Source organism: Acinetobacter sp. ANC_7511, assembly GCF_056779975.1.
Genome location: NZ_JBWYIY010000001.1, coordinates 1 through 57,671 on the forward strand (window position 1 = coordinate 1; position 57,671 = coordinate 57,671).

Genomic DNA, 57,671 nt, shown 5'->3' on the forward strand with positions numbered 1-57,671 from the left:
AAGAAATTTAAATCCTATGCTTGACTCTTGTGGTTAAAAACAGGACATTTTAAATGGTTTATCACATAGACATTTTAATTGGTGAATAACATGTGGCGGATCAATCTCTGGTCAATCGACAAATCAATATTTCATGTGTATAGATATGCTTAGTCAATTTTAAAGAAAATCGATTATGGATAATCAAAAAAGAATTCATGCTTTCACGGATGATATATTAGGTACAAGTGATGCAATTGAGCTCTCAAACAGAATTCAATCTAAAGACATCTCAATTGATGAAGTTTTAAGAGCTACGATTGAACGCGCAAAATTCGTAAATCCTCTGCTAAATGCAATTGAATTCGAAAACTTCGAACAAATACTTAAATCGCCTACTTTTAAACCAAATCAGATTTTTTCTGCAATCCCTACATTTATTAAGGATAATTTGGATCTTATTGGTTTTCCTACGCAACAAGGATCAACATCGTTCAAATCCAATGAAAAGATCAAAAATTCTAAAATTACTCAACAAATGTTAGATACAGGCTTAATTGCACTGGGTAAATCCAAAATGCCTGAATTTGGCTTAAATGCTTCAACAGAATTTAAGTCTGGGGATTACACACGCAATCCTTGGCATACTGATTATTCGTGTGGAGCTTCTTCAGGTGGAGCTGCGGCACTCGTTGCATCAGGCGTAGTACCAATTGCACATGCAAATGATGGTGGTGGTTCGATACGAATTCCTGCAGCAAATTGCGGTTTAGTCGGTTTAAAGCCGACACGTGGTCGTTGGTATCCAAATGAAGGTTCGCAGTATTTACCAATTGACCTTGTTTCAGATGGTGTTTTAACACGTTCTGTGCGTGATACCGCGTTTTTCTTTGCTGAAATGGAAAAACAATATAAGCCAAAAAAATTACCCGAAATTGGCTTAATCCAGCATCCATCCAGCAAACCTTTACGGATTGGCCTTGTTTATGATTCATTACAAACCAATACTGATGCTGAGACCCGTCAAACTGTTGAGTCTACTGCTCAATTACTCAGGAATTTAGGTCATCATATTGAAGAGTTTTCACTTCCTCTTCCAGATTCGTTTGTAGATGATTTCAGCCACTATTGGGGGTTTTTATCATTTATGATTCAACAGTTTGGAAAACCGCTACTTGGCAAAGATTTTAACGTGAATGAGTTAGATCATCTAACAGTTGGGCTTGCAAACTTGTACAAGAAAAATTTCTATAAAACTCCTTTATTTCTGTACCGTTTAAAGCAAATCCAGCGCATCTATCAACAAATATTCCAACAATATGATGTCATCCTTTCGCCAGTTTTAGCGCATGTTTCGCCTCAAATTGGATATCTTTCACCTCAACTCGAATTTGATGTTTTATTTGAGCGTTTAAGAAATTATGTGGCATTCACACCTATTCAAAATATCGCAGGTGCTCCAGCGATATCATTGCCGATGGGTATGACCAAATTAGATTCAAGACCGATAGGTATTCAGCTTTCTGCTGATTTGGGACAAGAACGTTTACTGATAGATCTCGCTTTTCAGCTTGAACAGATACAACCTTTTAAAAAAATATTCGATTAAATTCATACGCTAAGGATCATTAATCAAATTCTTGATGATCCTTATCAACAATACTCAGTGCTTGTTTATCACTTTTTATGCATAATATATACATAAATGTGATTTAGAGATTTGTATGGATTTAACGAAGCATTCTGTGGAACGAATCATCCCAGCTTGGAAATGGTTAAAAAAATACAATACTCAAGATTTTAAATCTGATTTTCTTGCATCTGTGATCGTGCTTGCAATGCTTGTACCACAAGGCATGGCATATGCCATGATTGCAGGCTTACCTCCAATTATGGGGTTATATGCCAGTATTATCCCTATGATTGCTTATGCATTGATTGGAGGGAGTACTACCCTTTCAATTGGTCCAGTTGCATTAATCTCCATGATGACTTTTGCTACATTACAGCCATTATATGAAGTGGGTTCACCAGTCTATATTCAAGCTGCCTATTTGCTAGCAGTAATGGTTGGCATAATTTCATTTTTATTGGGGCTATTTAGATTTGGTTTTTTGATTCGTCTCATTAGCCATCCTGTGATTAAGAGTTTTATCATTGCTTCAGCTGTCTTAATTGCATTAGGTCAAATAAAATTTATTCTTAATATTCCATTGCAATCCAGTAATTTAATCGAATTTTTTACGAGTTTGGCTCAATACATTTCTTTATATGATTTGGCCAGCTTATCTTTGGGTTTAGCTTCAATTTTAGCGCTCATTTATTTACCACAATTATTTAAAATTCCAGCATTTTCAAATCATCAAAAAATGATGCAATTTATACAAAAAGCATTACCATTATGCTTAGTGCTATTTTCAATCTTACTGGTTCAGTCCTTTGATTTAACTGCCTATGGAATTAAAACAGTAGGTGAAATTCCAAGTGGATTACCCCCGATTCAAATGCCGTACTGGACTTGGGACATGGTAAAAATATTGCTTCCTGGCGCAGTAATGATCGCTATGGTGAGTTTCGTTGAATCTATTTCGATAGCGCAAGCTACGGCTTTTCAATCACGTAGTAATTTGAACAGTAATCAAGAGCTTGTTGCGCTCGGTGTTGCAAATTTTGGCGCTGGAATCAGTGGCGCATTTCCTGTCACTGGTAGCTTATCACGTACAGTGGTCAATGCTGATGCTGGTGCAAAAACACCTATGGCTGGGGTTTTATCCTCGCTACTTATTATTGTGGTCAGTCTATATTTTACAAGCCTATTTGAATATTTACCTTTAGGAGTATTGGCTGCAACAATCATTGTGTCGATATGGAAACTTGTTGAAATTAAACCATTTATAGCGGCTTGGAAATATTCTAAAGCAGATGGTTTAGCAATGACACTCACATTTTTAGGAGTGCTGTGTGTAGATATTACGACAGGCTTAATGGTGGGTATTATTTCAACATTTGTGTTGCTGTTGTGGAGAATTAGTCGTCCACATATTGCAGTGATTGGTCTCGTTGAAGGCACGCAGCATTTTAGAAATATTTCAAGGCACCAGGTTATTACCAGTAAAAGGCTCGTTTCGGTGAGAATTGATGAAAATTTGAGTTTTCTCAATGCAAACACCCTGAAGGAATTTATTATTTCAGAGGTTAGCCAACATGATGAGCTTCAACATGTTGTCATTAACTGTTCCAGTATTAGTAATATTGACTATTCAGCTTTAGAGACTCTTGAAGAAATGAATTCTGAGTTATCTAAACTCAATATTCAACTACACTTAAGCGAAGTTAAAGGTCCTGTTATGGATCGCTTAAATTCAACAAATTGGATACAACATCTGACAGGTAAAATATACCTCACTCATTTCCAAGCAGTATATGAATTAGACCCGAATTTCAGCGAAAATAAATCATCTTTTGCATAAGAATTTGATATTCTTAAGTAAGAATTATCAAAAAAAATCCAGTGATTTGATTCACTTAATTTTTATTATGAATAAGTTTTATATTTAAAATCATTTTTAAGTATAGAATACCCCACTTATTTATCCGATTTTAAGCCAGACTCGGCATTATTAGGTTCAGTTATGTTCACTGCTCTAGCACGTTTGAGTTTAGTCACCAAAATCATTATCGCCATTATTCTTGGCGTTTTGGTGGCTATATTTTTTCCTCAAGTTGCACCACAATTAAGCTTGCTGGGTGATTTATTTATTAAAGCCCTTAAATCTGTTGCACCAATTCTTGTTTTTGTTTTGGTTCTTTCTTCGATTGCAAACTTTAAAGTTGGTGATAGCAGCAGTGCGAAAATCAAACCCATTATGATGATGTATGCCGTAGGTATGTTTTTATCTGCGTTAACTGCTGTCATTGTGAGTAATTTATTTCCAAGCACTCTTTTCTTAGATGTCGCTGCGCAAGCTGATTTACAACCACCTGGCAGCTTGACTGAAATTCTTAAAAATTTATTACTCAGTTTTGTTGCGAATCCTATCGTTGCATTAAGTGAAGCAAACTTTATTGGGATTTTGGGTTGGGCTGTTGCACTGGGTATAGCATTTCGTCATGCCACAGACACCACAAAACAGTGTCTGACGGATGCTGCGAATGCCGTGAATCACGTGATTCGTCTTGTCATCAGTTTTGCACCTTTCGGTATTTTTGGACTTGTTGCGGTTACTTTTGCAGATGCAGGTCTTAAAACCTTAGCAAGTTATGCACAATTATTATCTGTTCTATTAGGGACTATGTTCTTTGTTGCACTTGTAATTAACCCAATTATGGTGGCATTTGTTACGCGTTCAAATCCTTATCCATTGGTCATTCAATGTCTACGTGAAAGTGGGATCACCGCATTTTTCACCCGTAGTTCAGCAGCAAATATTCCGGTGAACTTGGATCTTGCCAAGCGTTTGGGCGTGAATGAATCGACAGCGAGTGTTGCGATTCCATTAGGGGCAGCAATCAATATGGCAGGTGCTTCCGTGACCATTACTATCCTTACATTGGCAGCTGTCAATACACTGGGTATTTCTGTTGACTTTACCACGATGCTTGTTCTTTCTGTTGTTGCTACAGTTTCTGCTTGCGGGGCTTCTGGTGTAGCAGGTGGTTCACTGTTATTGATTCCTGTCGCTTGTGGGCTATTCAATATTTCACCTGATGTGGCTATGCAAGTCGTAGCAATAGGTATGGTGATCAGTGTTCTACAAGATTCAACTGAAACAGCCCTCAACTCATCTACAGATGTACTGTTTACTGCTGCGGTTGATCGCGCACCTTCAAAATAATATATTCATGGCATAAACTTTTAGAATGAAAGATATGCCATTTCAATTCCTTCCAAACTGGGTACAATTTGGGGCTTTCATGCTTGCAGTAAATGCAGGCATGATCAACGTTTTGGGTCTCATTTCTTTATTACATCAGTCAGTTTCACATATGACAGGCAATGCAAGTTTACTTGCGATCGGTCTTATTGACCATGATTTCAAAGCTGTAATTTTTCTGATTCTTATTATCTTGAGTTATGTTTTAGGCTCTAGTTTTAGCGGTCTGATATTGGGGAATAGTCAATTTAAACTCGGACGCAGATATGGTTTACCATTGAGTTTAGTGACTCTTTTTATTCTGCTCTGTTGGGTATTTATTCCCTATTATCCTCGTTATGCGCTGCTATGGGCGTGTTGTGCGATGGGTGTACAAAATGCCATGGTAAGTCATTATAAAGGTGCGATTATTCGCACGACTCACCTTTCTGGTGTCTTAACCGATCTTGGTTTAGCATTTGGATATTTTGTAAGAGGTCTGACAACGGAATCCAGAAAAGTTATTTTGCATTTAGTGATTTTATTTGGTTTTATTATTGGCAGTACTGTTGCGGCATTCAGCTATCCTTATTTACAATTAGAAGCGTTTTTAATTCCTGCAGGTTTAAGTTTTTTACTGACCCTGATCTATTGGATTTTATATTTCCGTCATTGTTATTTTCAAAAATCGTAGTTGGTATTACTCATGGTAAAAAATGCCTTGCAAGCACAATTGCTCAAAGCTGGTTTAGTCGATCAAAAAAAGGCTAAAAAACTTTCTAAACAAGCTGTGCATGAGCAACGCACGGGTCAAAGCAACGAAGCTGAGATTAAAGCTAAAATCGAACAAGATTTAAAGCAAAAACTAGAAAAAGATCAGAATCTTAATCTTGAAATCAAACGCCAGCAAGATGAAAAAGCATTACGTGCAGCAGTAGTGCAAATGATTGGTCAACATAAAATCAAAGATATTGATGGTGAAATCAGCTACCAGTTCGTTGATGAAAATAAAATTAAGAAAATTTATATTAATCAACAAGTTTACAATGCACTCGTGGCAGGCACATTAGTCATCGCCAAAGATCAAGCTAGCTATGCAGTTCTACCAAGAGCGTTATCTGAGCGGATTAATGAAAAAGTCGAAGGATTTATTATTGTGAATAATGCTGAGAAAAATGAGGCTATTACGGATGAGGAAGATCCATATGCAGCTTATGTTATTCCAGATGATTTAATGTGGTAAATCTCTCTAAAGCCTAATTTATTAGGCTTTTTTAACGCTCTATATGTGATTCAGATTGCGGTGCAGCAGGTATAAATTCACGATTAAGTTGCTTTGAGTCATATTGCTGCTTCCAACCATCATGAGATGAGTCTATCAATTTTCTGCGCTCGTCTTCTATTCTCTGATTCGATTTTTTTCAATCGATGGTATTTTGGAGAGCTCAAAAAAATCAATGGATTGACTTTCTCGCATTATTTTTTCATTTTCTAATTGCTGAAAATGAGCAAGTTCAATAATGCTTCTTTGAGGAGCTTTCGAAAAAAGCAAAGAACACAGAGAGATCGATATAAAAAAGATTAAATTAGATTTAAACATGGGTTTTATAATTTGAAAATGTAATGACGATAATCTACGAAATTTTATAGCGTGACTTATTTCACATTAATTATATTTAAAATAGAAGTTCATAAAATGTATTTCAAGTAATTTATTTAATCTATTCTGTTTGATAAACGTTAACTCTAATAAATTTAATAACTTAAACCATTAAGCTAATGCCAATTCATTTAGAGGTGATCAAGTTGGACAGATTAAATTTTGTAACTCAAATCCAAGAATGGTCAGATCAATTTCCTTGGTTAGAGATGTTGACCTCTCTGAGCATTCTTATTCTCATTGCATTTATCGCAAATTTTATTGCTAAACAAGTGGTCGTCCGTGGTATTCGCAAAATTATTAGCAAACTACGTTTTAGTTATAGTGATGTCTTAGCGGAACATAGCGTTATTCGAAGAATTGCAAACATTGTCCCAGCATTGGTGATTATGAATGGAATAGTAACGGTTCCGCACCTGTCTGAAAAAGTCATTACATTAATTCAGATGTTTGCACAAGCCTTCATTTTCTTAACCATAGCCTTAGCAATTAGTCAGCTTCTCACCATTTTTAATATTATTTATCAACGTAATCCTAAATCTCACAATAAGCCAATTAAGGGTTATTTACAGTTAGTTAAACTGATTATTTTTGTTGTTTGTGCTCTGATGGTCATAGGAACATTTCTTAAAAAAGATGTTTTCACGCTATTGGCAGGTTTCGGGGCAATGGCAGCAGTACTCATGCTGGTTTTCCAAAATACAATTCTATCTCTAGTGGCTTCAGTTCAAATCTCTTCATATGACATGGTTCGAATTGGTGATTGGATTGAAATGCCAACCTTAAATGCGGATGGCGATGTCATTGATATGTCATTACATACGGTGACCGTACAAAACTTTGATAAGACCTATACCACTATTCCGACCAATCGTTTGGTGACAGATACTTTTAAGAACTGGAGAGGTATGCAAGAGCAAGGTGTTCGTCGTATTAAACGTGCACTCTATATCGATCAAAATAGTGTTCACTTCTTATCTGCAATGGAATACAGCAAACTTAAAGAATTTCTGATTTTAGAAAAATATCTGGATGAGAAACAAACTGAGTTAAAAAACTTTAATCAGCAATATGCAAATAATGGGGTCAATAACCAACGTCGTTTAACCAATTTAGGAACATTCCGCGCATATATTGAATACTATTTAAAAAATCATCCAGGTATTGCACAAAATCAGTCTTTAATCGTTCGTCAATTACAACCGACAGGTGAAGGTTTGCCTATAGAAATTTATGCTTTTACAAACACGACAGCATGGGTGGCTTATGAGGCGATCCAATCCGATATTTTTGATCATCTTTTGGCGATTCTACCTGAATTCGGATTAAAAATATTCCAGATTCCTTCTGGGAATGATTTCAAGATTCCTCAAGACACAGTAAACTGAGTTTTGATTAGATGAATTAAGATTAGTCGTATGCTGCAGTGGTTTGAAAGACTCGTTGATCCATATCCATCCAAAGATTTAAATCAGCCCTTGCCGAAGAAATTTTTTCCATTTGTTTGGCAAGCAGCATCAGGAGTTAAGCGTTATCTCCTGGCGTTGGTGTTATTTACTGCAGCAACAGCTTCATTTGAAGCTATTTTCTTCTCTCAAATTGGTCATTTAGTCGATTGGTTATCCGCATCGACGCCTCAAAATTTTCTCGAAAATAACCAAACAAATCTAATGATTTTATCTGGTTTTCTACTGGCTAATATTTTCTTTGCAAGTTTGCAATCAATCATAAGGCATCAGATATTATTCAGCAGCTTTCCAATGCGCTTGCGTTGGCGTTTTCACAACTTATTACTTCTTCAAGGCTTGGACTTTTTTCACAATGATTTTGCAGGTCGATTGTCAGCTAAAGTCATGCAAACTTCACTTGCTGTTCGTGAATTTTGGGTAATTTTGGGGGATATCGTTACTTATGTGGTGATTTATTTTATTACCATCAGTGTGGTTTTAGGAAACGTCTCCCCTCTACTCCTTATTCCCTTGATGGCATGGTTGATTTTATTCATTGGCGCGGCATCCTTCTTTATCCCGCGACTTGGAAAAATTTCAAAAAAGCAGGCTGATGCACGCGCGGTGATGACTGGTCGTGTGACTGATGCTTATACAAATATACAAACAGTAAAATTGTTTGCACATGCTGGTCGTGAAAGCCAATATGCCAAAGAGTCTATGCAACTTTTTATGAAGACGGTGTATACCCAGATGCGTCTGGGAACTGCTTATGAAATTAGCATTAATCTACTGACCGCAATTTTATTCTTTGGCGTTTTAGGTACAGCAGTTTGGCTTTGGTTTATTGGTGAAGCAAACATCGGTGTGATCGCCGCAACGACAGCCATGATTTTAAAGCTGAATAGTATGGCTTCTTTTATGATGTGGCAAACTTCAGCCTTATTTGAAAATATTGGTACCATCCAAGATGGGATGACCACGCTAGCAAAACCAATAGCAATTCAAGACAAAGAAGCTGCACTGCCACTCGAGGTACACTCTGGTGCAATTAAATTTGATAATGTGAGCTTTGCATATAATCAAAAAAATGTTATTAATCACTTGAATTTAGAAATTAAACCGGGTGAAAAAATTGGAATTGTCGGTCGGTCTGGTGCTGGAAAATCGACACTGATCCAACTACTACTTCATTTTTATCAAACCCAACAAGGTAAAATTTATATCGATGGCCAAGCGATTGATGAAGTCACCCAAGATAGTTTAAGAAAAAACATTGCTCTCGTGACGCAGGATACTTCTTTGCTGCATCGAAGTGTTGCTGAGAATATTAAATATGGTCGACCTGAAGCGACTGATGAAGAAATGTATGAAGCTGTCCGTAAAGCTCGAGCAGAAGAGTTTATCCCTCAGCTTACAGATCTACGTGGTCAGACAGGATATGACGCTTATGTGGGTGAACGTGGTGTAAAATTATCTGGTGGGCAAAGACAGCGTATAGCAATTGCACGGGTATTCCTAAAAGATGCTCCAATTTTGATTTTAGATGAAGCAACCAGCGCACTCGATTCAGAAGTGGAGGCTGCGATTCAGGCAAGCCTTGATGACTTGATGGAAGGTAAAACGGTAATTGCAATTGCACACCGCCTTTCAACAATTGCTCAAATGGATCGATTAATTGTTTTGAATCAAGGAAATATCGTAGAACAAGGATCTCACGATGAGCTGATCCAACAGAATGGAATTTATGCCCAACTTTGGCAACGCCAAACGGGTGGATTTTTAGTTGAACAAAAAGTGAAAGACAAGGAATTAGACGAAGATGCTTTATCTTGATGATTTAAAAGTGGGTGATCAGTTTAAAAGTCGTGAATATGAGTTAACACTCGAAGAAATTAAAGAATTTGCACAAAAATACGACCCTCAAGTCTTTCATACTGATGAAGAGGCTGCGAAAGATCATCCTATTTTTCAAGGTATCGCAGCCAGTGGTTGGCAAACGTCAGCCATTACCATGCGTCTTTGGACTGAATGTTTTCCAATTGCCAAGGGGCTTATCGGTTCAGAGTCAAGCTTAAGATGGCCAAAACCAGCTCGTGCTGGTGATCGTTTGCATGTGGAAGTTGAAATTGTTGCTATCAATCCTTCTAAAACAAAGCTAGATCGCGGAATTGTGAGTTATGTCACACAAACAAAAAATCAGCATGGTGATGTTTTGTTGATTTCAACCACAAAAATTGTCGTTTTTAAGGCTTAAACATCGGTTTCACACTAGATTTGTCCGACAAAATTGGTATTTTCTATCTGGAATTTATGTCAGTATTATTTTCACCAAAAATTATGAAAAAAATTGTGTAAAGCAATGGATCGCACATGAAAACAGTTTCAGTTCGCCCAGATTTAGGCATTCCAGGTGTTTACGGACTCTTACTTTTAGATGTTGTTTCTCGTTGGGGTTATAGTGCTGAGTCGCTATTCGCTCCCTTTGGATTCACCAACGAGCAACTTGCCGATCCTGAATTTAGAATTCCACTACATGTAGCGAATGAGATGATTATTCTCGCGCGCAAAATGACAGGTGAAAGTTCTCTTGGTTATCATCTTGGAAACCAAATGCGGATTTCTATCCATGGTTTTATTGGCTATGCCATTATGACCTCGAATGAGATTACTGATGCACTTATTTTAGCCAATCGCTTTATACAACTGCGTATGCCTTTTCTGCAATTTCATTTCTCGACATTTACAGAACAAGTTTCTTTGCAGTTACAATGTGATATTGATCTTGAACCGCTGAGAACTGAAATTGTCATGGCTTTGACTTTTGGTGTCATTACCATGGCAAAAGCACTGACAGGCATTAATGATTTGTATGGCGAAATTAATTTTGACTTCCCGAAACCTGAAGGCTTTGACAAATACATCAGTCGTCTACATCCCAAAACGATTATTCATTTTGACCAGACTCATTTTCTTGCCAGTTTCGATAAAAGTTATTTAGGCCTGAAGATGGTTAACGCAGATCCGATTGCCAGTCAAATTGCAATTAATCAGTGCGAAGCAGAACTATCAGAGCTGGGCGAACGCCGTCGAATTTCAATGCGTGTTCGCGATATTTTGACACATTCTGAACAACACTATTTAAGTATTGAAAATGTGGCAGATCGCCTGCATATGTCTGATCGTACATTGAAACGTCAGTTGGCTGCAGAAGGAACTTCTTTTTCAACCTTAGTGGATGAAGTTCGATATCGTCATGCAACCTCCCTACTGTCACGTACTGACTATTCACTCGAACAAATCGCAGATGAACTCGGTTATTCAGATGTTGCGAATTTCAGTCGTGCATTTAAACGTTGGAGTGGTCGAAGTCCAAGCAGTTGGCGTAAAGATCCATATTTATAGAACTTTCGTTTTTAAATAAAACACTGTATAACACAAGAAAATTTTTCAAATCGAATTGAGGAGTCGTGATGAATCATCCTTCAGAGCTTAAATATGCTCGCACACACGAATGGGTACGTATTGAAGGTGATCTCGTTGTTACTGGGATCTCAGATCACGCACAAGATGCATTGGGTGATCTTGTCTATGTAGAAGCACCTGAAGTAGGTCGTGAATTGACTGCTGGTGAACAAGCGGGTGTAGTTGAGTCTGTGAAAACAGCTTCTGATATTCATGCTCCTGTAAGTGGTGTAGTTGTAGAAATTAATGAAAATCTAGAAGATGATCCAGATTTTGTAAATGATGATCCCTATGGCAAAGGCTGGATCTACAAAATTAAACCATCTAATTTGGCAGATGTAGAACAACTTCTCTCAAATACAGATTATGAATCAGGTTTGTGATATTTATGACCAGTCTACGGACTGGTTTTTTATTTATACATTTTCGGATGAATGGCTCACTTTTTGCTGTAATTTTCATGTAATTTGATTATAATTAATTCAACTTCTCTCCCTACTTCATTGCTGACCAAAACCAAAAATAATTTTATTTGGCACAGATTGAAGCTTTTAATGGTTCAATATTTCAAGGTTGTCTATGTCTTCTATACATGCTGAGCATCTATGGAATAAATCTTTTATTCTGTGTCTAATTAATAACTTATTTATTTTCATCTTCTATTTTGCTCAGACAACGATATTGCCAATTTATATTCTTAATGATTTAAATGGTAATATTACCCAAGCTGGGCTTGCACTGACTTTGTTTCTAGCTTCATCGATCGCAATACGACCGTTTACCGGTCTCATTATCGAGAAGATTGGGCTTAAAAAAGCACTTTATATCTCTGAGTCATTTTTTGTAGTGCTCTCTTTCGCTTATATCTTTGCTGATAATCTAACCCTATTACTGGTCATTCGGTTACTACAAGGAATTTGGTTCAGTATTTTGACCACTGCCATGATACCAATCGTCAATGACTTCATTCCAAATCAGCGTAAAGGTGAAGGCATGGGCTATTTTGTCATGTCAGTCAATCTTGCCATTGTACTAGGACCCATGTTGGGCTTGATTCTCATTCAACCATCGGGATATATTCCAGTGGCTACACTTTTAGCTGCAATTGTTTTTATTGGTTATTTGTTCTGCTTTTTGATTCCGATCCAGACACAATTTCAAACTGTTAAGCGCAAAACAAAAATTAGTGTTCATGATTTTGTTGAGATTAAAGCTTTACCTGTTGCGATGATGGCGATGCTCATCTCATTTTCTTATGCAAGTATCATGTCTTTTATCTCGACATATGCTGAATCAAAAAATTTATTGACCTATGCGAGCTTATTCTTTGCTGTTTTTGCAATTTCCATGATGCTTCTAAGACCTTTCACAGGAAAGTTATATGACTCTAAGGGTCCTGCCTACGTTGTCTATCCAGCGATTGTGAGCTTTAGCATTGGGCTATTCATTCTAAGCCAAATTCATTCTGCTGCCGGATTATTGATATCTGCTGTCTTTATTGGTATAGGCTTTGGGTCTGCTCAGCCATGTCTCCAAACGCAAGCCATTCAAGCTGTAGCACGTGAACGTGTTGGACATGCGAGTTCAACTTTTTACACCTTTTACGATATTGGCATCGCATTAGGTTCTTTTATTTTAGGTATTGTGATCACACACTATCAGTATTCGATTGCATATATATTATGCGCGATATTGACGCTATTAAGCTTGCTGTTTTACCGCTTCGTTGTTCAAACTAAAGTAAAAGCGTTCTAGATAGCTAAAAATTTGTCCAAAAAAAAGCCTTCAGATGAAGGCTTTTTTATTTAATTAGCTCTCTGCATCTTCATCAAACATACTGAAGGTTTGTGAAGAGGTTTCAGCATTCTCTCGGACGCGTGTACTTTTTAGCTTAATCTGTAGACGTAATTCATTTTTAGAGTCAGCATTACGAATGGCTTCATCATAACTGATCGCACCTTCGTTATATAAATCAAATAATGCTTGGTCAAATGTTTGCATACCAAGTTCTCGCGACTTGGTCATAATTTCTTTCAACTCATGAAAGTTACCTTTCAAAATCAAATCAGAAACTAAAGGTGTATTTAGCATGACTTCTACAGCAGCTCTACGTCCGACACCATCTTCAGTTCGAACTAAACGTTGAGAAATAATGGCTTTCATATTTGATGAAAGATCCATAAGCAACTGATTGCGCCGTTCTTCAGGGAAAAAGTTGATAATTCGATCTAAGGTTTGATTGGCATTATTCGAATGCAACGTGCCTAAGCACAGATGACCAGTCTCTGCAAAAGCGATCGCATGCTCCATGGTCTCCGTATCACGGATTTCGCCAATTAAAATTACATCTGGTGCCTGACGAAGTGTGTTTTTAAGCGCATTATGCCATGAGTGACAGTCCACTCCGACTTCTCGGTGAGTGACCATTGATTTTTTATGTTTATGCACGTATTCAACTGGATCTTCTACAGTAATGATGTGCCCTGCTGAGTTCTCATTACGGTAATCAATCATGGCAGCAAGTGAAGTAGATTTACCCGATCCAGTGCCACCAACCACTAGAATTAAACCTCGCTTTTCCATTACCACATCTTTCAATGTTTCTGGTAATTTCAACTTTTCAAAGTTTGGAATTTCAGAGGTAATGGTACGAATGACCATCCCTACATTAAGTTGCTGTTGAAAAACATTCACGCGAAAGCGCGATACATCTGGGACATTAATGGCAAAATTACATTCTAATTCACTCTCAAATTCTGCTCTTTGTTTTTCATTCATTAAGCTATAAGCGAATAGTTTTGTTTTTTCTGCAGTCAAAGCTTGAGAACTTAAAGGCTTCATTGAACCTTGATGTTTCATACTTGGAGGAAAATCAGCTGAAATAAATAAATCTGATCCCTCATGGTCAAAAACGCTTTTAAGCAATCTGAACATGAATTGCCGAGCTTCGCTAAGTAATTCATTACTGAACATTAATTTCCCCAAGTTGTAAATATTAAATACTTAAAATACTAATAGAAATATAAGGTTATTTCAGCTGTTTCATCAAATATTTAATGCTTTGAACAAACATTCAAATCTTAAAGGCAAAAAAAAGAACCCATATTTCATGGGTTCTTTTTTACGAATTATATTAGGAGAGTTGTTGAGCAACATCCAAAATCAATTGCTCTGTACTTAACCAACCCAAGCATCCATCAGTCACTGATTGACCATAAGTCATGTGATCAGAAATTTTCTGATTGCCATCGACTAAAAAGCTTTCTAGCATGACGCCACGGACTTGTGTTTGAGGTCGTTCATTCACAATTTGCTTTAATACAGCAGGTTGATTCAATGGATTCTTAGCGCTGTTTCCATGGCTACAATCAATAATCAAAGCTGGTAGTACATGGTTATTGTTTTCTTGAATCTTTTTAATTTCAGATAATTGGTAATTTGTACCCTGATTCGATCCACGTAAGATCAAATGTGCATGCGGATTACCCTTTGAAGATAAAATGCTTGGACCACCATCTTGACTTAAACCAAGAAATTGATGCGGTTGTGAAGCGGACTGAATCGCATCCAATGCAATTTGGATTGATCCATCTGTACCGTTTTTGAACCCAATGCTATAAGGCATATGGCTAGATATTTCACGGTGAATTTGCGACTCGCTTGTTCTCGCCCCAATCGCGCCCCATGAAATCAAATCATCAAAATATCCTGTTGCCATTGGGCTTAAGATTTCTGTGGCCAACGGCAAACCCATTTCAGCAATTTGAATGAAGAGTGATCTAGACTGTTCAAGTCCTTTTTGCATATCTGCTGAACCATTTAAATCTGGATCATACAAGAAGCCTTTCCATCCTACAGTGGTGCGAGGTTTTTCAATATAAGTACGCATCACGATGAAAATCTGATCTTTGACTTGTTCTTGCAGTTGTTTTAATTTTTGTGCGTATTCGAGGGTTGCTTTAGGATCATGAATCGAACATGGACCAGTAATGACCAATAAACGTGGATCATGACCCGCTAAAATGTCTTGTATTGTTTGGCGATGTTGACGAATTTGAAGTGAAACTATCGGACTAACTGGTAAAGCTGATTTTAGTTCTAATGGTAAGCTTAATTTTTTTTCTAAAGTATGTTGAGCTGTGGTTATAAGCTGAGAATTAATTGCATTCATCTTGAATTCCTTTGGGCAGCAATTGCCCTATCTTTTATTTGAGCGTGAGGTGTCTATTGGCTGGGTTTTGTTCTTGACTAAAATAGAACCAATAACCGTTGCTAAAATAAAAAGTATTCAATGTTTTCATGAGATGCTCCTATATTTGTTGAGATGAAAAAAAACCTGATTGGTGTTGCCAATCAGGTATAAACTTGATGGGCAACATTTTTGTTGCCCGAACGCGTCTAGGCAACTAGATGTTAAATTGCCAAAAATAATAATAAGCGTTAGTAATCAAGTGTGTCGTTTTCATCAAATTATCTAAAATATAACCCTTAAAAGTAAAATACGCATAAATAGACTGATTGACAAGCAATTTATATAAAAAATATTGTTATATCAATCATAACTCAAATATATCAATGGTTTATTGCTTATCTGTAGGAAGCCAATCTTTTATAGCACATACTTGTTTGAGCATCAGTTGCTCAGCCTCAGACTTACAAATCGCTTGGCTAAATAAAAAGCCTTGACCATATGCACAGCCAACATCCTGAAGACTTAAGAGCTGTTGGCATGTTTCGACACCTTCTGCGATCACATCCAATGACAGAATAGGTCCGAGCTTAGCAATGCCCTCTACAATTGAATTGATTGACTTCTCCTCATTCATTCGATTCACAAAAGCATAATCAATCTTGAGACAGTCGACAGGATAATCTCTTAAATGCGTCATTGAAGAATGACCGGTTCCGAAATCATCCAATGAGATTCGAAGACCATAATTTTTGAGCTTTTGTAGTGCTCGAATCACAAATTCTATTCCACGCTCAGCCAGAATATGTTCTGTAATCTCAACCTCGATTAAATGAGCAGGAATTTGATGTCGTTCTAAACGTTGAATTAACAATTCTGCATAATTGTCACGCATGAATTCAACTGGAGAGGCATTAATTGAGATCGGTACAAGTTGAACGCCCTTAGACATCCAATCTGCCATGTCACTGAAAATCTTTTGATGCATGATTTCACTGATTTTACTGGCCAGCTCATAATCGTTAAACGCTTCTGAGATTGAAGCTGGATAATGAAGTTGCTGCTGTGTATCATGCCAACGCATCAAAGCCTCAAATCCGATTAGCTGACAGTTATCTAAGCGAACCTTAGGTTGATAATACGGTTCGATTAAATTGTACTGTATGATATAGCGAGCAGTATCAAGTTGTTGCATCTTCTTTTCAGCAAGTGCAAACATTTCGTCATCATACATACGATACCCACCACGACCTTTTTCTTTAAGATCATTTAGAGCGGTATCCGCACATTTCATCAATCCGAATACATCTTGAGCATCTTTAGGATAAATGGCACATCCAATACTCATCCCACTATTAATCACTTTTCCTGCATAAGTAATGGGGGCAATATTTTGTTTAAGCACTTTCTGTGTAGTTTGATGTAATTCTTCTTCTGAGGTCATCCCTGAGACAATAATTGCAAATTCATCTCCACCTAAACGTGAAACAATACACTTGCGATCCAAACTCTTTTGCAGACGTTTAGATAAGACTTTAAGTAGATGATCTCCAGCAGGATGACCTAAAGTATCGTTAATGTTTTTAAAATGATCGAGATCAATAAACATCATACCAATAAGTGTTTTTTCACGATTTGCTTGTGAAATCGCCGCTTTTAATTTATTTTTGAAGGCACGACGATTCATCAGACCAGTCAGATCATCATATTCACTGCTGATTTTTAGTTTAGCTTCGGCAACACGTTGACGGGTAATATCACGTGATACACAGAGAATACTGGTCGTATTTCCTTGTTCATCATGCACAGGTGTTAAAATATTATCCCAATACATCACAGTATCGCCGTGTGTGCTCATCCCCGCAAAACGGGCATTCTTCCCTCGAGCTGCTGTTTTAATCGCTTTTGCCCCCTGTTCACGTACTTCAGGTGGTAACAGCGTTAACCAATCCATTCCAAATTTCTTAACACGCTCTTGACCCAGTAATGCCATGCATCCAGATTTGTTCATGTGTTCAAGCTTGCCATCTGGTGTGATAATTTTTATACAGTCTACGCTGACATCGAGCATATCTGTATTCGCACGCAAGGCCTCAGCAGTTTCACGCATTTTGATTGTACGATCATGGATATTTGTGCAACTTATCATCCAATTTTGCTGGTTGGATTGAATCACCTTAGGTTCAGCAAGCATTAAGAACCAAAGATATTCACCTGATTTATTTTTTATACGACACTCTTTTTCAAATTTCTGACCGTTTTTTTGAGCATCATTCCAAATCTGATAAAGATGTTCAGCATCATCAGGATGAACAAATTTAAGCCAGTCTACGTCACGTAAGATTTGCGTATCCGCACCGATATATTGTTTAAGTGCGAGATTACAATACCCTGAGTTGGTGTGACTGACCCAAATCAAATTGGGCAGTAAATCGAGTGCAAATTTAAAGTCATCTGACAGTGTTAGATGCAAAGGCACAGCTTTGGACTGTAAATGATCAGCTCTATTCAGATCCAGAATGCTCATAGTTCACCTATTCGAAAATAACAACCCATCAAAATGACGAATACAAAAATCAGCGTAAAAATTTAGAATTTAATTAATCAGTATTTAAATTTAGTTAATAATGATTATTAATCATCATTAATTTTAAAATACGTGATAATAATAACACTTAAATGGACTAAATTAATACAAATACCATTTCTGCATGATACATAATTTTTATCACTTGTGAATATTAAATAGACAAAATGCATAAAAAATAATGAAATACGACACAATAATGAATTTATTTGATAATTCGACATCTTAGAATTAAATAATTCCGATTTTAATTAAAAAAATACCTACTTATATTAAGTAGGTGTTGAATAATATAAAAATAATCTAAACTTATTATTAATTTATTATAAAAAATCTTTAATGTTTTTGATCACCTCACTTGGTTTTTCTGCATGTAACCAATGTCCAGTGCCATCAATCGTCACAAATTTAGCTTTAGGATATTGGAACCGAATAAGATCGTTATCACGCTCGAGATTAATATAATCGGATAATTCTCCTTTTAAAAACAAAGTTTCATTCGATTGTGGATTAAGACGTTCCCATGACAAAATCTGAAAATATTGTTGTTTAAGTGCATCTAAGTTGAATAGCCAATGTCCATTGCGGAAAGATTTGAGCAGAAATTGAATAACGCCAATTTCATTAATATATTTCTGCATCAACTCGGTTGCCTCCTTTCTTGAAACAACTTGAGCTTTTTGAACTTCTTCTAAAGCTTTGAAAATTTGATCATGATGAGATTTTTGATAAGCGACGGGTGCCATATCAAGTACAATCAACTTAACTACTCGATGTGGTACAAGGTTTGCTAAGTGCATGGCAACTTTCCCCCCCATCGAATGACCAATGATGTGAAATTGTTGCACATTCATATCATCTAAAGTTTCTACAACATCTTGCGCCATGAGTTGATAACTCATTTGATTAGAATGAGGTGATAAACCGTGATTACGCAAATCAATTTGGATGACATCATGCGTTTCCTGAAATGCTCTCGCGAGCATGCCGAGGTTCGATAAACTACCAAAAAGACCATGAATCAGAACAAGAGCAGGTTGACGTTGATTCGCATTTGATTTGGTGATCTCAGCATTTAGTCGCATATATATACTCAAATAGCTTTAAAAATGTGATTCAAATTCTAACAGTAGAGTTTGTATTTTGGTGTTAGTTTAATTTTTATTTATATAATTCAGTAAATTAAAGACAATCAAAAAAATTCGGTTATAAGTAAAAGTATTGAGTTTTATAAAAATTAGTCCTGTAATTCGATCTTGTGATCGTGCGGAAATTATATATATTATCCGATTAAACTTTTTACTTTGAACATTTTAGGAAATTTAGACCATGTTTCATCATGTAGATGCTTATGCAGGTGACCCTATTCTTTCACTTATGGAAGAATATAGTAAAGATGAGCGTACTCAAAAAGTGAATTTGAGTATTGGTCTATATTATAACGAAGACAGTATTGTACCTCAGTTAAATGCGGTCAAAGCTGCGTACAAAAATATTGAACCGAGCAACGATAAAGTTAAACTTTATTTACCAATGGATGGTTTGAAATCTTATAACGAAGCGACTCAAGCATTAGTTTTAGGTCCTGATAGTCAAGCGCGTAAAGATGGTCGTGCTGTCACGATTCAAACACTTGGTGGCTCAGGTGCACTTAAAGTTGGTGCTGATTTTTTGAAAAAATATTTCCCTGAGTCAGATATCTGGGTAAGTCAGCCAACTTGGGATAACCATATCGCAATTTTTAATGGCGCTGGTATCCAATCTCATTTCTATCCTTATTTTGATGCTGATACAAATGGCGTTAACGTTCCAGCAATGCTTGAGGAATTAAAAACACTAAAAGCAAAAAGTATTGTTTTGCTTCATCCTTGCTGCCATAACCCAACTGGTGCAGATTTAACGCCAGCAGAATGGGATCAAGTGATCGAAGTACTTAAGACGAATGATCTTATTCCATTCCTTGACATCGCTTACCAAGGTTTCGGTAAAGGTCTTGAAGAAGATGCATACCTTATTCGTGCTTTAGATAAATCAGGTATGAATTTCATTGTGAGTAATTCATTCTCAAAAATCTTCTCACTGTATGGTGAGCGTGTCGGCGGCTTAACATTTGTCTGTGATGATAAAGCTACTGCTCAAAAAGTGCTTGGACAATTAAAAGCAACTGTACGCCGTATTTATTCTAGTCCAGCAAGCACAGGTGCATTGTTGGTTGAAAACGTGTTAAACAACGCAGATCTAACTGCTCAATGGCAAGCTGAATTACAAGAAATGCGTGAACGTATTATTAAAATGCGTGAATTGTTAAATGCTAAATTGAGTGCGGCTCTGCCTGAACGTGACTTTAGCTATCTAGTAAAACAACAAGGTATGTTCAGTTATACAGGTTTGACTGGCGAACAAGTGGATATTTTGAAAGATAAATATGGTATTTATTTAGTCCGTAGTGGCCGTATGTGCGCAGCAGGATTAAACTTGAATAATATTGATTATGTGGCTGAATCAATTGCAGAAGTTTTGAAAGCTACCGCTTAAAAACAAAAAAACGGGCATATCGCCCGTTTTTTATTGCCCAATTAAAAATGTACAACTGTACGGATTGATTTACCTTCGTGCATTAAGTCAAAGGCTTTATTAATGTCTTCTAGCCCCATAGTATGAGTAACAAAAGGTTCTAATTGAATGTCACCCTTCATCGCATCTTCAACCATTTTTGGTAATTGAGTACGACCTTTTACACCACCAAATGCTGTACCCATCCATTTACGTCCAGTCACTAATTGGAATGGACGAGTTGAGATTTCTTGACCTGCACCAGCCACACCGATAATGACAGATTGCCCCCAACCACGGTGTGCACATTCAAGCGCTGAGCGCATTACGTTTGTATTACCGATACACTCAAATGAATGATCAACACCCCAGCCAGTCATCTCTACAATGACTTGTTGAATAGGTTGATCATAGTCCTTAGGATTGAGGAAATCTGTAGCACCAAACTGCTCAGCCAATTTAAATTTTTCTGGATTAGTATCCACTACAATAATTCGGCCAGCTTTGGCTTGTTTAGCACCTTGAACAACTGCTAAACCAATACCACCTAAACCGAACACAGCAACAGTATCACCTTCCTGTACTTTTGCAGTATTGTGAACCGCACCAATACCAGTCGTCACGCCACAACCCAATAAACAAACGTGTTCAGGGTTTGCTTCAGGATTAATTTTTGCTAACGATACTTCGGCAACAACTGTGTATTCACTGAATGTTGAACACCCCATATAATGGTAAATAGGTTCGCCGTTATAAGAGAATCGAGTCGTTCCATCAGGCATAACACCTTTACCTTGAGTGGCACGTACAGAGACACATAAGTTTGTTTTATTTGATTTACAGAACAAACATTCGCCACATTCTGCAGTATAAAGTGGAATGACATGATCACCTGGTTTTACACTGGTCACGCCTTCACCAACTTCAACCACAATACCTGCACCTTCGTGACCAAGTACCGCAGGGAATACGCCCTCTGGGTCTTCACCAGAAAGTGTAAATGCATCAGTATGACAAACACCTGTATGCGTAATTTTCACCAATACTTCACCAGCTTGTGGTGGAGCAACATCTAATTCAACAATTTGTAATGGCTGACCTGGACCGAATGCCACCGCTGCACGAGATTTCATGATGAAAACTTCCTTTGTAAATTAAGATTTAACAGATAAGTTACAGTAACCGCTTTTGATAAAAACATTCAACTATTTGATTGATGATATTATAGCCATACAACTGAATAATAAGATTTAGGAACGACAGCTTTGATGCTTATGTTGCGACATATATTGTGTTTACTCACATTCTTTATTTTAACTGGATGTAATTTGGCGATGAATACAAGTATAAAACAAGCCCCAATCCAACCTCATACCGCACTTTGGCTCAGTAATACACCAGAAACAAAACGCAATATTGAACAAGGTTTAACTGCATTTTTACCACTTCATGATCCTTTTATGAGTATGGCTTCACGTGTTCATTTAATACGTGAAGCAAATCATACGATCGATTTACAGTACTATATCTGGGAAAATGATGTGATAGGTCAGCATTTATTGTCTGACCTACTCAAAGCAGCTGATCGTAATGTGAAGGTTCGACTGTTAATTGATGATCAAAATGGCACTCAATTAGACTCGACCTTAAGTGCATTGTCTAAACATCCTAATATCGAAATTAAGCTATTTAATCCCTACAAATTTCGCAGCTTTAGAGTTTTGGATTATGTGTTTCGCTTTAATAAAGTCAATCATAGAATGCATAACAAACTGATTATTGCTGACGGAGCGATTGCTGTTACTGGGGGGCGTAATATCAGTAATGAATATTTTGATGCCAGTGACAATTTTCAATTCGCGGATATGGATATTTTATTTGCAGGGCAATCAGTTTCAGCTGCAAACACGGTGTTTCACCAATTTTGGAATGATGAGCTGAGTTATAATATTCAGCAAATAATTCCTCAGTCTCAAAAAGAATTAGCGTATTTAAGATCGCATTATTCAACCAAGCAAAATTTTCAAGGTGCTGAAACTAAAAAACGTATTGATCAAGCAGAACGTTTTTTAGAAGAAAATTTAAAAAAACATCCTATTCGTTGGTCTAAAGCTCATTTTGTTGCAGACAGCCCCAATAAAATCAGAGCGAAAGCTCAATCTCATGAACTGCTGTTTAATCAGTTCAAATCCATTATGGGGAAACCTGCTCAAGAAATAAACTTGGTGTCTGCCTATTTTGTTCCTACTGTTCATGGTGAGTCTTTCCTCAAACAATTGAGTGAGCAGAATGTCAAAGTTCGAGTTTTAACAAACTCATATTTTGCAAATGATGTCCCGATTGTTCATGCATTTTATCAAAAATATCGAACCCCACTCTTAAGGTCAGATGTAAAACTTTACGAGTTTAAACCTTATATTGAACGGTCTGATCGGACTTGGTATGAAATTATGACGGGTAATGTTATTCCTGCGAAAGGAAAAAATGCGTCGCGTCTTCATGCTAAATTTTTTACTGTAGATGATAAAGTTTTTATTGGAACATTCAATTTTGATCCACGTTCAGCGTATTTGAATACTGAACTTGGATTGATCATTGAGTCAGCCGATTTTAAAACAGAGATATCTCAATCTTTAGATGAAAATCTTCCCAAAGTTGCCTATCAACTACATTTGGATGCACATCAAAACTTAAGATGGGAAGAACAACGAGGTGAAGAAAAGTTAATACATGATCATGACCCTGAAACGACTCGTTTTCAGAGATTTATGTTCAAGTCTTTGTCCTATCTCCCAATCGAATGGATGATGTAAATTCTTTGTTGTGACTGGTTTGTACAACCAGGATAAATTGCATTATTATTCACGTTTTATTTTTTGAACCCTTGGTTCTACTCTACTCCCATGCAATTTTTTGATCTTAGTCGACAGTATAATCTGAACGACATACTCACCCCTTTTTTATCACTTGAAGATTTATCTCAGCATGAATGGTATTTAGCTAAAATTAGTGTTGATTATGATTGCCTTACTGATGAAGACTTAGTTGAAGGTTCTATCACGTTAAAATCTAACCATAATGTTCAAATTGATTTGGCTTGGTTAATTTTAGACAATGGTCATGAGTTACAAGTTTTTTTCAAAGGCATTGAAACCTCTGTCTCAGAACAAACGCTCGTGATTGTGAAGGGTGCCCGCTTAGTTGATGAAGAAGGACAAGAATTATCTGCTCAAGCATTATCTTTATGGATTGATGGTACTCTACTCAATATGCTTCCACATATTCGTAAAGAAATTAAATCACGTTTAAACTTGTGGGATTATGTAGATTATGATGTGTAATAAGCATCTCGATTGACTTTAACAGGTTGTTAAATTAATCCAATTGACTGGAAAAGTTCACGATAGTATTCGGCTTTCTTTTCAAGAGCTAAAGGATAAGCTCTTGAAGAAGATGGCATACGATGAATTCGGATATCTTTGTTATCAAATTGCAGATCCACGACTGTACCCATTTTAACTTTAGTGTGTACAGACGCATTCATTGACTTTAATAAGGTCTCAGTTGCTTTATCACCTGTGGTCATAATATCTCGACAATATGGAATTTTTTTAAGCAATAGAAACATATCTGTCGGTGTAACGATTTCTAGAAATTGATCTGAGGCATTGTCTTTCAAACGCCGTACTTGATAGGCTGTATCAAATATTGCAATGCCCAACTCATTTAGAAAATCTTTCAGCATTTGCTCTTTGAATTGTTTATTTTCACGGTCTAGAAAATAATGAGAGTCTTGAAAAAAGATCAACCCATATATTTTCCACATATCATTTTGAAAATTCGGATAATAAAAATCCATTTTCCATCTTGCTTTCGGCGGAGGAAAACTGCCAAGCATGAGCAATTTGGCTTGTTGAGGTACAAATGGCTCAAGTGGATGTGTTTCGATATCACTCATATCAAATTTCGGTCTAACTTTTCGATCTACAGTGATTTTGAATAATCGAACTAATTTTTTTTGCCCAAAGCTGATAGATTTCTTTACTTGGATGAAATCCATCCTCAGCCATCTTCAAATTGAGTTGTTTATACTCATCCAAATCATATTTAACCAATTCAAATTTTGGTTGTGGTTCAATCCAATTTTCCAATTCAACATTCATTTGATGGGCATATTTTCCAAACAACCAAGCTAAAGGATTTGGTAATGCAGGAAACTCATTCATCGGTGGAACTCCAGTCGCGATAATGAGCTTGGGTGAAAATTTCTCAGCGATCAGTGAATATAATTGTTCTTGTAGGCAGATCCATTTTTGTGGTGAGATGAGCTGTGTTACATCATTGACCCCTATCGAAGTTACTACAATATCAAACTGATCGTTATTAATAGCCTGTATAGTTCGAATTACATCTGAAGTACGATTTCCAGTTTTTGCAATTAATGACCAGCGAATTTGAAAATGATCTCTTAGTTCTTGTAACAATGTTCCGCTTAGCGCATCTTCTTGAAATTGCACACCCACACCAGCAGCAGCTGAATCACCTAAAATTAAAATTGATATTTGAGGGCCATTACCAACCAAACCATTTCTTTCCCCCAAAGCTTCTGCTAAACGAGGTGTATTTTTCTTGACTTGGTAACCTTGCACAAGTAAAGCTGGAATGAGTGCGATTGTCGCTAATTTAAGAAACATGTATTTGATTTTAGGTTTTGATATTTCCTATTTTAAACGATTTTTTGATATTTTCATTGCTATTTATTATTGAAAATAATTATCATTTACATAATTAATTCAAAGCTAAAATCCATGAATCATCCTATCAAATTTTTTTGTATATTGATGTTAGTGAGTTCCGCAGTAAGTGCTGATCTCTCTGTAAATCATTCATTACAAGTCAGCACTCAATCCTATGCCCCTGTATGTGAGGATATGGATGCTAAAAGTAAGGTGCTTCAACAAATCCAAAAACAGATTCAGATGTATCCTGATCAAAAAAATCATCTCCTCGATCAATTTTGGTCGGAAATTCGTAAAAATCAAACCCCAATAATTGAAGATTTTAATGAAACACACCAACGTGTCATTTATTTATATCGTGGTACAAAACACAATGTGCGATTAATCGGTGGTCCGAGTAATGATCATGAGTGGTTAACTCGACTTAAAGGTACTGATATTTGGTTTAAAGAAAGTATTGTCGATTCAAGATTTATCGGAAGTTATAGTTTTGCTGTGGATTCACCGAATATCGATGGATATTTATCAAATTACTGTCCACATTTAAACCCAAATTTAAAAGAATCACGAGATCAGCGTCGATCTATTTTAAAGGTACAACAACTCGACCCTTTCAATCCTCATAAGTGGTTTGATTCTAAAAACATTGCCTTAAAAACGAATACCACGCTGAGGAATGAAAATATCGCAAAACTCAGTCGAGCGCCCAATTTTATTGATCCAACTCAAATGGCTGAAAAAAGTGAAAAACAATTAACTTCTTCCGTGTTGAAAAGTAAAGTTTTGGGAAATGATCGTCTTATTCAGATTTATGCAACTCCACCTCAAGTCGGAAAATCATATATCACTCTGATTTTTTTTGATGGTGAACAATATGCGCATTTAGTTAAAGTTCCCCAGATATTAGATCAGTTGGTTGAACAACAGCAACTCCCACCTATACAGGCTGTTTTTGTTGGACACCCAAATGATCAATTACGTGCTAAAGAACTTAGCCCCAATCCAGAATACACACAGTTTTTTCAAGAAGAATTATTGCCTTGGATGAGTCAACATTTGCCCAACCAACGTGATCACAACAAAACAGTCTTATTGGGTTCAAGTTTAGGTGGTCTGAGTTCTGCTTATTTGGCGTTAAAAACATCCAATGATATTAGTCACGTCGTGTCACTTTCTGGTTCATTTTGGTGGAAATCTGATCCAAACGATACAATCAATGGTATGAGTAAACTGATCAGAGCTTCAACATTAGACAATACAAAGAAACTCAATTGGTATATTTCAGCCAATAGCTATGAAAATTCGAGACAAAATAATAGCTTAAGCATTCTAGAAACCTCTCCGATTGTCGCTCAGGATTTAATCGATCAGGGACACAATGTTCACTATCAAGAATATATAGGCGGACATTCATATGCCGTTTGGCAAATCGTCATACAAGATGCTTTGAAATATTTCTTTAAAAATAAATCCCACTAAATGTGGGATTTATAAGACGTTATTTTAACTCAGCTTATTGACGAGCTGAAGCGGTAAAACCTTCATTGCAAAACCCAATGGCAACCATGGCCACTTTGGTACATATGCTTTGACTGGTTGCTTTTCGATTGCTTCAGCTAATAGTCGTGATCCTGTGGCTTGATCGACCTCAAAAGGTAATTTTCCAGCACCTTCATTAATTTCAGTTCGAATGTAACCAGGATAAATCGTTGAAACTTTAATTGGTGTTCCAAGAAGTTCAGCCCGAATCCCTTCGGCTAAATGCGCAATTCCCGCTTTACTGGCAGCATAAGCTGTAAGATGTTTTGGCATACCACGCAAAGCACTCATCGACGAAATTACAACTAAATGTCCTGAATTTTGAGATCTAAAAATTTCGACCGCTGCTTCACATTGTGCCATCGCAGAAATAAAATTAGTTTCAACTGTTGCTTTATTAATCGCAAAATTACCTTTACCGATACGACGTCCTTCGCCCACACCAGCATTGACTATAACTCGATCGATAGTGCCTAGCTCATCTTTAAACTCTTTAAATACACGGAAGACTTGCTCATCATCCGTGACATCCAATACCTTCGCACTTACTTTTACCTGATAGCGTTGTTCTATTTCATCTTTTAAAGCATACAACCTTTCTAAACGACGAGCACAGATCGCTAGGTTATATCCTTTTTTTGCAAACTCTTGTGCCATCCCAGCACCGATACCTGAGCTTGCACCTGTAATTAATATAGTTTTGTTCATTCCATTTTCTCTCTATGGCATATAGCCTTGATCAAATCCAAGTGAGCAAATCACGATCTTGTTCTTTTAAATAATGATGTTCATTTAAACTGAGTAATTGTGGTTCTGTACCAACCAATCTTAAGGTGGTAAAACTGGTATTAGTGATTGCCCAGTTCAATGCAAAAGTTTTGTCTGCACTTAAACCAAGTAAATGCCCTGCAACGACAGATATCACACCACCAGACGTATAAACTACGGCATAGCGAGGTTTTTCCTTTTCAAGTTGTACACATAGTTTGTTCAAGCCTTGAAGTACTCTTTGCTGAAATTGAAGCCAGCTTTCGTCATAATCATGATGATGATCACCATTGGTCCAACGTTGAATTGCACCTTCAAAAATTTTTCCTAAATAGGCACGTGGATCTACCGCTTGACCAACATCTTTTTTAAGTAATGCAGGATCTGCAAAACGTGGTTCATATTTTGCAAACACTTGTTGATGATTGAACTCGTTCCAATGTGGATCGATATCAATATGACTGTCAGGAAAACACTCATTCAAAGAGATATCCGCCGTCTGCTGATGACGTTTCATCGAGCCAGCTAATACATAAGGCTGCTCTTGTATTAACTTTTGAAAATATTGTCCCAACACACGTGCTTGAACTTCACCTTTCTGAGAAAGCTGATCATAACTTTCAGCACCAAATGAAGCTTGACCATGTCTGACCAAATATATTGTCGTCATCTTGGCAGAATATCCTGTAATTTTGCGAGATAAGTTTTTGCAATTTCATTCGCTTCAAGCTTTTGTATACCTATAAGTTTTAAAGCACGAATATGTAATGCATGAATCACAATCCAAAAATCCTTAAATGCAGGATTATCCGTTTGTTTATGGTAATAACGATAATAAATTTGTTGTGCTATGACCGCTAATCTAAAGATCCCAAAAACTTCATAGAACGTCCAGTTAGATGGCTTTAGTCCTGTTTTTTCTAGGTAATAATCCACAACTTCTTTACGTGTAAACATGCCTTTAAGATGTGTAGGTTGTCGACGTGTCGATTTAAAGATCATATTGTCGTTTTCTTCAACCCAATATGCTAAGGCTGATCCTAAATCCATAAGTGGATCACCAATTGTCGCCATTTCCCAATCCAACACCCCGATGACCTCAGTAGGCTGTTGAGGATTCAAAATGACATTATCAAAACGCCAATCGTTGTGAATAATACAGTTGGTTGAATCCTCAGGAATATTGTCTTTAAGCCAATTTCGTACAAACTTAAAGGTCGGCACATTGATGGTATGGGCTTTGTCGTAGCGACTGTCCCAACCTTCGACCTGACGACGGCAGTAACCCTCACCTTTTCCAATTTGCTCAAGAGCTGTTCCTTGATAAGGAACTTGGTGCAATTCAATCAATTTGTCTAAAACATTTATACAAAGCTGATGCACATCAAATTCAGTGAGTTTTAGTTCTGGTGGAAGCTTTGCCCTTGGTATAATTCCCTCGATTCGCTGCATCACATAAAAATCGCATCCGAGTACAGATTCATCCTGACATAATGCCAGCATTTTGGGCACGACTGGATATAGATCTTTTAAAGCTTTCTGAACATTATGTTCTCGAACCATATCATGAGTAGATTTGGCTTTGGTTCCTGCGGGTGGTCTTCTTAATATCAGATCTGCATTGCTATATTTTAGCCGGTATGTCCAGTTTGAAGCTCCACCAGAATATTGTGTAACTTCTACAGGCTCAATCACTTCCACACCATTTTGATTTAACCAGTTTGTGACTGAAACGATATCGAGCTCTTCACCACGTCTGACTTGCCCTGCTGTATCTATAACTGACATATTTCTTCCTTAAATCGAGTGCTCATCTTATTGAGAATGACGAGTTGAAAAACCACGTTTCGCAAGTTCCAATTTTGCAATCATGCCTTTATGCACCTCATCTGGCCCATCTGCCAAACGTAATGCACGCGCTTGTGCAAAAAAACCTGTCAATGGCGTATCTCTAGATAAACCTGCACCGCCGTGAATTTGCATTGCCATATCGACAACTTTTTCCAAAACACTAGGTGCAACGACTTTAATTGCAGAGATTTCAGTGAGTGCAGCCATATTGCCCAGTTTATCCATTTTATATGCCGCATATAAGGTCAAAAGACGTGCTTGATCGATGGCAACACGCGCTTCCGCGACTCTTTCCAAATTACCACCAAGTTTCAAAATTTCCTTACCGAATGCTTTTCTTTGCATTCCACGATCAATCATTAATTCCAATGATTTCTCAGCAGCACCGATACAACGCATGCAATGATGAATACGTCCTGGACCAAGTCGCCCCTGTGCAATCTCAAACCCTTGACCTGCTCCACCAATAAAATGAGTGACTGGAACACGAACATTATTAAAGGTTACTTCTCCATGACCGTGTGGCGCATCATAATCACCAAATACAGGTAACATTCTTTCAATTTTTACGCCCTCAGTTTCAACTGGAACTAAAACCATTGAATGTTGTTGATGTCGACCTTTATTTGCGTCTGGTGTATGTGCCATAAATATAATGATTTTTGCATTAGGATCGCCTAAACCCGAAGACCACCATTTGCGTCCATTTAAAACAATTTCGTCTCCCTCAATTACAGCAGTGGCTTGCATGTTCGTCGCATCTGAAGAAGCAACTTCTGGTTCAGTCATGCAAAATACGGATCGAATTTTTCCGTCTAAGAGAGGTTTTAACCATTGCTCTTTTTGTTGTTCTGAGCCATAGCGCCAAATTAACTCCATATTACCGCTATCTGGCGCATTACAATTGAAAACCGTAGGAGCCAATAAACTACGGCCAGTTAACTCAGCAATGTGTGCATATTCTTGAACTGTTAAACCTTGACCAAATTCTGGGTCTGGTAAAAAAAGATTCCACAAATTTTGCGATTTAGCTTTTTGTTTGAGTACTTCAAGTTCTGCTGGCCACATCCATGATGTCCAATCATCACTTGAATTTAATTGATGAGCTTTATGCCAAAATTCTTGTTCTATAGGCTCTATTTCGTCTTGAATAAAGCGTTGTGCTAAATCATAAAAGTGTTTAGCTTTTTCCGTTAATTGAAACATTAATCCCTCGAACTATATTCTCATCACGCTTTACATCAACATAGCTTGAAACCTACTATGAAAGAAATGATTTATTTAAATATTACTTTATGAATAGAATTCATCAGGAATCTGTGGATCTGAGCGCTTTTTCACACATTGATATCAATCTATATCCATTATTTATTGCGATATACGAACATCAAAGTATCAGTAAAGCCGCAAATTTGATGTGTATTACACAATCTGCAGCCAGTCACGCTTTACAGCGATTAAGATTACAATTGAAAGATGATCTTTTTATCCGAAGTGGTATAAAGATGGTTGCGACACCCTTTTCACATCAAATTTATCCACGAATAAAAGAAACATTAATCACAATTCAGCATATCTCGACTCATCATATATCTTTTGATCCACTGACGATTCAATCTATTCGTATAGCAATTCATGATGAAATTGAGCCTTTAATTTTTCCGCAGTTAATCCGTCATTTTCGTGATTTAGGACTAGCGACACGGTTTCAAAGTATCAAATTAGATCGAACTAATTCGGCAAAAGATTTATTGTCACAGCAACTTGATTTAGTGGTCGATCTTCAACAGAAAGTTGATGAGAAAATTTATTTTAACCCTTTAGTGAATGATCGCTTTGTCATATGTGGTTTGACAACCATCGAAAATTTAGAACAATACAAACATGCCCAACATATTGGTGTTTCATCAAGGCATTCTGGTGTGCTTATAGAAGATTTACATTTTAAAAAGTTGAATATTCAACGTGATATTTTTTTACGCTGTCAACATTACTCAACAGCACTACAAATTTTGAAGGAGTATCCTGACACATTGTTAACCTTACCTTTTAGTATTTTAAAAAATTTAAAATTACCTCAAGATTTAAAAATTTCTGAACTCCCTGTTGAATTTCCTTTAATGAAAATGGGAATTTATTGGAATTCACAATTAGCATCACATCAAAAGTTTGAATATTTAATTTCAGAAATTAATAAAATTTTTGCTTAGGCTATTTGTGGCGGTGATAGATGATAAAATTTAGGCTATTTAGTTGAAAATCTGTGTCAACACCATCTGTTCAATATTGAATCAAACACTCACTTCGAGTTGATTTATCATATTAAGGCTTGTTTTCTCTTGTATTTTCTATGTTTGATCAACTCCCTGCATCATGGCTCATTGGGCTTGGGGCAATTTTATGCTTGTTACTTCTTATTATCTTCAGACAAATATGGATTTATCTTCTTCAAGTATTTAAACCTTTTAAAAAAGGAAAAACTTATTGGTGTCGTGTTACAGCGGTGAGTGATGGTGACACCCTCTCCTGCCATCGTTTGAATTTGAGACGTTCTAAAACTAAATTACGTTTTGCTTTTGTAGATGCGCCTGAATCTAATCAAAGTTACGGGCTTGAATCCCAACGCTTAGTTAAGAAAATGGTTCAAGGTAAAATTGTTCGTGTAAAAATCACGGATATTGATCGTTATGGACGTTGCGTGGGTGTGGTCTACCGCTATCGCAAGAATATGAATGAAGAATTAGTGAGGCGTGGTGGTGCGTGGGTTTACGAAGAATACATACGTGATCCAAAGCAATTAAAATATATGATCTCGCTACAAGATAGTGCAAAACGCAATAAACGTGGTCTCTGGCGCGGGACCCGTCCTATTCGACCAAGTACTTTTAGAAAACAAAAAAACTAATATTTTCAGTACCCTGATTATCAATAAGTGCATTACGCTTGATTCGTCTAATTATTGAGCGTAAATTCAAGCCAACAAACTAGTTAGCTTGGTTAACTATATGCAAAACTCTCCCAAATTCCGTGTCGTATTGCTGCGAAGTGCGCGACTCTTTAGTGACCGTTTAAATGATATCTTGGCTCAATACCAACTGAACTATTCAATGTGGCAGTTGATTTATCATATCTATGATCATGACTCCATCACTTCAATTGATTTGGCTCATGAACTCAATGTTTCTAAACCATCAATTGCAAAACGCATTAATACTTTACATAAATTAGATGTTATTCAGTTTTTAGAATCATCTGATAAACGCCAAAAATTAATTCAATTAACCGAAAAAGGTAGAGATCTTTATCAAATTTGTACAATTCAGATTGATCAATTTGAACAACAGTTTTTGAATCAAGTAAATCCTGAAGACATTGCTCAAAGTGCTGAGACACTTCAGCTGTTTTTGTCTATTTTAGAGCGTGATAAAAGCTTAAATATTGTGGAGGAGTTATGACTATTTCCTCAAATCAAGTTGATCAGCCTCTTTGGACACGTAATTTTATTTTGGTCAGTTTAATTAACTTTCAATTGGTACTGACTTTTTATCTTCTTGTTATTGTCATTGTGGGATTTTCGATAGCAGAACTTGGAGCGACGACGGCGCAGGCCGGTTTAGTATCAGGACTTTTTATTGTGGGTACACTGATTGGGCGTTTATTGGTGGCTAAATTCCTCGTTAAATTCGGTTCTAAAGTCACCATGCTGGTCGGACTGACTGGATTTCTCATATTTTCAGGCTTTTATTTTCTCCATTTAGAGGTTGGAACTTTATTAATCGTTCGATTCTTGCATGGCTTTATGATGGGGGTTGTCTCCACCGTATTTGGCACAATGATCGCTCAAATTATTCCAGCAACTCGTCGTGGTGAAGGTATAGGTTACTACAGTATGAGTAGTACTTTAGGAACTGCAATTGGACCATTTTTGGCAATCTGGCTAATGCTTCATGTCAGTTACAACATTATTTTTGCCCTATCTTCAATCCTTGCAGTTTTATGTTTAATTACAGCATTATTTATTCAAGTTCCTCAATTGCATCAGGTTTCGTCTATACCTGATCAGGCCCATACTCAAAATAGTTTTCTATCTCAATATATTGAAAAGAGCGCCTTACCCATTGCTCTGATCATATTGGTAAGCTCCCTCTTTTACTCTGGTGTTCTATCGTTTATTAATTTTTATGCCAAAGAAATTGATCTGGTTGAAGCAGCATCATTTTTCTTTCTCATTTATGCGTTGACGATTCTGCTCTCTCGTCCTATTACGGGACCACTGATGGATAAGAAGGGCGAAAATATAATTATGTATCCTGCCTTTCTCATTATGGCACTTGCATTCTTCTTGTTGAGCCAAGCTAACAGTTCGGGTCTTTTGTTGATTTGCGCAGGATTATTAGGTTTAGGATACGGTAATATCCAATCAATTTGCCAAACAATAGCAGTAAAAAGTACTAGTTTGGAACGGATGGGATTTGCAACCTCAACTTACTTTATCTTTTTAGATGCAGGTTTAGGATTCGGTCCTTATTTCTTAGGTTTAGCTTTAGTTTTGATCAGTTACCAACAACTCTATTTATATAGTGCTATTGGTACTATATTTTGCATTGTCTTATATTATGTATTACATGGGAAAAACGTTCGAAATACAAAAATTGCTTAGGCTATTTATAGGTTTAAAAAAAGCACTCCGATGAGTGCTTTTCCATATTTTATTTAAACACTTTAAAACGTGTAGCGTCGTCAATATAGCCTTTATCGAAAGCTTCAGCTTCCTTAGATCCAAATACCAATTGTGCGCGTAGTTTCCACGAAGCTGGTATAGCCCATTCAGTTTGGACTTGATCATCTACAATCGGATTATAATGTTGAAGGTTTGCACCTAAACCTTCTGTATGTAAAGCTGTCCAAACCGCAAACTGTGCCATTGCTGTTGAATGTTCCGCCCAAATTGGGAAGTTTTCCGCATACGAAGGATATTTCTCTTGTAAGTCAGTGATTGTATCCATTTCTTCGAAAAATAATACAGTGCCTACGCCTGCAGCAAAGCTATCCATTTTTGCAGAAGTTTTTGCTGCACTCGCCTCGTCCTTCGCATATGACTTTAGCTTCTCTTTCACAAAGCCCCAAAACTTTTCATGTTCAGCGTTAAATAAAATCACCGCACGTGAAGATTGAGAGTTAAAAGATGATGGGCTTTGTTTAATCGCATTCTGAATAAGATCTGTTAAGTACTCAGGAGATTGTTCAACTGCTTTTCCTAAAGCATAAATCGTACGGCGTTTTTGAATTAAGTCTAAAAATTGATTCGACATTTTCTGAAATCCTTTGGTATTTCCTCGGGGAAATACGATACTATGACCTTTAATTCTTTAGAAATACTTAACCAAAGATTAAATATTCAACAAATCAAATATGTTGTAGTGTTACATTAAGCATTTATCAGACCAACATCTATCCATTTTGAACCCTAATTCGAAGATTTGATTATATTCGTATTTTTTTTACCCAATAGTAAAAAGCCCTCCATGATAGAGGGCTTTTCTTGGCATATGTAAGCTTAAAATTTAGCTTCAAGAACCTGAGCCGATACTTGGTTTTTCCATAGGGAGCGTAAGGTTGGCAAATAGAATTTTTCACCTAACTCCACTAATTCAGCATCAATCGCCGTATGGACTTCATGCATGAACAAATAGTCTAAATCTACCGTACTGAGCTTAGGTTGTTCTTTAGAAAACTTCGCTCTTTTTTGTTGAGCAGTTTTTACTAGCTGATCTGCAAATTCACGATTTTTGAATTGTGTAATGGCATTCAGACGCAGTTCAATCACACCCCAACCTGTCAGTAGCAGTTTGAAGGTTTCAAAATCTTTTGTTGTTGATTCCCATGTCATGTCTTCTAGATTTTCATCTTTAGGTAGAACAGGAAGTAGTAATTCCATAATACTTGGGAAGATTTTTTTAAAGTTAAGAATAAATTTAACAGGATGTTCACCTGGATAATCTTGAAATTGAACATTTTTTTGAACATCTGTTAAATATATATCGAGCATTGAAAATTTCCGTAGATTGGCTGTCTTAAGTCTAAGATAAGAACTTTGATACAACAGCAATTAAAAGCAATGCGTATTTTAACAATTGTGACGAGTTAATCAATCTCATAATAATTACATGACTATGTGATGAAGTTTTTACTTATTTTTTTAATGTTTTACAGTTATCGCATAACAAATCTTCCTCTGTTGAATATTTCGTTAATTTCTCTATTAATCTCATGATAGCTATCATTATTAGCTACCCTGAGCCCGTTAAAATTGTTAATGTAATGTTCCGAAGATTATTAAATTTATGTTTCTTTCTATTCTGAACTTCTTCATCAATACCTTGCTTACAATTGATACATTCTGGTTCTTTGTTCTCTTCCCACCTTTTATGCAAAATTTCGAGTTGATTGTAAATTTTAGGACTATCAATCTCTCTTAAATATTCAATTACAGGTTGGAAGGGATTGTAATTAGCTTTAAGTATTGATTTGAAACTACTTTTTATTAAGTCTTCATCTAAGTTGTTATGTCTGATTCCAATTGCTACAAATTCTAAAAAATTTAATAAATATGTTACAGCCGATTTTTCCTCATCTTCCAATGAATTAAATTTTTCTCTAGTCAATTGCACTTTATCTTTCGACTCTACGTTTTGATCTTTCCCCAAATTCCTTCTTATTTTGGTTGCAATATCAACCTTAGCAATATACGCAGTAGAATTCCTACTATTCATCAATACTTGTACTGAATGACTTCTTATAGTGTTTATAATTTGCACCCTTGAAGTAAAAATCCAACCAAAAACGGCAGCTATAGCTGCTAAAACCGTAACTAATGCTGTTGTTTTAAACTGCCCATCTGTATTCTCTATATCAAAATTTAGAAATTTATAATCTTCAAAAAAACTTTTCCAAATTAATATTTCTACAAACGTGATACCTAATAAAATTAAGATGAGAAGGAGTTGATTACTACTTCTAATCTTAATAAAGAAATTATCTCTACGATAAATATAAAATAAGCAATTACAGTGACATATGGAATTATCAGAAGATAAGTATAAAAGAAATTCAATTTTATTTTACTCAAAAATAAAGCACCCTAATGGATGCTTTTTTATTACACAAATTTAAATGAGTCTCAACCTAATCCATAGCCTTCTTCAAGGATTAGACGAGCTTTATAATTATTCATGATTGTCTCCTTTGTAAAAGCCTTAAGTGACGTATGAAAGGTCGTTATATAAATAGTATTCTGAAATGAATAATTGGTCTATATATTAAAGACAGTTGCTTGTCAATATATGTTATCAACTTTCAAATCATAAAATTCAGCAAATCAAAATCACTTCACATTAGGTGAAACCATATTCTCAGGTACAACGACTTCATCAAACTGCTCAGCTGTGACTAAATTCAGCTCTACAGCAACTTGTTTAAGTGTTTTACCTTCCTTATATGCTGTCTTAGCAACTTTTGCCGCGTTCTCATAACCAATCACAGGATTCAATGCAGTCACTAACATCAACGAGTTATGCAAGAAATAATCAATCTTATCTTGGTTCGGCTCAATCCCCACAGCACAATGCTCATTAAAGCTATTACATGCATCACCTAGCAGCTGAATTGATTGCAGTAAATTATAAGCAATAACCGGCATAAAAACGTTTAATTCAAAATTACCTGAAGCACCAGCGATATTAATCGTCGTGTCATTACCCAAAACCTGCGCAACAACCATCGTCATAGCTTCACTTTGAGTAGGATTCACCTTACCTGGCATAATACTCGAACCTGGTTCATTTTCAGGAATACGAATCTCCCCAAAACCACAACGAGGACCACTCGCTAACCAACGAATATCATTGGCAATCTTATTTAAACTCGCAGCAAGCGTTTTCAGTGCGCCAGAAGCAAATACTGCAGCATCACGTCCTGCTAGTGCTTCAAACTTATTTGGTGCAGTCACAAAAGGTAAACCCGTAAGCTCAGCCAATTTTTTTGCTGCATTTATAGCATAATCAGGATGAGCATTTAGACCTGTCCCGACAGCTGTACCACCTAATGGCAATTCATATAACCCTTCTAAAGCTTGCTCTAGACGCTTTAATCCATGATCGAGTTGGGATACGTAACCACTGAATTCCTGGCCTAAAGTTAACGGCGTTGCATCTTGTAAATGTGTACGCCCAATCTTAACGATATTTGAAAATTCTTGAGACTTCTGATGTAAAGTTTCACGTAAAGCTTGAACTGCTGGAATCAGTAACTCATTGATCTGTAAACTAGCAGCGACATGAATCGCTGTTGGAAACGAATCATTTGTAGATTGAGCTCGATTAACATGATCATTTGGGTGAACGGGTTTCTGTGCTCCAAGCGGATTACCCAGTTTTTGATTCGCAATATTTGCAATGACTTCATTACAGTTCATATTACTTTGAGTACCAGAACCTGTTTGCCATACCACTAATGGAAATTGACTGTCCCATTGCCCCGTGATTACTTCTTCTGCAGCATCCACAATATAATTCGCCAATTCAGCAGGAATCTGATTTAACTCAGCATTGGTAAGTGCAGCAGCTTTTTTGACCAGCCCCATACCACGGATCATCGCACGAGGAAGTCGCTCACCGCCAATTTTGAAATTTTGCAAACTGCGCTGGGTTTGAGCCCCCCACATCGCATCACTTGGTACTTCTACATCACCCATCGTGTCGTGTTCTATACGTGTTTGCATATCAACCTCAAATATTTCGCTATTCATTGGAAGAATCATGTTTGATTCAAATTGATCCACCGTTGATTTGATGCTAATCAAAAAAACCATAAATGTAAATGATTATCATTTTAATTATTAAAGGTGCTTTGATAGTATCGCCATTGATCTTCAATCATTTGTTCTAGTGATCGATGTGCTTTCCATTGCAATAATTCTAATGCTTTTAAACTATTCGAACCAATTTGATCTAATTCTTGGAAAACATAATCAGTTTCCTCAGTTCTAATTTTTGTTTCAGTCACTTTTTCTACAGTATTAATCAAGTTTTGAATTGAACTTGGCTGACCTGCGATATCAAATGCTTCGCACGTTGATCTTTGATTAAATAACCACTTTAAAGTTGCAATGACTGCCTCGCACACATCAATGACATGCACAAAACTTCGTTCAACCGTTTGGTCTTTTGTCTTGGCATTCTTTTGTAATTGAATGGAATCGCGCTGCATGGCTGCGACTTGTAACACCAAAGGCAAAATATTTTTAGGTAAAGGGGCAACCACTTCACCCAAAACTCCATGTTCAAAAGCACCAGCTACATTTGCTAGTCTCAGGATCGCAATACTCCATTCTTCGTCCGTTTTAGAGGTATCACGGATGATCTCTTCGATCATTTGCTGGGATTTAATATAAGGGTTTGGATTGGCAAAATTGAGAGGATGTTCTTCATTTAAATTCAAACTCGAAGTGCCATAAACCGCCATACTTGAAAGATGCAATAATGTTCGTACACCAGTTCGTTGCATTGCACGCATCAGACTCATAATGCAACTGACATTATCATTATAATATTCAAGCGGTTTTAAGCGAGACTCCTCTAAAGACTTAAATCCTGCAGTATGTATAACAGCACGGATTGAGTACTGCTCAAAAACTTTATTCAGAGCAGGCGTATTTCTAACATCTAGCTTTACAAAAGGTACATACATCCCAGAAATGTATTCGAGACGTTCAAGTGTTTGTAAATTCGCATTGGCAAGATTATCTACAATGACAACTTCTTGACCATGTGCCAATAAGCTTAAAACAACGTGTGAACCTATAAAGCCTAATCCACCTGTCACTAAAATCATTGTATACTACCTTTTTGTTTAAAAGCCTGAACAAGCTATTTTCAGTTTGATCACCCTATGCGAAGTTTTAAATGAGTACGTTATTACTAATTACCTCGGCACCTAGCTCAATCCATGCTTGGCATGCATTAGGACTCGCACAATCATTGCAAGCGAAAGGCGAAATTTTTCGAGTTTTCTTTTATCAAGAAGGCGTTCAAGTTGCAAACAACTTACAGTGGTCGCCAGATGATCAAAGAAGTCTCAAACAAGAGTGGCAAAAATTAAATATCAAACTTCCTGTTTGCGTAAGTGCTGCCCTAGCACGTGGAATCACTGATGCTGAAAATGCTCAACGCCATCACATTGAGTCCCATAATCTGGCTGAAGGTTTTCAGCTGGTAGGACTCGGTGAATTGGCAGATGCTGTCTCAACTTCAGCATGTCTAGTTCAATTCTAAATTATTCATTTTTCATTGATTGTTGCAATTGAAAGGTAAATTGTGTGAAATCTGTACTGGTTATATTAACCCAATCAAATCTCAACTCGCTACAAGTTCATGAGAGCCTTTCTGCAACCATGGTTTTAGCAACTTTTGGCGCTGAAGTAAAAGTTTTATTGCAAGGCGCAGCTTTAAGTTTACTCCGTTCCGAATTAAGCTTCGAACCCATTAAACATGCGTTTAAACTGGCTTCCAACCTCGTCGATAGCTTTGAGTTTTACGATCTAAGCCCTATTTTGGTTGAATCCAATCAACAAGATAATCCCTTTGTTCAACATACTACGCATGAAATTAAATTTATTGAATTTAATAAAGAGTTAATTCAAAGCTTTGACCATGTGCTGTATTGGTAACTCATATGACCGATAAAACGCTTTATTTAATACAATCTCAATTTGCAAATACTGAACATTGTATTCAACAGGTTCAAAAAACACTGGATACCAATGATGCTTTAGTGCTTATGGGGGATGCGGTGTTGGCATTGTTTACACCATCTGTACTTACGATTCAAAACAAGGTCTACGTTTTAGATCGAGATGCTGAGTTATTACCTTCGCATCTATTGAACGGCGAGTATTTTCAAATTGAAGTGATTGATTACACCACTTTTGCAGATATCATTTTGGGCTTTACACGCTGTATTAGCCTTAAATAAAACAAATTTATTGACTTAGGTTTTACCATGACCACTGAATTATCCCTTGAACTCGATCAAGATGGTCATTTAGTTGACTATACCATTTGGAATGAAAATGTAGCGCAAGTACTCGCGAATACGCTCGAGCTTGAGCTAACAGCTTGGCATTTCGAAGTATTGCATGCGGTTCGCCAGTTCTACGCTCAATTTGGTCATTCTCCTGCAACTCGTCCCTTAATCAAATTTTTAATGAAACACGTCAGCGCTGACATTGATAATGCAGTATTGCAAGAAAGGTTTAAAACAGGCCTAGTTGCTCGCCATCTAAGTCGATTAGCCGGAATACCAAAGCCTGCCAATTGTCTGTAAACCAAAACTACTTTTTGATTTAAATAGCATATCGAGTCAGTTCGTAGCTTTAAAAAATGAATTAATCAGTGAAATAGACATCAAAAAACCCGCTATGCAGCGGGTTTAGACATCACCTAGACTAATGATGGTTAAGATGTCGCGTGTCAATCAGGGAAATTGGAATACGTCAACTCAACGCAAAAAATTATAATAAAGTTCGAGTTATCAATTCAGTCCAAATTCATATCAATATCTGACAAATTTGCTAGTTTGCGCTACACCAATCATCAATTGTCATGCCCGATTGCTGAAAACTCGTAGATTGCTGATTTAAATAAAATTGCGCAATACGTTTCATTACATGTGCTTGTTCAACTTGAATAAACTGGTCTGCTAAACCAACAATGTTTTGATAGGCCTTTAACCTTCCGCATAAAGCAAGTTGTTGCTCCATCGGTGTGGCTGTACTGTGTTCATCATCTAAAATCTGCTTGGTTTGTTCGATCAGCTGCATTTCATGATCCAGTTTTTGCTGATACACCATCTGTTGTGCATCAATCAAATCATTCGCTACAACCTGTTGTGATACAACAAAACTTAAACCTACAAAAATCAACCTCACCCATAACATGCGCATTAGATTCCTAAATCAGGCTCAGCTTTCCAAACATCCTCATAATCATCTCGATCAATCATAAAACGGAAACCTGTTTCCAATGCAAGAAATGGAATTGCGTCGGGTAAAATTTCTTCAAGCTCTTTCACCGTCATCGTCTCAAAAAAATCTTCGCCCTCGCCTAATTCACCACCATAAATAAACCATGCCACTTTCTCACCTGGTTCAGGCTTATTACGCAAACCGACGATTGGCTCTTGATCTAAAGTATGCTTAGCCACAGCAACAACATCATCTTCATTCACTTTGATGTAAGCAGAATCAAACTCCTCACAGACTAATTTTTGCTCTTCAATAAAATCTTGCAACATGGATGATTCCATTTTCATCATAAATTCAGACCTAATTTTAAGCATAGTGTCGTATAAGCACAATCAATCCGACGAAACAATCTGTTTTTACAATGTTTTTTTTGCTATCTTGATTTTGTTACATATTCAAGATTAAATGGGGGGAATTTCATATGAGCAGCAATTCAAATATTTCAGCAACAAATACCGCTTCTCTACATGGTGGTAAACGTGCCAATGCAGGTCGAAAATCACAGTTTTCAGAAAAAACAGTAGTAATGCGTATTCCTGAATCAAAAGTGATTCAAATTAAAGAATGGTTAAAAATACGACCTGAAGATGATTTCAATCAACAAATTGAAATTTCACCAATCCAATTTAGAACACGTTTAAAAATTGCCTATCCTATTGAATCTGTGGCAGCAGGCTTCCCTTCCCCAGCACAAGATTATGTAGAAGGACATATTGATCTAAATGAATACTTGGTTCACAACGTAGCATCTACTTTTATACTACGCGTAAATTCTTTATCAATGAAAAATGCAGGGATTGAAGTTGGTGATCAAATCTTGATTGACCGGAGTTTGAATGCAGAACATGGTGATATCGTCTTGGCGCTGATTAATAATGAATTCACAGTAAAAAGATTAATGTTAGAAAAACAAAATGATGGAACGATCCTTTTATGGTTAAAAGCCGAGAATCCAGACTACCCTGACATCTATCCTCGTAGCGAAGAACAAATCATGGTCTGGGGTGTAGTGACTTGTATTTTAAAAAAACTGAAATAAATTGATCTAAGCAGTTCACCCTACTCCTATGCAAAATATTTATCATCAAGAGATTTTTGCGCTCATTGATATTAATAACTGCTATGTCAGTTGTGAGCGTGTATTTAATCCAAGTTTAAATGGTCAACCGGTCGTTGTTTTAAGTAATAACGATGGTTGTGTCGTATCCCGTAGTGAGGAAGCGAAAGCTCTCAATATTGGCATGGCCGTGCCATGGTATGAAATTGAAAAAGATATGCTTAAAGCTGGTGTTAAAGTATTCTCAAGCAACTATGCCCTCTACGGCGATATGTCTAGTCGTTTTTTCACTATTTTAGAGCAACACTTTCATGCAGATTCAGATCTAGAGCCCTATTCAATTGATGAATGTTTTATTCGCCTAACACATTATCAAAGTCTTTTTGATTTAGAAAAATTTTGTCGAGAATTAGTCGACCGTATTCAACAATGGATCGGTTTACCTTGTTGTATCGGGATTGGTTACAGTAAAACACAAGCTAAACTCGCCAATCACTTTGCCAAAAAACGTTCTGGTTTTAACCGAGTGTGTTCTTTATTGGATTTGGATCCATGCAGTTTTGATCAATTACTTATAGAAACCTCAGTATCGGAAATTTGGGGCGTAGGTCGAAAAATTAGTAAACAACTTGAAAGTTACGGTATTTATAATTGCTATGACTTAACTTTTGCCAATGAACACTATTTGATGAAGCAGTTTTCAGTGCTCATGGGGCGTACCATTCGTGAGCTAAAAGGTCAGTCCTGTATTTCACTAGAAGATCCTGATTTACCGTCTAAACGAATCTTAGCATCACGAAGTTTTGCATCAGCATTAAAGGATAAAGCATTAATCAAGCAAGCCATGATTTTTCATTTAAGTCGGGCTCATGAGCGTTTAACCAAGCAAGAACAATTATGCGCCTGTGTCCATGTGTCTCTTTATGAAAAAATTCCAGTAAAACCATTCAAGAAATCACATTCTCATGTAATTGGTTTGGAATATCCGACGGATGATTTATTAATCCTGACCCATGCAGCACAACAGCAAATTGATGTTTTATTTAAAGAAAATATACGTTATGTAAAAGTTTCCGTCATGTTTTCTGCTTTGAGTGCTAAAAAAACACATACACATGACCTTTGGCAGCCTCATGATTTAATCCAGCAGCGAGATTCACTCATGACAACAATTGGCGCTATGAAAAACCGCTTTGGAAAGCATTGTATTCAAGTGGGCTATCATACCAATCAACAACAATGGAAAATGAAGCAATTGCACCACTCTCCACGCTATACCACCTCATGGTCAGAAATGCTGACTATTGATGACTCACATATGGCGGTTACACAAAACAAATGAATACTTTTGGTCAATTCGGTTTAAAATAGCAGACTCGAAGAATTAAAAGAAAAATGTAATTTTTTAACATTGCCAATTGACTGCAAAGTTCTCAAAATACAGCTCATTGACGACATTGTTTTTTTGCTATTTTTGAAACAAAATATAAATGAAAAGCTTAAAAACATGCCATAATATGCAAACTTTGCAGACATCTTGCAAGGTTATATTGCAACTTTCATATTGGAGCTGTCTTCATGAGTTCGACCATTTTGGTCATACATGGACCAAATTTAAATTTGCTAGGAAAGCGAGAACCTGAAGTTTACGGACATTTAACTTTAGACGATATCAATCATCAACTCATACAGCAAGCTCAAGAAAGTTCAATTCAACTTGAAACCTTCCAAAGCAATTGGGAAGGTGCCATTGTCGACCGAATTCATCAAGCCCAAATTGATGGTATAAAATTTATCATCATCAATCCTGCTGCACTGACCCACACCTCAGTAGCAGTACGTGATGCCCTATTAGGTGTTGCGATCCCATTTATTGAAGTTCACCTTTCAAATGTTCACGCACGTGAAGCATTTAGACACCACTCTTATCTCTCAGATAAAGCTGTCGGTGTCATTTGTGGACTAGGCGCACAGGGTTATTCATTTGCATTAACTCATGCCGTGCAAAAAATTCAAACTTCTACACATCTTTAACCTTAGGAATACGAATTCATGGATATTCGCAAAATTAAAAAGCTCATCGACTTAATGATTGAATCGGATCTTCAATCTATTGAAGTAAAAGAAGGTGATCAATCCATTGCTTTAGCGCGTCGTAATCCTATCGTAGCCGCTGGTGTTGCACCAATACAATCTGCTGCGCCAGAAGCTCCAGTTGTGAAACCAGCTTCTCGTGGTGCTGTTGAAACCTCACCAATGGTTGGCGTGTTCTATGCTGCACCAAGTCCAGGCGAAGCACCATTTGTAAATGTAGGACAAACTGTTTCAGCAGGCGAAACGCTTGGAATTATTGAAGCAATGAAAATCATGAACCCAATTGAGGCAACTCAAAGTGGTGTGATTGAAGAAATTTTAGTTAAAAATGGTGATGTAATCCAATTCGGTCAACCTTTATTCCGCTACCGCGCGTAATCGTTGGGGGTTGGTATGTTGCAAAAAGTTCTCATTGCCAACCGAGGTGAAATTGCACTGCGTATTACACGTGCTTGCAAAACACTCGGTATTAAAACAGTCGGTATCTACTCGGATGCCGATAAAGACCTCATGCATTTACGCTTTGTTGATGAAGCCGTTTGTATTGGTCCTGGTGCAAGTAGCGAAAGTTATCTAAATATTCCTGCAATTATTACAGCAGCGGAAGTGACTGGTGCAGATGCAATTCATCCAGGTTATGGCTTTTTATCAGAAAATGCTGAATTTGCTGAGATTGTAGAAAGTTCTGGTTTTATCTTTATTGGTCCACGTCCTGAACATATTCGCCTTATGGGGAATAAAGTGTCAGCGATTATGGCGATGCGTAAAGCTGGTGTACCAACCGTTCCAGGTTCAGCTCATGCTGTAACACCAAACAATGCCTTGGCCGAAGCAAAAGAGATTGGCTTCCCACTTATCGTTAAAGCTGCTGCTGGTGGTGGCGGTCGCGGTATGCGAATTGTTGAACGTGTTGATACACTGTTGGAGTCTGTACAAGCAGCTCAACGTGATGCTGAAATGTGGTTCGGTGATGATACGGTTTACATGGAACGTTTCCTTCAAAAGCCACGCCATGTTGAAGTACAGGTGATTGGCGATGGTAATGGTCACGCCGTACATTTATATGATCGTGACTGTTCATTACAACGCCGTCATCAAAAAGTGCTTGAGGAAGCTCCTGCTCCGAACCTTCCAGAAGAAGCTCGTGCTGAAATTTTAGCAGCTTGCGTAAAAGCATGCGAATTAATGCAGTATCGTGGCGCAGGCACGTTCGAATTCTTATTTGAAGATGGTGAGTTCTTCTTTATTGAGATGAATACACGTGTTCAAGTAGAACATCCTGTGACAGAAATGGTAACGGGTGTCGATATTATTGAACAACAGCTTCGTGTAGCCGCTGGTCTTGGTTTAAATCTAGAACAAGATCAAATCAAAGTACACGGTCATGCAATTGAATGCCGTATTAATGCAGAAGATCCAACCACCTTCCTCCCATCACCAGGTAAAATCGAGCAATTCTACACACCAGGTGGTGCAGGCATCCGTTTAGATTCTCATATCTATCCAGGTTATAGCATTCCACCTTACTATGATTCGATGATTGCTAAATTAATCGCACATGGTAAAGATCGCGAAACCGCTTTGGCTCGTATGAAACAAGCCTTAGATGAAATGATCTTAACTGGAATCAAAACCAATATTCCGCTACACAAAGATCTCATCCTTGAAGATAAGAACTTTGCAGAACAGGCTATGGATATTCACTACTTAGAGAAACATTTGTTGAAACAGGTACAAGGACATAGCGAAGCTGAGTAATTACAGCTTTACAAGATGAATAAAAAAGCCTCTTTTTCAAGAGGCTTTTTTATTATTGAAGAATAGACTGCAAAGATTTTAGCTTAAGGCAATATACGATTAAGTTTTGCAAAACATTGTCCACCCTTTTCAGATGCACAGAAATTGATTTGATTCGGATTGTCCCATTTTACAAAATATTGAGACAAATCTCCTGCCTGATCTACTTGATTACCAGAGCAGTCTTTTTCGTTGTTCTCATAATTGACTTGCATGACCAAGGTAGGCAACAAGCCCGAAGAGCTGTCTTGAGATGGTTGATACTCAAATAAACCGACCGACCACTCTTTAGCACTATTCACGACCACCTCATTGTTACCACGGAAATTATAATACTCAACACATTTTTTATTATTTGGAATTTCCATTCCCCATAAACCTAAAATTTCTGGGCGCATGTTGATTCGAATATTATTTTCAGGCTGTTGTAAATCAGCACCTTTAGCTTGCGCTTGGACATTTTGATCGGCAGAAGAAAAAGACGTCATTAATAAAAGTAAAGGTGCAAAAAAAACTGTTTTTTTCATACAACATCTATAGGTCAACGTTTAGAGCTAAATTAGCACATTTCAGCAAGAAAACTCATAGAATTAACGTGATAAGAACAATTTTATATAAGAAAATGAATTCCCTATTGATGAAATTTAAATCATCAGCAGTTTAATGCGATCTACTGATTTATTAGTGCAAAAATATATTCTTATCAGAATAATATTCATTCTATACCTCACAGAAAGCTTAAAAATATAAGATTTTATGCAAGGGAATATACGTTAAGTATGACCATATGGATACGAACAGACCTGATTAAAAACAATGCACAATCTTTTTTGATTGTCATGCTCATCATTACACTTTGTGCTTTGGCTGGAATACTTGGTCGACCTCTCTCATTTCTCGCAATTTTCTGGCCTGCAAATGCCATACTACTTGGTCTTTTTTTAAGATTTAGTTATCTCAATAATCTTGGTGGCTGGCTTGGGGCCTTTTCTGGGTATATGCTTGCAGACCTAGGTACTGGCAACACTTTACAACTTACTTGGTTGTTAACTCTTGCTAACTTGCTAAACCCATTAGTGACCTTATACCTACTGAACCGGTTAAAAATCAATTATCAAGAATTCAATAAAGGTCTTACATTTGTTTACTTATTTTTAATTAGTGCTTTTGGAGGGTGCCTAGCGAGCCCAACCTTTGCGATTTTAACCATCCCTTATGTTCCTAACAGCTTTATGGAGCTCAGCCGTATTTTGGTTGATTTTGGCATGTGGTGGAGTGGTGAAATTCTTAACTTTGTCGCTTTTTTACCTATTGTTCTCGCATTACCAAGCAAAACTACAGTTCAACAATATTTTGTAAATCAAAAAAATCAACGTTTAAGTTTGCCCCTTGTCTTACCCTTCATATTTGTCGTTGTATCTGTAATTCTAACTCACTTTTTTATTGGCCCTGGCGCCATCATGTTCCCGATCGGAGCACTCATCTGGGCAGCATTAACCTACAATTTATTGTTGGTTGCAATCATCAACTGCTTTGTATGTATGTTCTTATACAACAGCTTAAGTGCATATTATCTAACAGAATCTCCAGAAGCATTTATTTCGACAACACTGTCTGTTCGCATTGGTCTTTTCATGCTGGCTTTAGGCCCACTAACATTATCAATTATTAGTTTGAATCGCCAAAAGCTATATCACCAAATATTATATTTAGCGAACCATGACAGTTTAACAACGACTATGAATCGCCGATATTTTTATGAAGAAAGCGAAAAGACGATAGACTCAACTCATAGGGAGGCGAAATCCAATATTCACAGCGTGTCTATTCTACTACTCGATATTGACCACTTTAAAAAAATTAATGATCAATATGGACATGAAATAGGTGATATTGTTCTCAAAGACTTTAGCAATATCGTCAGATCTCAAATTAGATCAAATGATTTATTCGGTAGAGTTGGCGGTGAAGAATTTGCCATCTTAATTAAAGATAGTAACCTACCAGCCTGCATTAAAATCGCACAGCGTATATGCGACCGCGTGGCAGAAACACCGATTATGATCAGGCAAAATCAACATCTCAATATTAGTGTAAGCATAGGTTTAAGTTATCAACAACTTCCGTCTGGCACCCCATTCCAACAATTGATTAATCGTGCAGACGTTGCCCTTTATCAAGCGAAATCTGAAGGACGAAATAGATTATGCGTGGATCCGCAATTACTATTTACTCAAACATCATAAGTCACTATCTTGCTTCAGTGGGCTTGAGATTTGGTAAAGCGGATAAAAATATGAAACCAATCAACGTTGAAGCTCCTGCAATGATAAAAATATAGCTGCCAGAAATCAGCTCCCAATATTGTCCTGCCAATACGCTTCCAGATGCCACACCCAAGCCCCACATCGTACTATACAAAGCTTGAGCTCTACCCTGCTGCCCAGCAGAAAAGTGCTCAAAAATAATGCGCATCGCCAATAAGTGAAATAAACCGAAACTGAATGCATGCATTGTCTGGGATAGAAATTGGAGAACAAAACTTTCAGGAAATAAACCAACAAGCAAAAACCTAAGCCCAGTCATCCATAAACAGATCGCAACCAACTGACGCCATGTAAAACGATTTAAAAAAAATGATGCATAGGCAAACATCATGATTTCAGCAATAACACCTGTTGACCAAAGAAATCCTGTTGCTGTGGTACTAAATCCAGATGACTGTAAGTAATTGCTATAAAAACTATAGAATGGTGCTTGAGCAAACAACATAATGAACTCAATTAAGAAAATTGCTTTCACAACTGGTTGTTTTAAGACTGGAATAATGGATTCAAGTGTTTTTTGGGCTTTTGGTGCGCCCTTCGGTTCTTTTACTGTAAATGACCATAAGAACGCTAGAAATGAAATACTCAGTAATAAAATCGGGAGATACTGAATATCGATGATTTCAAGAATTAGACCAATAAAGAAAACACCAACAATAAACCCAATCGATCCCCATTTTCTCACTTTGCCATAAAGTTCATTTCGTTTTTCGCCTAACCAAAATAATGTAACGCCTTCAAATTGAGCAAGTATCGCATTTTGAAAAAAGCTGAAGATCAACATTAACAAGGCAATTGATTGAAAATTATTAGGTATAATAAAAATGAGGAACCATATACTCGCTTCCATCCATGTTGCGATTCGCACTAATAGCATTCTTTTACCCGTTTTATCCGCCACCCAACCCCAAATAAACGGCGCAAAAAAACGTGTCATGATTGCAATTGCACTAAGCCCCCCAATCTCTAAAAAGCTAAATCCCTGATCTTGCAGATATAGACTCCAATACGGCATGAAGGTACCAACAATCGCATAGTAGAAAAAGTAGAATCCACCTAGTTTTGTTTTAATTGGCAACGCTTGTATCATATTGCAATTACCTGTATTTTCAATAACTTAATACTATTTAATAGTTGCATATATTTGTTACCACTTAGGTGTAATTGCACTTCATCAGTCTACAAATCAGTCTACAAATTTATTTTTTTGTAGACTCTTCATTTTTTGTAGACTGAAGATATTTACGTCTTAGAAAATAATTCTGTGATCATTTTCATCAGAATTAATTGTTAGTAAGTTACTAAAGAAATTTTATACTTTACCTATAAGGTTTCCTACCCAATTTTGCTATTTCTCTTTTTTGAGAATTCAGCGGATAGCATAACTTGCAAAGTATTGAAAAAATTTCAATCTATAGATTGAATCGTACTAGACTGGGGTAATAGAGTTTGATGAGGAGATTACTGCTAAATTGCTAATGTAAAAATTTATGACAATGCATGAGTAAGAGTTTTTATAAATTACAAATATATTAATTTAAATATTATATTAATAATCGATTAATATCAGGCACTCATAATAAATATTTCTAAAACTATAAATCTTGATACATATTCAGGGTATCTATTAATAAATATAAGGCACATGCTGAGTTTGTCGATAATACTATTGACAATTCAAGGACAATCATTATGTCAAATTTCACAAAGTCAAGTGACTCTAAAACCCAGCAACAACAGAACCAGCAACAATCAAATCCTGCAGGCGATAATACGCAAAAAGCTCAGCAAGAAAAAAATAAGGAACAGCAATTAAATGCTGAGAACAGACAAACTAAAGATGCTCCGAAAGAGCATACTGAGGTCGAGGTTAAAAAATAACTTATAACTCAGAGTTCTTAAATCATTTAAAAGGTTTAACTCCTTTTAGGTGATTAGGATAAATAATGAATATTGTTAAAGTTAAAGTCCATAAAATGTATGAAAACTTTCACAGAAATCCAGCTATTCAATATGTTGGTTTTTTTGATGATAATAATGTATTAATCAGCTTATACGATAACAATAATATTAAACTCATTAATAAAATCGGGACGTTGCAATGGGTAAGCATTGCTACTAATCAAGCTTACTTTGTTGAAATACCAGATTATATTAGTGCCGAGAATTAAACTCATGATGATTAAATACCCTCAAGTAATCCTCGTTTTTCACAAAGAGTCAAACCACAGTGATCGTAGATGTGCTTGGGCAAACTATAATTATCAAGGGAAACTAAATAACATTACAGATTTTTATGGCCAGAATTTATCTCTTTACGATGGCAATAAAGTTGTCATCGATGGTGATATTTGGGTTCTGGAAAGTCATCTACACAAGGTATATAGAGATAGAGGTCGCAAATGAAAAAAATTCTAAGTGCATTCGATTTAAAACGTAATTTATATTTCAGAAAATTAATGCTCGATGGTGATTACAAACAAAATGTATATGATTTAAAGCATAGGAATAATTATGATTTATATGTATATAAATTAATAGATAGTGAATCAGGCAGAAAACTGTACTTTAAAAATTTTGTTATATTTAAATAAATTAGCCCTCATTTAGAGGGCTATCTCTTTACTGGTTAGCGATAATTACTTTTGAGATTTCTCTTGCAATCAACCATGCTCGATCTTGAATTAGCTTTGCTTCAGCATCATTAGAGATAAAACCAACTTCAAGAATTAAACCTCCATTTTGTACGAAAGCCAATTTGCCTCGAGCCGATTTAGATTGATCAATCCAGCCACTATCACCACGAAGTCGTGAACCTGTGATTTTCTGAACGGCTTTAGAGATCTCTTGAGCCAATTTCTTATCTTTAGGTAATGAGATTGTTTCAATACCAACAGCAGTTTTGTTTGCTGCTGCATTCATGTGAATCTCTAAAGAAATTTTAGAACCTTTGATTAATTTGAGGGCTGAAGACAACGGATCGTTCTGAGTGCCAATACCATCAGTTTTAACCTGTAAGCCCGCCTGCTTTAGGTAATAAGCTAAAGCATTTCGAATGGTTACAACAAAATCGGCTTCCTTAAGATTGCCATTTACCGCACCAGGATCAGAATTTGAATGCCCTGCTGTTACAGTTACAAACTGATTAATGCTATGTAGTTCAGGTTGAGCCTTTAAGCGAGCAAGAATCATAGCTACACCAACAAAACACCCGACAAATTCTTTCCATTGTTCGGGAATGTAGGTTTTTAGCTCTGGTGGAATAACATTCCACACCTGTACAAACTGATCACAGAATAAAATTAAGGCATAAAAAAAGGCGCTAAATGCGCCTACTTGTACTGACTTGAGTTTCCAAGCCTGTTTCCAATTTTCAATTAATTTCATTTTCTATCCTCTCTGAGGCTTTTCATAATAGCCACATCTTGTTTGAGTTGATTGATTGTATTAATGGTCCACGAAGCACTAGTTATAGATATGCCGAGTAGAATAGTTGATGCCCATTTGAGTAAACCTATCGCACCTTGAGCACGATTGTTTTCACGCTCTAGGGCCTCAATCTTGATCCGATGCTGATCAAGTGCTTGGTGATAACCTTTGTTAATGGCATTTGATTCAATAAGCTGCTCAGACACTTTCTGAAGTTTGTCTGTTACTTCATTTAATTTTTTCCAAAGTGATGCACTAGGTTCATTCACTAACGCCCCCTTAAAATCGGCAATAAAAAAACCACCCAGAGGTGGCTATACATTAAATGGGTTATAGTCCCATTCAGTAAATTCAGATATTGGCTTTTTATATTCCAAAATCCATTGATCAGGTGGTGGTAATGCTACCCATTGCTGAAAATTAAAAACAAACCAAGTTCCGTTTTCTTCTTTAAGATAATAATGTTCGCCAATTTGACTGCGATAATAATCTGAAAAAAACTGGGTACCTTCAGGCGGCAAGTGCATACTGATCTCCTATATACGGCTTACCAATAGCTATAAATTGAACAATCGCCCCAACTGCATTGGTTAGAACCATAGCTGCTAACAAGCCTGCAGAATTTGCCGTCTTTGCTCTACCACGTGCTCGAGTAGTTGTAACACTCGAAGGAAATAGACATGCAAATGCAGCATTACCGACAGCAGTGTTTGTTTCGGGATTTAAAGCAAAGCCAGTAATTAAAATCTTAGGCGGTTCTGCAAACACCCCATCAGGTATATTAATAGTAAAAAATGCATCCGATTCGTCTGCTACAACCTCACCTTCGTAAACAACTCTGGGCCCACCACTCGAAGACTTAAGAACATTACCTACCCGATTCCAGTCAACATATAGTTGATTGTTATGCAGAATAAAGTCATCCGAAAATTCTTCAAGCTCAGGTACTTTTACTTCACTCGGAAACAATATCGGGTTGTTCTGGCTCATAAGGTAAAATCCACCCTTTAATATCACCTTTTAAATTTCTCAAGGCGACCGTAAACATACTTTTAATCAATGCACGTACATCAGCTTCACTCATAAATTGAGTCAAATCAATTCGCACTTGATCACCTGCAGTATCAGTGAGCACTAACACCTTTCCCTCAACCACACCACCATTTACGTGGACATCAGTCATAAATGCTGAAAAATTTAATTCTGTCGTTTGACCAAGCTCATTAACATAAGTGATAAAACGTGCACCTGACTCTGCATCGACTCTTGAAGAGAGAGCTGTTAATGTTTGATTAGCTTTAATAGCATTAATCAATAATTGCGATTCAATACTTAAGGCAATGGTTCCGTTTGGCTTGATATGAATAGATTCATTATCGACATTTACTTGCAGTTGATTATTCGCATTGATTGCTAGGCTCGGATGCAGATCATCCTTTAGTAAAATATCAAGTATCTGAACCATATATATTCCCTGCTAAATCTCTGAACAAAATTCTATTTTCATTAATTTTTTGATCAATTCGATCATCAACCTCATCTAAAGTTAGTCCAGGATCACCTTTGGGTCCTTGACGACCAGCTTCATTTACTTGAACGACTTTGATGGGCATTTTCGCAACTATTGCTTTATTTGATGTGCTGACTGTCACCTTAAGCGCTGAATTTTTCACAATGACTTTGTGAGTGTTTTGGCTCATAGAAATACCCTCCTTTAAGAGATTCGTTCATCAACAATCCATTTGCTTACACCTTTGTCGGGCATGGGAAATACATGACCATCTTTCAAATAAAAGTAGACATCCCAAACATGCTCTCCTATAGGCCAATCATCAGTAGGACCTGTTTCTATAATGAGTCGACCAGGTGTTTCCTCATCTATGGAAATGATGAGTTCTGCAATAACCTCACGACTGATATTTCGTATCTTGCTGCGGATCTCAGTCACATCACTAAAGTCATATGGTGTGCCATCACTATTATTAACGTCTAATGGAATAGGCTTATTCATACCCTGTTTAATCACGATATCTCGCAATTGATTACCCCTTTAAAAATGAAACCACCCGAAGGTGGTTTGTGATTAATCCGCAGTGACTTGTGTGATTCGTGTTGAATAGTTCCACGAGGTCGGCTTCCATACGTCCCGCGCAGCAACACGCACATAATATGTGGTCGTTGATTGCAAGCCAGTAATCGTGCAAGCATTTTCGGTACCCGTCCAACGTGCTGCTGTTATTTCAGGATCAAAGTTCGCATTAGTGCTGATCCACACTTGATAATCTTTCAGATCCGGTACTTCACTTGGAATCCACGTCACTGTGATCGAATCTGCAGTAGCAGATGTGTACACGTTCAACAATTGTGGTGGCACTGGATTACTGATATTCAGTTCAGCATAAGTGCTGATAATCGAACCGTTTTTACTTGCAACACGCACTGTATAAGCACGTTGAATACCGTCGATTTTCGCTTCATCCATACTGTATGAATAATCGGTATTCGTCGTTTCAATTGTTCTTAGCAATACGCCATTTGACCAAATTTGCACAACGTAACCAGATGCGCCTGCGGCTGATTGCCATTGCACTTTGAAGCTAGTACCAACGAATGCCGACTGAAGTGACAAGCCCTTAACACCTGCAGGACGACCACCATTGATTGTGTAACTGTATGCCGTCACTTCATCTAAGGTTTCTTCTTTTTGCTCAAGACCATTGAAGCTTGTGAACTTCAGATAAATCTGCTTACCAACCATATTTGAGTTGAAGTCATATTCAAAAATGGCTCGGTCAATACGAACAAATGATTCACCTGCATTATGTGTACTTGCATCATCAAAACGGCCACGAAGCATGCCACTTAATGTATAACGCCCTGATCCATCCAAGGTTGCATCGATATAATTGATATATTCATCACCAACTTTACACAGTGTTGCATCAACTTCAGCATCTTCTAGCGTACCTCCAAAGATTTGAGATGATGTATTCAATTGCACTTGCATCGATGTGTCATCCGCATCAATGGCTGAAACTAATGTACCGTAACGTGCAGAGCCATAGATGGTGCCGATCATTTCATAAGTCGTGTTGTCTATACTTGCCCAGACGTTACAACCACCCCAATTAATACCACCAGATGCAGCTACCCAGATTTGATTTTTACCATCGGTTAATTCTAAAGGAGGCTCAAAAATTGCCGGTGCATTAACGTTGCCTGGTTCCTCATTACCACCTTGGTACCCATTCGATGATTGCAGATCATACTCAACTGCTGAACGAGATCCGACTGCTAACTCTTCTGCGGTAATCGAAAGTACACCCTCTTCATCTTCTTCAACACGAGTGATCCGTACTGGAAACTGATTTAAACCCAAGGATTTATCTGTAATGGTCACAATATCCATCGGCTCAAGTCGGCAGTACTTCCAACCCAATTCAAACTCATATTCATTTCGAACATAGAGTTTTCGCTGTAATAGCAATTGCACCGCATGGCGAGCAATTTTTGGCTCACAGAAAAAGTCAAACTTAACTGGATCTTGTGTACGGAGCCCAAACATTTCAATATTTGCTTGGTCCTTTGCTTCAACGGTTTCCGTGTTGTACTGGTTGAAGCGATTCACGTACTCAATTTGGCAATGATTATATGCATCAGTATCACGGCTTCGACGCACACGTACTGGCTGATCTTCACCTATAAAATCGTCATCTGTTAAGTGATATACCGGTTCAAGATTTGGCGTAAATGTCACGCCATTTCCTGTCACTGCACTGTCACCGTATGAACGGATTTTCAAACCGTCTGGACTTGGTACCACAGCACAATTCACCGCTTCCACAATTTCATTGATGATTTCAAATGCTTCACGCTGTTCAGTCAAAGCAGGACTGATCAACAAATTGGTGGCTGCACAATACGTCCGAAATTCAGATAAATCTGCCATATTCAAACTTGGTGCTGCACCGTACCGTGGATTGGTGATGAAGTCTTCTATCACGTCAGCGGGATTCGCATCATGAATCGTTTCTGAAAATGTAATGTCGCTGATCACTTCAAAATTATGATTCGATAATGCTGCACTACCACCCAGATCATAATTAGCACATGCGACATATCCAAGGAACGGATAATGCACTGCTTCATCTGGATGCTTGGATGCTAAATATCCCCAAACAGGATTGTGATCACCATCAAAGAGTTCAAATCCAACTTGATCAATTGGCTTGAGTTGCACACCGCCTTCGGTTTTTGTGACGATCTGTTCTTTATCACGCCATACAATCCCAATATCTTTGATTTTATTTTCGCATAGCCCAAGCATTAACGATGCTGAATACGTATATGTTGTGTTTTTAGTCTTAGTTTTACCACCTTTACCACCTGATTTAGTGGTTGTTGTATGGGCCGTGGCTTTAAAGTCTCCATACCAAAACATGTTGGCTGCAACACGATTTTTACCATAAACCAATGGCTGAGTCAGACCGTATGCAGATTGCTGAATGCGCATCGAATTGATGCGCTTATCAGATGTACTGACTGTTGTAGTCCCAAATATTCCGCCCATTATTCTTTTAGCCTCTTCATACGAAAAAAGCCCGCAATTCTGCGAGCTAGACTTCCTTTTGTGCCATCTTGGAGTATTACTCCTTGATGTATATAGGAGTGAATAATCGTTGGCCATTCGACGACAATTGCACCATGACTGATGCACTTGCCAAAGTGGTATAAAACAATGTCACCAGGCTGTGGCTCATCGACTTCATAGCACACGGATAAAACGTGCTCTAAATATCGTTGGCCAAGCTGGTGCATGTGCCAATCCGGTGGGTATGGACGCGGATCTAAGTGATCCATCAAGCCCACTTTTTCATAGACTTCACAGATCAACGTTCCACAATCCACACCCACGCCTTTAACTCGTCCCTGATGATGATAGGGTGTACCGAGCCATGTCATTGCTTCAGCAACAGCTTCGATGTTTTTTGAATTAGACATATTCTGCATTGGTAATTTCAGTATTATCAAAAGTAGCAGTATTTGTATAAAGTACGCCCGTCGATTTCTTCTGACGTATTTTATTGAATGAGCTGTCTTTGATTGGTCCATCAAGTCGGAGCGGCGTTTGAGAAAAATTGGACTCAATCCCATTTACAGTGATGTTAGTCATATCGCCCATTTGAGCTGCAGCACCGTAACCTGAACTCACTAAGACAATAGCACCATTAAATGTACCGTCTTTGTCTGAGAT

The 57,671-nt window shown here is 37.1% G+C and carries 61 protein-coding genes (1 of these 61 running past the window's edge); 31 read left to right on the forward strand and 30 right to left on the reverse strand.

Translation table 11 applies throughout. The annotated features are described in order from the left end of the window. Window positions 1–175 precede the first annotated feature (175 nt). The 11 genes from AC1M9L_RS00005 (at window position 176) to AC1M9L_RS00055 (ending at window position 13,160) form a co-directional block, all read left to right on the forward strand. Entirely contained in the window at window positions 176–1,588 is a 1,413-nt protein-coding gene (locus AC1M9L_RS00005) for an amidase (RefSeq protein WP_481590960.1), read from the forward strand. A gap of 115 nt (window positions 1,589–1,703) precedes the next feature. Further along, a complete protein-coding gene (locus AC1M9L_RS00010) occupies window positions 1,704–3,449 on the forward strand; it encodes a SulP family inorganic anion transporter (protein ID WP_481590961.1) in 1,746 nt (581 codons plus the stop codon). Between the two features lie 162 nt (window positions 3,450–3,611). Further along, window positions 3,612–4,814: a serine/threonine transporter SstT gene (sstT, locus tag AC1M9L_RS00015; RefSeq protein WP_481590962.1), complete on the forward strand. Its 1,203-nt coding sequence runs from the start codon at window positions 3,612–3,614 to the stop codon at window positions 4,812–4,814. A gap of 34 nt (window positions 4,815–4,848) precedes the next feature. Next, window positions 4,849–5,526: a YoaK family protein gene (locus AC1M9L_RS00020; RefSeq protein ID WP_092766442.1), complete on the forward strand. Its 678-nt coding sequence runs from the start codon at window positions 4,849–4,851 to the stop codon at window positions 5,524–5,526. A gap of 12 nt (window positions 5,527–5,538) precedes the next feature. Further along, complete coding sequence (locus AC1M9L_RS00025) at window positions 5,539–6,075, forward strand: DUF2058 domain-containing protein (protein ID WP_481587919.1); 537 nt, start codon at window positions 5,539–5,541, stop codon at window positions 6,073–6,075. A gap of 563 nt (window positions 6,076–6,638) precedes the next feature. Further along, window positions 6,639–7,880 carry a mechanosensitive ion channel family protein gene (locus tag AC1M9L_RS00030; RefSeq protein ID WP_228143075.1) on the forward strand — a complete coding sequence of 414 codons (1,242 nt, stop codon included), beginning with the start codon at window positions 6,639–6,641 and terminating at the stop codon, window positions 7,878–7,880. Window positions 7,881–7,910: 30 nt separating this feature from the next. Beyond that, window positions 7,911–9,776, forward strand: coding sequence for an ABC transporter ATP-binding protein (locus AC1M9L_RS00035; protein WP_481590963.1), 1,866 nt, complete (start codon window positions 7,911–7,913; stop codon window positions 9,774–9,776). Beyond that, entirely contained in the window at window positions 9,763–10,197 is a 435-nt protein-coding gene (locus tag AC1M9L_RS00040) for a MaoC family dehydratase (protein ID WP_035267505.1), read from the forward strand. Before AC1M9L_RS00035 ends, AC1M9L_RS00040 begins: the two co-directional genes overlap by 14 nt. A 116-nt stretch (window positions 10,198–10,313) precedes the next feature. Beyond that, entirely contained in the window at window positions 10,314–11,345 is a 1,032-nt protein-coding gene (locus tag AC1M9L_RS00045) for an AraC family transcriptional regulator (protein ID WP_179997980.1), read from the forward strand. A 68-nt stretch (window positions 11,346–11,413) separates the two neighbouring features. Continuing rightward, the gene (gene gcvH, locus AC1M9L_RS00050; RefSeq protein WP_035267502.1) at window positions 11,414–11,788 is read left to right on the forward strand and encodes a glycine cleavage system protein GcvH; all 375 of its coding nucleotides are present in this window, start codon (window positions 11,414–11,416) and stop codon (window positions 11,786–11,788) included. Window positions 11,789–11,984: 196 nt separating this feature from the next. After that, on the forward strand, window positions 11,985–13,160 hold the full coding sequence (locus AC1M9L_RS00055) for an MFS transporter (RefSeq protein WP_481590964.1): 1,176 nt from the start codon (window positions 11,985–11,987) through the stop codon (window positions 13,158–13,160). A 54-nt stretch (window positions 13,161–13,214) separates the two neighbouring features. Here AC1M9L_RS00055 and AC1M9L_RS00060 read toward each other — a convergent pair whose 3' ends face one another. From AC1M9L_RS00060 to AC1M9L_RS00075, 4 genes are all read right to left on the reverse strand, one after another. Further along, window positions 13,215–14,378 (reverse strand): PilT/PilU family type 4a pilus ATPase, encoded by a 1,164-nt coding sequence (locus AC1M9L_RS00060; RefSeq protein WP_179997983.1) that lies wholly within the window; start codon window positions 14,376–14,378, stop codon window positions 13,215–13,217. Window positions 14,379–14,538: 160 nt separating this feature from the next. Continuing rightward, window positions 14,539–15,576 (reverse strand): 3-deoxy-7-phosphoheptulonate synthase, encoded by a 1,038-nt coding sequence (locus AC1M9L_RS00065; protein ID WP_481590965.1) that lies wholly within the window; start codon window positions 15,574–15,576, stop codon window positions 14,539–14,541. A gap of 409 nt (window positions 15,577–15,985) precedes the next feature. Further along, window positions 15,986–18,121 (reverse strand): sensor domain-containing protein, encoded by a 2,136-nt coding sequence (locus AC1M9L_RS00070; protein ID WP_481590966.1) that lies wholly within the window; start codon window positions 18,119–18,121, stop codon window positions 15,986–15,988. A 383-nt stretch (window positions 18,122–18,504) separates the two neighbouring features. Next, complete coding sequence (locus AC1M9L_RS00075; RefSeq protein ID WP_481587912.1) at window positions 18,505–19,266, reverse strand: alpha/beta fold hydrolase; 762 nt, start codon at window positions 19,264–19,266, stop codon at window positions 18,505–18,507. Window positions 19,267–19,510: 244 nt separating this feature from the next. On the opposite strand from AC1M9L_RS00075, the gene AC1M9L_RS00080 reads away from it, so the two are divergent. After that, window positions 19,511–20,716, forward strand: coding sequence for an amino acid aminotransferase (locus tag AC1M9L_RS00080; protein ID WP_481587911.1), 1,206 nt, complete (start codon window positions 19,511–19,513; stop codon window positions 20,714–20,716). Between the two features lie 41 nt (window positions 20,717–20,757). Here AC1M9L_RS00080 and AC1M9L_RS00085 read toward each other — a convergent pair whose 3' ends face one another. After that, complete coding sequence (locus AC1M9L_RS00085) at window positions 20,758–21,867, reverse strand: S-(hydroxymethyl)glutathione dehydrogenase/class III alcohol dehydrogenase (protein ID WP_092766302.1); 1,110 nt, start codon at window positions 21,865–21,867, stop codon at window positions 20,758–20,760. A 201-nt stretch (window positions 21,868–22,068) separates the two neighbouring features. On the opposite strand from AC1M9L_RS00085, the gene AC1M9L_RS00090 reads away from it, so the two are divergent. Both AC1M9L_RS00090 and AC1M9L_RS00095 read left to right on the forward strand, forming a co-directional pair. Further along, a complete protein-coding gene (locus AC1M9L_RS00090; protein ID WP_481590967.1) occupies window positions 22,069–23,547 on the forward strand; it encodes a phospholipase D family protein in 1,479 nt (492 codons plus the stop codon). A gap of 90 nt (window positions 23,548–23,637) precedes the next feature. Beyond that, window positions 23,638–24,075, forward strand: a complete 438-nt coding sequence (locus tag AC1M9L_RS00095) for a hypothetical protein (RefSeq protein ID WP_481587909.1) — start codon at window positions 23,638–23,640, stop codon at window positions 24,073–24,075. A 29-nt stretch (window positions 24,076–24,104) separates the two neighbouring features. Here AC1M9L_RS00095 and AC1M9L_RS00100 read toward each other — a convergent pair whose 3' ends face one another. Further along, window positions 24,105–24,692: a uracil-DNA glycosylase family protein gene (locus tag AC1M9L_RS00100; RefSeq protein WP_481587908.1), complete on the reverse strand. Its 588-nt coding sequence runs from the start codon at window positions 24,690–24,692 to the stop codon at window positions 24,105–24,107. Window positions 24,693–24,705: 13 nt separating this feature from the next. Then, window positions 24,706–25,428, reverse strand: a complete 723-nt coding sequence (locus AC1M9L_RS00105) for an SGNH/GDSL hydrolase family protein (RefSeq protein WP_481587907.1) — start codon at window positions 25,426–25,428, stop codon at window positions 24,706–24,708. Between the two features lie 147 nt (window positions 25,429–25,575). Between AC1M9L_RS00105 and AC1M9L_RS00110 the strand changes: the two genes are divergently transcribed. Next, on the forward strand, window positions 25,576–26,952 hold the full coding sequence (locus AC1M9L_RS00110) for an alpha/beta hydrolase-fold protein (protein ID WP_481590968.1): 1,377 nt from the start codon (window positions 25,576–25,578) through the stop codon (window positions 26,950–26,952). A gap of 24 nt (window positions 26,953–26,976) precedes the next feature. On the opposite strand, the gene AC1M9L_RS00115 is transcribed toward AC1M9L_RS00110, so the two are convergent. Genes AC1M9L_RS00115 through AC1M9L_RS00130 form a run of 4 tightly spaced genes read right to left on the reverse strand, consistent with a single transcriptional unit; the run spans window position 26,977 to window position 30,837 of the window. After that, window positions 26,977–27,720, reverse strand: coding sequence for an SDR family oxidoreductase (locus AC1M9L_RS00115; RefSeq protein ID WP_179997992.1), 744 nt, complete (start codon window positions 27,718–27,720; stop codon window positions 26,977–26,979). A gap of 31 nt (window positions 27,721–27,751) precedes the next feature. Beyond that, the gene (locus AC1M9L_RS00120) at window positions 27,752–28,450 is read right to left on the reverse strand and encodes a histidine phosphatase family protein (protein ID WP_481590969.1); all 699 of its coding nucleotides are present in this window, start codon (window positions 28,448–28,450) and stop codon (window positions 27,752–27,754) included. Next, the gene (locus AC1M9L_RS00125; protein ID WP_481590970.1) at window positions 28,447–29,568 is read right to left on the reverse strand and encodes a phosphotransferase family protein; all 1,122 of its coding nucleotides are present in this window, start codon (window positions 29,566–29,568) and stop codon (window positions 28,447–28,449) included. Before AC1M9L_RS00125 ends, AC1M9L_RS00120 begins: the two co-directional genes overlap by 4 nt. A gap of 27 nt (window positions 29,569–29,595) precedes the next feature. Continuing rightward, window positions 29,596–30,837 carry an acyl-CoA dehydrogenase family protein gene (locus tag AC1M9L_RS00130; protein WP_481590971.1) on the reverse strand — a complete coding sequence of 414 codons (1,242 nt, stop codon included), beginning with the start codon at window positions 30,835–30,837 and terminating at the stop codon, window positions 29,596–29,598. Between the two features lie 89 nt (window positions 30,838–30,926). Here AC1M9L_RS00130 and AC1M9L_RS00135 point away from each other — a divergent pair, with 89 nt between their 5' ends. From AC1M9L_RS00135 to AC1M9L_RS00150, 4 genes are all read left to right on the forward strand, one after another. Next, window positions 30,927–31,841, forward strand: coding sequence for a LysR family transcriptional regulator (locus tag AC1M9L_RS00135; protein WP_481590972.1), 915 nt, complete (start codon window positions 30,927–30,929; stop codon window positions 31,839–31,841). Window positions 31,842–31,981: 140 nt separating this feature from the next. Further along, complete coding sequence (locus AC1M9L_RS00140) at window positions 31,982–32,536, forward strand: thermonuclease family protein (protein ID WP_035267796.1); 555 nt, start codon at window positions 31,982–31,984, stop codon at window positions 32,534–32,536. Between the two features lie 100 nt (window positions 32,537–32,636). Further along, a complete protein-coding gene (locus tag AC1M9L_RS00145; protein WP_481590973.1) occupies window positions 32,637–33,086 on the forward strand; it encodes a MarR family winged helix-turn-helix transcriptional regulator in 450 nt (149 codons plus the stop codon). Continuing rightward, complete coding sequence (locus AC1M9L_RS00150; RefSeq protein ID WP_481590974.1) at window positions 33,083–34,291, forward strand: MFS transporter; 1,209 nt, start codon at window positions 33,083–33,085, stop codon at window positions 34,289–34,291. The genes AC1M9L_RS00145 and AC1M9L_RS00150 overlap by 4 nt, the downstream gene beginning before the upstream one ends. Window positions 34,292–34,340: 49 nt before the next feature. Here the strand turns inward: AC1M9L_RS00150 and AC1M9L_RS00155 are convergent, their stop codons facing one another. From AC1M9L_RS00155 to AC1M9L_RS00175, 5 genes are all read right to left on the reverse strand, one after another. Further along, entirely contained in the window at window positions 34,341–34,943 is a 603-nt protein-coding gene (locus AC1M9L_RS00155; protein ID WP_481590975.1) for a nitroreductase family protein, read from the reverse strand. Between the two features lie 245 nt (window positions 34,944–35,188). After that, window positions 35,189–35,680 (reverse strand): hypothetical protein, encoded by a 492-nt coding sequence (locus AC1M9L_RS00160; RefSeq protein WP_035267803.1) that lies wholly within the window; start codon window positions 35,678–35,680, stop codon window positions 35,189–35,191. Window positions 35,681–35,921: 241 nt separating this feature from the next. Then, window positions 35,922–36,746: a DUF4760 domain-containing protein gene (locus tag AC1M9L_RS00165; RefSeq protein ID WP_481591123.1), complete on the reverse strand. Its 825-nt coding sequence runs from the start codon at window positions 36,744–36,746 to the stop codon at window positions 35,922–35,924. 269 nt (window positions 36,747–37,015) lie between these two features. Continuing rightward, complete coding sequence (fumC, locus tag AC1M9L_RS00170) at window positions 37,016–38,410, reverse strand: class II fumarate hydratase (RefSeq protein ID WP_481591124.1); 1,395 nt, start codon at window positions 38,408–38,410, stop codon at window positions 37,016–37,018. Window positions 38,411–38,520: 110 nt separating this feature from the next. Next, the gene (locus AC1M9L_RS00175; RefSeq protein ID WP_481590976.1) at window positions 38,521–39,522 is read right to left on the reverse strand and encodes an NAD-dependent epimerase/dehydratase family protein; all 1,002 of its coding nucleotides are present in this window, start codon (window positions 39,520–39,522) and stop codon (window positions 38,521–38,523) included. 71 nt (window positions 39,523–39,593) lie between these two features. On the opposite strand from AC1M9L_RS00175, the gene tusD reads away from it, so the two are divergent. The 4 genes from tusD to AC1M9L_RS00195 are packed head-to-tail and all read left to right on the forward strand — an operon-like array spanning window position 39,594 to window position 41,013. Further along, window positions 39,594–39,962 (forward strand): sulfurtransferase complex subunit TusD, encoded by a 369-nt coding sequence (gene tusD / locus AC1M9L_RS00180; RefSeq protein ID WP_481590977.1) that lies wholly within the window; start codon window positions 39,594–39,596, stop codon window positions 39,960–39,962. Between the two features lie 44 nt (window positions 39,963–40,006). Continuing rightward, a complete protein-coding gene (locus AC1M9L_RS00185) occupies window positions 40,007–40,357 on the forward strand; it encodes a hypothetical protein (RefSeq protein WP_035267809.1) in 351 nt (116 codons plus the stop codon). A 5-nt stretch (window positions 40,358–40,362) separates the two neighbouring features. Next, entirely contained in the window at window positions 40,363–40,662 is a 300-nt protein-coding gene (locus AC1M9L_RS00190; protein ID WP_035267811.1) for a DsrH/TusB family sulfur metabolism protein, read from the forward strand. Between the two features lie 27 nt (window positions 40,663–40,689). Beyond that, window positions 40,690–41,013 carry a TusE/DsrC/DsvC family sulfur relay protein gene (locus AC1M9L_RS00195; RefSeq protein WP_179998007.1) on the forward strand — a complete coding sequence of 108 codons (324 nt, stop codon included), beginning with the start codon at window positions 40,690–40,692 and terminating at the stop codon, window positions 41,011–41,013. 247 nt (window positions 41,014–41,260) lie between these two features. Here the strand turns inward: AC1M9L_RS00195 and AC1M9L_RS00200 are convergent, their stop codons facing one another. Further along, window positions 41,261–41,632 (reverse strand): hypothetical protein, encoded by a 372-nt coding sequence (locus AC1M9L_RS00200; protein WP_180027827.1) that lies wholly within the window; start codon window positions 41,630–41,632, stop codon window positions 41,261–41,263. Then, window positions 41,632–41,982 carry an immunity protein Imm33 domain-containing protein gene (locus tag AC1M9L_RS00205; protein ID WP_035267817.1) on the reverse strand — a complete coding sequence of 117 codons (351 nt, stop codon included), beginning with the start codon at window positions 41,980–41,982 and terminating at the stop codon, window positions 41,632–41,634. Before AC1M9L_RS00205 ends, AC1M9L_RS00200 begins: the two co-directional genes overlap by 1 nt. Window positions 41,983–42,134: 152 nt before the next feature. Here AC1M9L_RS00205 and AC1M9L_RS00210 point away from each other — a divergent pair, with 152 nt between their 5' ends. From AC1M9L_RS00210 to accC, 5 genes are all read left to right on the forward strand, one after another. Continuing rightward, complete coding sequence (locus AC1M9L_RS00210) at window positions 42,135–42,752, forward strand: LexA family protein (RefSeq protein WP_481590978.1); 618 nt, start codon at window positions 42,135–42,137, stop codon at window positions 42,750–42,752. A 28-nt stretch (window positions 42,753–42,780) separates the two neighbouring features. Then, window positions 42,781–44,112: a Y-family DNA polymerase gene (locus AC1M9L_RS00215; RefSeq protein ID WP_035267823.1), complete on the forward strand. Its 1,332-nt coding sequence runs from the start codon at window positions 42,781–42,783 to the stop codon at window positions 44,110–44,112. A gap of 236 nt (window positions 44,113–44,348) precedes the next feature. Continuing rightward, the gene (gene aroQ, locus AC1M9L_RS00220) at window positions 44,349–44,804 is read left to right on the forward strand and encodes a type II 3-dehydroquinate dehydratase (protein ID WP_035267826.1); all 456 of its coding nucleotides are present in this window, start codon (window positions 44,349–44,351) and stop codon (window positions 44,802–44,804) included. Window positions 44,805–44,822: 18 nt separating this feature from the next. After that, complete coding sequence (gene accB, locus AC1M9L_RS00225; RefSeq protein ID WP_035267829.1) at window positions 44,823–45,242, forward strand: acetyl-CoA carboxylase biotin carboxyl carrier protein; 420 nt, start codon at window positions 44,823–44,825, stop codon at window positions 45,240–45,242. 15 nt (window positions 45,243–45,257) lie between these two features. Then, window positions 45,258–46,622 (forward strand): acetyl-CoA carboxylase biotin carboxylase subunit, encoded by a 1,365-nt coding sequence (gene accC / locus AC1M9L_RS00230; protein ID WP_035267832.1) that lies wholly within the window; start codon window positions 45,258–45,260, stop codon window positions 46,620–46,622. 83 nt (window positions 46,623–46,705) lie between these two features. Here accC and AC1M9L_RS00235 read toward each other — a convergent pair whose 3' ends face one another. Continuing rightward, the gene (locus AC1M9L_RS00235; protein WP_035270703.1) at window positions 46,706–47,188 is read right to left on the reverse strand and encodes a hypothetical protein; all 483 of its coding nucleotides are present in this window, start codon (window positions 47,186–47,188) and stop codon (window positions 46,706–46,708) included. A 252-nt stretch (window positions 47,189–47,440) separates the two neighbouring features. Here AC1M9L_RS00235 and AC1M9L_RS00240 point away from each other — a divergent pair, with 252 nt between their 5' ends. Continuing rightward, window positions 47,441–48,907: a GGDEF domain-containing protein gene (locus tag AC1M9L_RS00240; protein WP_481590979.1), complete on the forward strand. Its 1,467-nt coding sequence runs from the start codon at window positions 47,441–47,443 to the stop codon at window positions 48,905–48,907. A gap of 4 nt (window positions 48,908–48,911) precedes the next feature. Here the strand turns inward: AC1M9L_RS00240 and AC1M9L_RS00245 are convergent, their stop codons facing one another. Then, window positions 48,912–50,075 carry an MFS transporter gene (locus AC1M9L_RS00245; RefSeq protein ID WP_481591125.1) on the reverse strand — a complete coding sequence of 388 codons (1,164 nt, stop codon included), beginning with the start codon at window positions 50,073–50,075 and terminating at the stop codon, window positions 48,912–48,914. 605 nt (window positions 50,076–50,680) lie between these two features. Between AC1M9L_RS00245 and AC1M9L_RS00250 the strand changes: the two genes are divergently transcribed. After that, window positions 50,681–50,869 (forward strand): hypothetical protein, encoded by a 189-nt coding sequence (locus AC1M9L_RS00250; RefSeq protein ID WP_481590980.1) that lies wholly within the window; start codon window positions 50,681–50,683, stop codon window positions 50,867–50,869. Between the two features lie 65 nt (window positions 50,870–50,934). Continuing rightward, window positions 50,935–51,159 carry a hypothetical protein gene (locus AC1M9L_RS00255; protein WP_481590017.1) on the forward strand — a complete coding sequence of 75 codons (225 nt, stop codon included), beginning with the start codon at window positions 50,935–50,937 and terminating at the stop codon, window positions 51,157–51,159. 451 nt (window positions 51,160–51,610) lie between these two features. On the opposite strand, the gene AC1M9L_RS00260 is transcribed toward AC1M9L_RS00255, so the two are convergent. The 10 genes in view from AC1M9L_RS00260 to AC1M9L_RS00305 are tightly spaced (at most 45 nt apart) and all read right to left on the reverse strand, a layout consistent with a single transcriptional unit that may run on beyond the window. Continuing rightward, window positions 51,611–52,375 carry an N-acetylmuramoyl-L-alanine amidase gene (locus AC1M9L_RS00260; RefSeq protein ID WP_481590981.1) on the reverse strand — a complete coding sequence of 255 codons (765 nt, stop codon included), beginning with the start codon at window positions 52,373–52,375 and terminating at the stop codon, window positions 51,611–51,613. Continuing rightward, window positions 52,372–52,686, reverse strand: a complete 315-nt coding sequence (locus AC1M9L_RS00265) for a hypothetical protein (protein ID WP_481590982.1) — start codon at window positions 52,684–52,686, stop codon at window positions 52,372–52,374. Before AC1M9L_RS00265 ends, AC1M9L_RS00260 begins: the two co-directional genes overlap by 4 nt. 45 nt (window positions 52,687–52,731) lie before the next feature. After that, complete coding sequence (locus AC1M9L_RS00270) at window positions 52,732–52,944, reverse strand: hypothetical protein (protein WP_481590983.1); 213 nt, start codon at window positions 52,942–52,944, stop codon at window positions 52,732–52,734. Beyond that, window positions 52,928–53,407, reverse strand: a complete 480-nt coding sequence (locus tag AC1M9L_RS00275) for a hypothetical protein (RefSeq protein WP_481590984.1) — start codon at window positions 53,405–53,407, stop codon at window positions 52,928–52,930. The genes AC1M9L_RS00270 and AC1M9L_RS00275 overlap by 17 nt, the downstream gene beginning before the upstream one ends. Continuing rightward, window positions 53,373–53,882, reverse strand: coding sequence for a hypothetical protein (locus AC1M9L_RS00280; protein WP_481590985.1), 510 nt, complete (start codon window positions 53,880–53,882; stop codon window positions 53,373–53,375). Before AC1M9L_RS00280 ends, AC1M9L_RS00275 begins: the two co-directional genes overlap by 35 nt. Beyond that, window positions 53,866–54,117 carry a hypothetical protein gene (locus tag AC1M9L_RS00285; RefSeq protein ID WP_481590986.1) on the reverse strand — a complete coding sequence of 84 codons (252 nt, stop codon included), beginning with the start codon at window positions 54,115–54,117 and terminating at the stop codon, window positions 53,866–53,868. The genes AC1M9L_RS00280 and AC1M9L_RS00285 overlap by 17 nt, the downstream gene beginning before the upstream one ends. A 14-nt stretch (window positions 54,118–54,131) precedes the next feature. After that, window positions 54,132–54,455 carry a hypothetical protein gene (locus tag AC1M9L_RS00290; RefSeq protein WP_481590987.1) on the reverse strand — a complete coding sequence of 108 codons (324 nt, stop codon included), beginning with the start codon at window positions 54,453–54,455 and terminating at the stop codon, window positions 54,132–54,134. A 45-nt stretch (window positions 54,456–54,500) separates the two neighbouring features. Then, entirely contained in the window at window positions 54,501–56,987 is a 2,487-nt protein-coding gene (locus tag AC1M9L_RS00295; RefSeq protein ID WP_481590988.1) for a phage tail protein, read from the reverse strand. Then, window positions 56,987–57,418, reverse strand: coding sequence for an NlpC/P60 family protein (locus AC1M9L_RS00300; protein ID WP_481590989.1), 432 nt, complete (start codon window positions 57,416–57,418; stop codon window positions 56,987–56,989). The genes AC1M9L_RS00295 and AC1M9L_RS00300 overlap by 1 nt, the downstream gene beginning before the upstream one ends. Next, window positions 57,411–57,671 carry the final stretch of a glycoside hydrolase family protein gene (locus AC1M9L_RS00305; protein ID WP_481590990.1) on the reverse strand. The gene runs 2,055 nt beyond the window's last position, so 261 of the gene's 2,316 nt are visible here — the last part of the coding sequence; its start codon lies off the right edge, out of view — the gene reads right to left on this strand; it ends in the stop codon at window positions 57,411–57,413. Before AC1M9L_RS00305 ends, AC1M9L_RS00300 begins: the two co-directional genes overlap by 8 nt.

Excerpts from the sequence above, each read along its gene's own strand:
- AC1M9L_RS00005 (WP_481590960.1), top strand. The coding sequence starts at position 176 with ATGGATAATCAAAAAAGAATTCATGCTTTCACGGATGATATATTAGGT.
- AC1M9L_RS00010 (WP_481590961.1), top strand. The coding sequence starts at position 1,704 with ATGGATTTAACGAAGCATTCTGTGGAACGAATCATCCCAGCTTGGAAA.
- sstT (WP_481590962.1), top strand. The coding sequence starts at position 3,612 with ATGTTCACTGCTCTAGCACGTTTGAGTTTAGTCACCAAAATCATTATC.
- AC1M9L_RS00020 (WP_092766442.1), top strand. The coding sequence starts at position 4,849 with ATGCCATTTCAATTCCTTCCAAACTGGGTACAATTTGGGGCTTTCATG.
- AC1M9L_RS00025 (WP_481587919.1), top strand. The coding sequence starts at position 5,539 with ATGGTAAAAAATGCCTTGCAAGCACAATTGCTCAAAGCTGGTTTAGTC.
- AC1M9L_RS00035 (WP_481590963.1), top strand. The coding sequence starts at position 7,911 with ATGCTGCAGTGGTTTGAAAGACTCGTTGATCCATATCCATCCAAAGAT.
- AC1M9L_RS00040 (WP_035267505.1), top strand. The coding sequence starts at position 9,763 with ATGCTTTATCTTGATGATTTAAAAGTGGGTGATCAGTTTAAAAGTCGT.
- AC1M9L_RS00045 (WP_179997980.1), top strand. The coding sequence starts at position 10,314 with ATGAAAACAGTTTCAGTTCGCCCAGATTTAGGCATTCCAGGTGTTTAC.
- gcvH (WP_035267502.1), top strand. The coding sequence starts at position 11,414 with ATGAATCATCCTTCAGAGCTTAAATATGCTCGCACACACGAATGGGTA.
- AC1M9L_RS00055 (WP_481590964.1), top strand. The coding sequence starts at position 11,985 with ATGTCTTCTATACATGCTGAGCATCTATGGAATAAATCTTTTATTCTG.
- AC1M9L_RS00060 (WP_179997983.1), bottom strand. The coding sequence starts at position 14,378 with ATGTTCAGTAATGAATTACTTAGCGAAGCTCGGCAATTCATGTTCAGA.
- AC1M9L_RS00065 (WP_481590965.1), bottom strand. The coding sequence starts at position 15,576 with ATGAATGCAATTAATTCTCAGCTTATAACCACAGCTCAACATACTTTA.
- AC1M9L_RS00070 (WP_481590966.1), bottom strand. The coding sequence starts at position 18,121 with ATGAGCATTCTGGATCTGAATAGAGCTGATCATTTACAGTCCAAAGCT.
- AC1M9L_RS00075 (WP_481587912.1), bottom strand. The coding sequence starts at position 19,266 with ATGCGACTAAATGCTGAGATCACCAAATCAAATGCGAATCAACGTCAA.
- AC1M9L_RS00080 (WP_481587911.1), top strand. The coding sequence starts at position 19,511 with ATGTTTCATCATGTAGATGCTTATGCAGGTGACCCTATTCTTTCACTT.
- AC1M9L_RS00085 (WP_092766302.1), bottom strand. The coding sequence starts at position 21,867 with ATGAAATCTCGTGCAGCGGTGGCATTCGGTCCAGGTCAGCCATTACAA.
- AC1M9L_RS00090 (WP_481590967.1), top strand. The coding sequence starts at position 22,069 with ATGAATACAAGTATAAAACAAGCCCCAATCCAACCTCATACCGCACTT.
- AC1M9L_RS00095 (WP_481587909.1), top strand. The coding sequence starts at position 23,638 with ATGCAATTTTTTGATCTTAGTCGACAGTATAATCTGAACGACATACTC.
- AC1M9L_RS00100 (WP_481587908.1), bottom strand. The coding sequence starts at position 24,692 with ATGAGTGATATCGAAACACATCCACTTGAGCCATTTGTACCTCAACAA.
- AC1M9L_RS00105 (WP_481587907.1), bottom strand. The coding sequence starts at position 25,428 with ATGTTTCTTAAATTAGCGACAATCGCACTCATTCCAGCTTTACTTGTG.
- AC1M9L_RS00110 (WP_481590968.1), top strand. The coding sequence starts at position 25,576 with ATGTTAGTGAGTTCCGCAGTAAGTGCTGATCTCTCTGTAAATCATTCA.
- AC1M9L_RS00115 (WP_179997992.1), bottom strand. The coding sequence starts at position 27,720 with ATGAACAAAACTATATTAATTACAGGTGCAAGCTCAGGTATCGGTGCT.
- AC1M9L_RS00120 (WP_481590969.1), bottom strand. The coding sequence starts at position 28,450 with ATGACGACAATATATTTGGTCAGACATGGTCAAGCTTCATTTGGTGCT.
- AC1M9L_RS00125 (WP_481590970.1), bottom strand. The coding sequence starts at position 29,568 with ATGTCAGTTATAGATACAGCAGGGCAAGTCAGACGTGGTGAAGAGCTC.
- AC1M9L_RS00130 (WP_481590971.1), bottom strand. The coding sequence starts at position 30,837 with ATGTTTCAATTAACGGAAAAAGCTAAACACTTTTATGATTTAGCACAA.
- AC1M9L_RS00135 (WP_481590972.1), top strand. The coding sequence starts at position 30,927 with ATGAATAGAATTCATCAGGAATCTGTGGATCTGAGCGCTTTTTCACAC.
- AC1M9L_RS00140 (WP_035267796.1), top strand. The coding sequence starts at position 31,982 with ATGTTTGATCAACTCCCTGCATCATGGCTCATTGGGCTTGGGGCAATT.
- AC1M9L_RS00145 (WP_481590973.1), top strand. The coding sequence starts at position 32,637 with ATGCAAAACTCTCCCAAATTCCGTGTCGTATTGCTGCGAAGTGCGCGA.
- AC1M9L_RS00150 (WP_481590974.1), top strand. The coding sequence starts at position 33,083 with ATGACTATTTCCTCAAATCAAGTTGATCAGCCTCTTTGGACACGTAAT.
- AC1M9L_RS00155 (WP_481590975.1), bottom strand. The coding sequence starts at position 34,943 with ATGTCGAATCAATTTTTAGACTTAATTCAAAAACGCCGTACGATTTAT.
- AC1M9L_RS00160 (WP_035267803.1), bottom strand. The coding sequence starts at position 35,680 with ATGCTCGATATATATTTAACAGATGTTCAAAAAAATGTTCAATTTCAA.
- fumC (WP_481591124.1), bottom strand. The coding sequence starts at position 38,410 with ATGCAAACACGTATAGAACACGACACGATGGGTGATGTAGAAGTACCA.
- AC1M9L_RS00175 (WP_481590976.1), bottom strand. The coding sequence starts at position 39,522 with ATGATTTTAGTGACAGGTGGATTAGGCTTTATAGGTTCACACGTTGTT.
- tusD (WP_481590977.1), top strand. The coding sequence starts at position 39,594 with ATGAGTACGTTATTACTAATTACCTCGGCACCTAGCTCAATCCATGCT.
- AC1M9L_RS00190 (WP_035267811.1), top strand. The coding sequence starts at position 40,363 with ATGACCGATAAAACGCTTTATTTAATACAATCTCAATTTGCAAATACT.
- AC1M9L_RS00195 (WP_179998007.1), top strand. The coding sequence starts at position 40,690 with ATGACCACTGAATTATCCCTTGAACTCGATCAAGATGGTCATTTAGTT.
- AC1M9L_RS00200 (WP_180027827.1), bottom strand. The coding sequence starts at position 41,632 with ATGCGCATGTTATGGGTGAGGTTGATTTTTGTAGGTTTAAGTTTTGTT.
- AC1M9L_RS00205 (WP_035267817.1), bottom strand. The coding sequence starts at position 41,982 with ATGTTGCAAGATTTTATTGAAGAGCAAAAATTAGTCTGTGAGGAGTTT.
- AC1M9L_RS00210 (WP_481590978.1), top strand. The coding sequence starts at position 42,135 with ATGAGCAGCAATTCAAATATTTCAGCAACAAATACCGCTTCTCTACAT.
- AC1M9L_RS00215 (WP_035267823.1), top strand. The coding sequence starts at position 42,781 with ATGCAAAATATTTATCATCAAGAGATTTTTGCGCTCATTGATATTAAT.
- aroQ (WP_035267826.1), top strand. The coding sequence starts at position 44,349 with ATGAGTTCGACCATTTTGGTCATACATGGACCAAATTTAAATTTGCTA.
- accB (WP_035267829.1), top strand. The coding sequence starts at position 44,823 with ATGGATATTCGCAAAATTAAAAAGCTCATCGACTTAATGATTGAATCG.
- accC (WP_035267832.1), top strand. The coding sequence starts at position 45,258 with ATGTTGCAAAAAGTTCTCATTGCCAACCGAGGTGAAATTGCACTGCGT.
- AC1M9L_RS00235 (WP_035270703.1), bottom strand. The coding sequence starts at position 47,188 with ATGAAAAAAACAGTTTTTTTTGCACCTTTACTTTTATTAATGACGTCT.
- AC1M9L_RS00240 (WP_481590979.1), top strand. The coding sequence starts at position 47,441 with ATGACCATATGGATACGAACAGACCTGATTAAAAACAATGCACAATCT.
- AC1M9L_RS00250 (WP_481590980.1), top strand. The coding sequence starts at position 50,681 with ATGTCAAATTTCACAAAGTCAAGTGACTCTAAAACCCAGCAACAACAG.
- AC1M9L_RS00255 (WP_481590017.1), top strand. The coding sequence starts at position 50,935 with ATGAATATTGTTAAAGTTAAAGTCCATAAAATGTATGAAAACTTTCAC.
- AC1M9L_RS00260 (WP_481590981.1), bottom strand. The coding sequence starts at position 52,375 with ATGAAATTAATTGAAAATTGGAAACAGGCTTGGAAACTCAAGTCAGTA.
- AC1M9L_RS00270 (WP_481590983.1), bottom strand. The coding sequence starts at position 52,944 with ATGCACTTGCCGCCTGAAGGTACCCAGTTTTTTTCAGATTATTATCGC.
- AC1M9L_RS00275 (WP_481590984.1), bottom strand. The coding sequence starts at position 53,407 with ATGAGCCAGAACAACCCGATATTGTTTCCGAGTGAAGTAAAAGTACCT.
- AC1M9L_RS00280 (WP_481590985.1), bottom strand. The coding sequence starts at position 53,882 with ATGGTTCAGATACTTGATATTTTACTAAAGGATGATCTGCATCCGAGC.
- AC1M9L_RS00285 (WP_481590986.1), bottom strand. The coding sequence starts at position 54,117 with ATGAGCCAAAACACTCACAAAGTCATTGTGAAAAATTCAGCGCTTAAG.
- AC1M9L_RS00295 (WP_481590988.1), bottom strand. The coding sequence starts at position 56,987 with ATGGGCGGAATATTTGGGACTACAACAGTCAGTACATCTGATAAGCGC.
- AC1M9L_RS00300 (WP_481590989.1), bottom strand. The coding sequence starts at position 57,418 with ATGTCTAATTCAAAAAACATCGAAGCTGTTGCTGAAGCAATGACATGG.